At 63.0% G+C, this 55,469-nt stretch carries 54 protein-coding genes (1 of these 54 cut by a window edge); 12 read left to right on the forward strand and 42 right to left on the reverse strand.

Features of this window, described 5'->3' with window-relative positions:
* Positions 1-502, reverse strand: the start of a protein-coding gene (locus FA04_RS25515) for a mandelate racemase/muconate lactonizing enzyme family protein (RefSeq protein ID WP_064817042.1). 641 nt of this gene lie to the left of the window's left edge; only the first 502 of its 1,143 coding nucleotides appear in the window; its start codon is at positions 500-502; its stop codon lies beyond the left edge, outside the window.
* Between the two features lie 20 nt (positions 503-522).
* Positions 523-1,434 carry a 5-dehydro-4-deoxyglucarate dehydratase gene (kdgD, locus tag FA04_RS25520; protein WP_034804438.1) on the reverse strand — a complete coding sequence of 304 codons (912 nt, stop codon included), beginning with the start codon at positions 1,432-1,434 and terminating at the stop codon, positions 523-525.
* A gap of 298 nt (positions 1,435-1,732) precedes the next feature.
* Here kdgD and FA04_RS25525 point away from each other — a divergent pair, with 298 nt between their 5' ends.
* On the forward strand, positions 1,733-2,521 hold the full coding sequence (locus FA04_RS25525; RefSeq protein ID WP_034801792.1) for an NAD-dependent epimerase/dehydratase family protein: 789 nt from the start codon (positions 1,733-1,735) through the stop codon (positions 2,519-2,521).
* 108 nt (positions 2,522-2,629) lie between these two features.
* The gene (locus FA04_RS25530; protein ID WP_034801794.1) at positions 2,630-3,367 is read left to right on the forward strand and encodes a FadR/GntR family transcriptional regulator; all 738 of its coding nucleotides are present in this window, start codon (positions 2,630-2,632) and stop codon (positions 3,365-3,367) included.
* 21 nt (positions 3,368-3,388) lie between these two features.
* On the opposite strand, the gene FA04_RS25535 is transcribed toward FA04_RS25530, so the two are convergent.
* From FA04_RS25535 to pcaD, 5 genes are all read right to left on the reverse strand, one after another.
* A complete protein-coding gene (locus tag FA04_RS25535) occupies positions 3,389-4,444 on the reverse strand; it encodes a 3-carboxy-cis,cis-muconate cycloisomerase (protein ID WP_034801796.1) in 1,056 nt (351 codons plus the stop codon).
* A gap of 105 nt (positions 4,445-4,549) precedes the next feature.
* Positions 4,550-5,164, reverse strand: a complete 615-nt coding sequence (gene pcaG, locus FA04_RS25540; protein WP_034801798.1) for a protocatechuate 3,4-dioxygenase subunit alpha — start codon at positions 5,162-5,164, stop codon at positions 4,550-4,552.
* Positions 5,164-5,913: a protocatechuate 3,4-dioxygenase subunit beta gene (pcaH, locus tag FA04_RS25545; protein ID WP_034801800.1), complete on the reverse strand. Its 750-nt coding sequence runs from the start codon at positions 5,911-5,913 to the stop codon at positions 5,164-5,166. The genes pcaG and pcaH overlap by 1 nt, the downstream gene beginning before the upstream one ends.
* 12 nt (positions 5,914-5,925) lie before the next feature.
* On the reverse strand, positions 5,926-6,330 hold the full coding sequence (pcaC, locus tag FA04_RS25550; protein WP_034801802.1) for a 4-carboxymuconolactone decarboxylase: 405 nt from the start codon (positions 6,328-6,330) through the stop codon (positions 5,926-5,928).
* Complete coding sequence (gene pcaD / locus FA04_RS25555; RefSeq protein ID WP_034801805.1) at positions 6,323-7,135, reverse strand: 3-oxoadipate enol-lactonase; 813 nt, start codon at positions 7,133-7,135, stop codon at positions 6,323-6,325. The genes pcaC and pcaD overlap by 8 nt, the downstream gene beginning before the upstream one ends.
* A gap of 93 nt (positions 7,136-7,228) precedes the next feature.
* On the opposite strand from pcaD, the gene pcaQ reads away from it, so the two are divergent.
* Positions 7,229-8,155: a pca operon transcription factor PcaQ gene (gene pcaQ, locus FA04_RS25560; RefSeq protein WP_034801846.1), complete on the forward strand. Its 927-nt coding sequence runs from the start codon at positions 7,229-7,231 to the stop codon at positions 8,153-8,155.
* 32 nt (positions 8,156-8,187) lie between these two features.
* On the opposite strand, the gene FA04_RS25565 is transcribed toward pcaQ, so the two are convergent.
* The 6 genes from FA04_RS25565 to FA04_RS25590 all read right to left on the reverse strand — a co-directional run bounded on the left by FA04_RS25565 (position 8,188) and on the right by FA04_RS25590 (position 15,490).
* A complete protein-coding gene (locus FA04_RS25565) occupies positions 8,188-9,873 on the reverse strand; it encodes a Na/Pi cotransporter family protein (RefSeq protein ID WP_034801807.1) in 1,686 nt (561 codons plus the stop codon).
* A gap of 22 nt (positions 9,874-9,895) precedes the next feature.
* Complete coding sequence (locus FA04_RS25570) at positions 9,896-10,501, reverse strand: histidine phosphatase family protein (protein WP_034801808.1); 606 nt, start codon at positions 10,499-10,501, stop codon at positions 9,896-9,898.
* On the reverse strand, positions 10,498-11,598 hold the full coding sequence (locus FA04_RS25575; protein WP_034801810.1) for an ABC transporter ATP-binding protein: 1,101 nt from the start codon (positions 11,596-11,598) through the stop codon (positions 10,498-10,500). The genes FA04_RS25570 and FA04_RS25575 overlap by 4 nt, the downstream gene beginning before the upstream one ends.
* Positions 11,595-13,340 (reverse strand): ABC transporter permease, encoded by a 1,746-nt coding sequence (locus FA04_RS25580; protein ID WP_051659593.1) that lies wholly within the window; start codon positions 13,338-13,340, stop codon positions 11,595-11,597. Before FA04_RS25580 ends, FA04_RS25575 begins: the two co-directional genes overlap by 4 nt.
* A gap of 61 nt (positions 13,341-13,401) precedes the next feature.
* Positions 13,402-14,523: an ABC transporter substrate-binding protein gene (locus FA04_RS25585; protein ID WP_034801812.1), complete on the reverse strand. Its 1,122-nt coding sequence runs from the start codon at positions 14,521-14,523 to the stop codon at positions 13,402-13,404.
* Positions 14,524-14,653: 130 nt separating this feature from the next.
* Positions 14,654-15,490: a MurR/RpiR family transcriptional regulator gene (locus FA04_RS25590; protein WP_034801814.1), complete on the reverse strand. Its 837-nt coding sequence runs from the start codon at positions 15,488-15,490 to the stop codon at positions 14,654-14,656.
* A 399-nt stretch (positions 15,491-15,889) separates the two neighbouring features.
* Between FA04_RS25590 and FA04_RS35695 the strand changes: the two genes are divergently transcribed.
* The 3 genes from FA04_RS35695 (at position 15,890) to FA04_RS25605 (ending at position 17,752) form a co-directional block, all read left to right on the forward strand.
* The gene (locus FA04_RS35695) at positions 15,890-16,300 is read left to right on the forward strand and encodes a HAMP domain-containing protein (RefSeq protein ID WP_051659594.1); all 411 of its coding nucleotides are present in this window, start codon (positions 15,890-15,892) and stop codon (positions 16,298-16,300) included.
* Positions 16,297-17,043 (forward strand): ATP-binding protein, encoded by a 747-nt coding sequence (locus FA04_RS35700; RefSeq protein ID WP_051659595.1) that lies wholly within the window; start codon positions 16,297-16,299, stop codon positions 17,041-17,043. The genes FA04_RS35695 and FA04_RS35700 overlap by 4 nt, the downstream gene beginning before the upstream one ends.
* 97 nt (positions 17,044-17,140) lie before the next feature.
* On the forward strand, positions 17,141-17,752 hold the full coding sequence (locus FA04_RS25605) for an outer membrane protein (protein WP_034801816.1): 612 nt from the start codon (positions 17,141-17,143) through the stop codon (positions 17,750-17,752).
* Positions 17,753-18,115: 363 nt separating this feature from the next.
* Here FA04_RS25605 and FA04_RS25610 read toward each other — a convergent pair whose 3' ends face one another.
* From FA04_RS25610 to FA04_RS25650, 9 genes are all read right to left on the reverse strand, one after another.
* Positions 18,116-19,735 carry an ABC transporter substrate-binding protein gene (locus FA04_RS25610; protein WP_082936567.1) on the reverse strand — a complete coding sequence of 540 codons (1,620 nt, stop codon included), beginning with the start codon at positions 19,733-19,735 and terminating at the stop codon, positions 18,116-18,118.
* 57 nt (positions 19,736-19,792) lie between these two features.
* Positions 19,793-20,617: a creatininase family protein gene (locus FA04_RS25615; RefSeq protein WP_034801818.1), complete on the reverse strand. Its 825-nt coding sequence runs from the start codon at positions 20,615-20,617 to the stop codon at positions 19,793-19,795.
* A gap of 389 nt (positions 20,618-21,006) precedes the next feature.
* On the reverse strand, positions 21,007-21,999 hold the full coding sequence (locus tag FA04_RS25620) for an oligopeptide/dipeptide ABC transporter ATP-binding protein (protein ID WP_034801820.1): 993 nt from the start codon (positions 21,997-21,999) through the stop codon (positions 21,007-21,009).
* Positions 21,996-23,021 carry an ABC transporter ATP-binding protein gene (locus FA04_RS25625; RefSeq protein WP_082584699.1) on the reverse strand — a complete coding sequence of 342 codons (1,026 nt, stop codon included), beginning with the start codon at positions 23,019-23,021 and terminating at the stop codon, positions 21,996-21,998. Before FA04_RS25625 ends, FA04_RS25620 begins: the two co-directional genes overlap by 4 nt.
* A complete protein-coding gene (ddpC, locus tag FA04_RS25630; RefSeq protein ID WP_034801822.1) occupies positions 23,018-23,926 on the reverse strand; it encodes a D,D-dipeptide ABC transporter permease in 909 nt (302 codons plus the stop codon). Before ddpC ends, FA04_RS25625 begins: the two co-directional genes overlap by 4 nt.
* A 2-nt stretch (positions 23,927-23,928) precedes the next feature.
* The gene (locus tag FA04_RS25635) at positions 23,929-24,942 is read right to left on the reverse strand and encodes an ABC transporter permease (RefSeq protein ID WP_034801824.1); all 1,014 of its coding nucleotides are present in this window, start codon (positions 24,940-24,942) and stop codon (positions 23,929-23,931) included.
* Between the two features lie 131 nt (positions 24,943-25,073).
* On the reverse strand, positions 25,074-26,615 hold the full coding sequence (locus FA04_RS25640) for an ABC transporter substrate-binding protein (protein ID WP_034801826.1): 1,542 nt from the start codon (positions 26,613-26,615) through the stop codon (positions 25,074-25,076).
* A 123-nt stretch (positions 26,616-26,738) separates the two neighbouring features.
* Entirely contained in the window at positions 26,739-27,371 is a 633-nt protein-coding gene (locus FA04_RS25645; protein WP_034801861.1) for a helix-turn-helix domain-containing protein, read from the reverse strand.
* Positions 27,372-27,547: 176 nt separating this feature from the next.
* Positions 27,548-29,005, reverse strand: coding sequence for a M81 family metallopeptidase (locus FA04_RS25650; RefSeq protein WP_034801828.1), 1,458 nt, complete (start codon positions 29,003-29,005; stop codon positions 27,548-27,550).
* 111 nt (positions 29,006-29,116) lie between these two features.
* On the opposite strand from FA04_RS25650, the gene FA04_RS25655 reads away from it, so the two are divergent.
* Complete coding sequence (locus tag FA04_RS25655; RefSeq protein WP_051659596.1) at positions 29,117-29,941, forward strand: M55 family metallopeptidase; 825 nt, start codon at positions 29,117-29,119, stop codon at positions 29,939-29,941.
* A gap of 24 nt (positions 29,942-29,965) precedes the next feature.
* Positions 29,966-31,204 (forward strand): NAD(P)/FAD-dependent oxidoreductase, encoded by a 1,239-nt coding sequence (locus FA04_RS25660; RefSeq protein ID WP_034801830.1) that lies wholly within the window; start codon positions 29,966-29,968, stop codon positions 31,202-31,204.
* An 18-nt stretch (positions 31,205-31,222) separates the two neighbouring features.
* On the opposite strand, the gene FA04_RS25665 is transcribed toward FA04_RS25660, so the two are convergent.
* The 16 genes from FA04_RS25665 to FA04_RS25740 form a co-directional block, all read right to left on the reverse strand.
* Positions 31,223-32,569 (reverse strand): MATE family efflux transporter, encoded by a 1,347-nt coding sequence (locus FA04_RS25665; protein WP_034801832.1) that lies wholly within the window; start codon positions 32,567-32,569, stop codon positions 31,223-31,225.
* The gene (locus FA04_RS25670) at positions 32,570-33,148 is read right to left on the reverse strand and encodes a peroxidase-related enzyme (RefSeq protein WP_034801834.1); all 579 of its coding nucleotides are present in this window, start codon (positions 33,146-33,148) and stop codon (positions 32,570-32,572) included.
* 1 nt (position 33,149) lies between these two features.
* Positions 33,150-33,656 (reverse strand): CMD domain-containing protein, encoded by a 507-nt coding sequence (locus FA04_RS25675; protein ID WP_034801836.1) that lies wholly within the window; start codon positions 33,654-33,656, stop codon positions 33,150-33,152.
* Positions 33,657-33,687: 31 nt separating this feature from the next.
* Positions 33,688-35,157, reverse strand: a complete 1,470-nt coding sequence (locus FA04_RS25680) for an NAD(P)-binding domain-containing protein (RefSeq protein ID WP_034801838.1) — start codon at positions 35,155-35,157, stop codon at positions 33,688-33,690.
* Between the two features lie 13 nt (positions 35,158-35,170).
* On the reverse strand, positions 35,171-36,241 hold the full coding sequence (locus FA04_RS25685; RefSeq protein WP_034801840.1) for an ABC transporter ATP-binding protein: 1,071 nt from the start codon (positions 36,239-36,241) through the stop codon (positions 35,171-35,173).
* Positions 36,242-36,246: 5 nt separating this feature from the next.
* Positions 36,247-37,038 (reverse strand): ABC transporter permease, encoded by a 792-nt coding sequence (locus FA04_RS25690; RefSeq protein ID WP_034801842.1) that lies wholly within the window; start codon positions 37,036-37,038, stop codon positions 36,247-36,249.
* A 10-nt stretch (positions 37,039-37,048) separates the two neighbouring features.
* Positions 37,049-38,029 carry an ABC transporter permease gene (locus FA04_RS25695; RefSeq protein ID WP_051659597.1) on the reverse strand — a complete coding sequence of 327 codons (981 nt, stop codon included), beginning with the start codon at positions 38,027-38,029 and terminating at the stop codon, positions 37,049-37,051.
* 78 nt (positions 38,030-38,107) lie between these two features.
* On the reverse strand, positions 38,108-39,208 hold the full coding sequence (locus tag FA04_RS25700; RefSeq protein WP_051659598.1) for an extracellular solute-binding protein: 1,101 nt from the start codon (positions 39,206-39,208) through the stop codon (positions 38,108-38,110).
* A 63-nt stretch (positions 39,209-39,271) separates the two neighbouring features.
* Positions 39,272-40,267 (reverse strand): LysR family transcriptional regulator, encoded by a 996-nt coding sequence (locus FA04_RS25705; protein ID WP_034801844.1) that lies wholly within the window; start codon positions 40,265-40,267, stop codon positions 39,272-39,274.
* Between the two features lie 118 nt (positions 40,268-40,385).
* Complete coding sequence (tdh, locus tag FA04_RS25710; protein WP_060611193.1) at positions 40,386-41,420, reverse strand: L-threonine 3-dehydrogenase; 1,035 nt, start codon at positions 41,418-41,420, stop codon at positions 40,386-40,388.
* An 11-nt stretch (positions 41,421-41,431) separates the two neighbouring features.
* On the reverse strand, positions 41,432-42,619 hold the full coding sequence (locus FA04_RS25715; RefSeq protein ID WP_064817043.1) for a glycine C-acetyltransferase: 1,188 nt from the start codon (positions 42,617-42,619) through the stop codon (positions 41,432-41,434).
* Positions 42,616-43,725: an NAD/NADP octopine/nopaline dehydrogenase family protein gene (locus FA04_RS25720; RefSeq protein ID WP_208870275.1), complete on the reverse strand. Its 1,110-nt coding sequence runs from the start codon at positions 43,723-43,725 to the stop codon at positions 42,616-42,618. The genes FA04_RS25715 and FA04_RS25720 overlap by 4 nt, the downstream gene beginning before the upstream one ends.
* Before the next feature lie 69 nt (positions 43,726-43,794).
* Positions 43,795-44,877: an ABC transporter ATP-binding protein gene (locus FA04_RS25725; protein ID WP_034805888.1), complete on the reverse strand. Its 1,083-nt coding sequence runs from the start codon at positions 44,875-44,877 to the stop codon at positions 43,795-43,797.
* Entirely contained in the window at positions 44,877-45,671 is a 795-nt protein-coding gene (locus FA04_RS25730) for an ABC transporter permease (protein WP_034805885.1), read from the reverse strand. The genes FA04_RS25725 and FA04_RS25730 overlap by 1 nt, the downstream gene beginning before the upstream one ends.
* Positions 45,671-46,657: an ABC transporter permease gene (locus FA04_RS25735; RefSeq protein ID WP_051659715.1), complete on the reverse strand. Its 987-nt coding sequence runs from the start codon at positions 46,655-46,657 to the stop codon at positions 45,671-45,673. Before FA04_RS25735 ends, FA04_RS25730 begins: the two co-directional genes overlap by 1 nt.
* A 113-nt stretch (positions 46,658-46,770) precedes the next feature.
* Entirely contained in the window at positions 46,771-47,877 is a 1,107-nt protein-coding gene (locus FA04_RS25740; RefSeq protein ID WP_034805879.1) for an extracellular solute-binding protein, read from the reverse strand.
* A gap of 300 nt (positions 47,878-48,177) precedes the next feature.
* Here FA04_RS25740 and FA04_RS25745 point away from each other — a divergent pair, with 300 nt between their 5' ends.
* Positions 48,178-49,092, forward strand: coding sequence for a LysR substrate-binding domain-containing protein (locus tag FA04_RS25745; RefSeq protein WP_034805874.1), 915 nt, complete (start codon positions 48,178-48,180; stop codon positions 49,090-49,092).
* A gap of 86 nt (positions 49,093-49,178) precedes the next feature.
* Positions 49,179-49,721, forward strand: a complete 543-nt coding sequence (locus FA04_RS25750) for a GNAT family N-acetyltransferase (protein ID WP_034805871.1) — start codon at positions 49,179-49,181, stop codon at positions 49,719-49,721.
* Here FA04_RS25750 and pobA read toward each other — a convergent pair.
* Positions 49,715-50,887: a 4-hydroxybenzoate 3-monooxygenase gene (gene pobA, locus FA04_RS25755; protein WP_034805867.1), complete on the reverse strand. Its 1,173-nt coding sequence runs from the start codon at positions 50,885-50,887 to the stop codon at positions 49,715-49,717. The two genes, FA04_RS25750 and pobA, sit on opposite strands and share 7 nt — an antisense overlap.
* Before the next feature lie 128 nt (positions 50,888-51,015).
* On the opposite strand from pobA, the gene FA04_RS25760 reads away from it, so the two are divergent.
* Complete coding sequence (locus FA04_RS25760) at positions 51,016-51,903, forward strand: helix-turn-helix domain-containing protein (protein WP_034805997.1); 888 nt, start codon at positions 51,016-51,018, stop codon at positions 51,901-51,903.
* A gap of 10 nt (positions 51,904-51,913) precedes the next feature.
* Here FA04_RS25760 and vapC read toward each other — a convergent pair whose 3' ends face one another.
* On the reverse strand, positions 51,914-52,321 hold the full coding sequence (gene vapC, locus FA04_RS25765; protein ID WP_034805864.1) for a type II toxin-antitoxin system tRNA(fMet)-specific endonuclease VapC: 408 nt from the start codon (positions 52,319-52,321) through the stop codon (positions 51,914-51,916).
* The gene (vapB, locus tag FA04_RS25770) at positions 52,321-52,554 is read right to left on the reverse strand and encodes a type II toxin-antitoxin system VapB family antitoxin (protein ID WP_034805861.1); all 234 of its coding nucleotides are present in this window, start codon (positions 52,552-52,554) and stop codon (positions 52,321-52,323) included. The genes vapC and vapB overlap by 1 nt, the downstream gene beginning before the upstream one ends.
* 238 nt (positions 52,555-52,792) lie before the next feature.
* Between vapB and FA04_RS25775 the strand changes: the two genes are divergently transcribed.
* Positions 52,793-54,241 (forward strand): NCS1 family nucleobase:cation symporter-1, encoded by a 1,449-nt coding sequence (locus FA04_RS25775; RefSeq protein ID WP_034805858.1) that lies wholly within the window; start codon positions 52,793-52,795, stop codon positions 54,239-54,241.
* A 47-nt stretch (positions 54,242-54,288) separates the two neighbouring features.
* On the opposite strand, the gene olsE is transcribed toward FA04_RS25775, so the two are convergent.
* Positions 54,289-55,230 carry an ornithine lipid hydroxylase OlsE gene (gene olsE / locus FA04_RS25780; protein WP_051659714.1) on the reverse strand — a complete coding sequence of 314 codons (942 nt, stop codon included), beginning with the start codon at positions 55,228-55,230 and terminating at the stop codon, positions 54,289-54,291.
* Between the last annotated feature and the right edge of the window lie 239 nt (positions 55,231-55,469).

The following is a 55,469-nucleotide window of genomic DNA, read 5'->3' on the forward strand; positions in this document are numbered from 1 at the left end:
CGATCTTGATCTTGCAGGCATGGAAGCCTTGCGCCCGGCGCTCGGCCATCTCCAGCGCATTGTCGGAGACCCGGTCGACGCCATCGCGCTTGAAGCTGCCGGTCGCATAGGCGCGCACGCTCTCGCGCCAGCGCCCGCCAAGCAGCATGGAGACGGAGGCACGATAATGTTTGCCCTTGATATCCCAGAGCGCGATATCGATGCCGGAAAGGGCGGTAATCGCAAGCCCGCGCTGCCCCTGATCGCGCAGCGCGTTGTAGAGGATCGCCCAGAGCTTTTCCGTCTGGCGCGGGTCCTGGCCGATCAGCCAGGGCGTGTACGCCGCAACCACCGCCGCATTCGGCCGCGCCGGGCCGAGGCACTCGCCCCAGCCGATCGTGCCGTCGTCGCACTCGATCTCGACCAGCACATGGGCGCGACGGTCAAAACGCATGGAGGCGCTTTCGAACGGCACGGCCAGCCGATGTTCGAGAAGGTGGGTGCGGACGGCGACGATCTTCATGGGCTATCCTCGCAAAACGCTCATTTCTGACGCTTGTTCGCACCGATGAGCGCGTCGAGCATGGCGACTTCCTCCTCGGTCAAGTCTTTCAGCGGCGCACGCACCGGACCGGCATCAAAACCCTGCAGCCGCACGCCGGCCTTGATCGCCGACACCGCATAGCCCTTGGCGCGGTTGCGGATGGCCATGAACGGATAGAAGAACTCGTTGAGGATGCGCTCGCAGGTGGCGCGCTCGCCGGCGCGAAGGGCGGCATAGAATTCATTGGCAAGGCCCGGCACGAAATTGAAGACGGCCGAGGAATAGGTGGTGAAGCCGGCACCGAGATAGGCCTCGGCAAACAGTTCCGCCGTCGGCATGCCGCCGAGATACATCAGCCGGTCGCCCATCTTGGCGGTGACCTGGCGCACCAGCCCGATGTCGCCGGTGCCATCCTTGAAGCCGATCAGGTTCGGGCATTCGTCGCACAGCCTTGCAAGCGTGTCGGCCTGCAGCACCGCGTTGTCGCGATTATAGACCATGACGCCGATGCCGACCGACTGGCAGATCTTCTTCACATGGGCATAAAGCCCTTCCTGCGGCGCATCGATCAGATAGTGCGGCAGAAGCAGGATGCCGTCGGCACCGACGCGCTCGACCGAACGAGCGATGTCGACCGCCATCTCCGTGCCATAGCCGCAGCCCGATACGATCGCCGTGTCGCCGGAAACGTCCTTGGCCGCCCTGACGATGCCGGGGATCTCGTCCGGCTTCAGCGAAAAGAACTCGCCGGTGCCACCGGCCGCAAACAGAACCGGGGCCTTGTAGCCGGCCAGCCACTCGACATGCGCCCGATAGCTGTCCGGCGCAAACCGACCCTCCGCATCGAAATGCGTCACCGGGAACGAAAGCAGGCCCGATCCAAGCGCGGCCTTGATCTGCTCAGGGTTCATTTCGTGCGGGTCCTCCCTAAAACTCGACGCGCCTACTAAGCAAGTCATCACACACATGTCAATATGTCGTAATACAAGTCATCATATAAGATCTGTGGGTCGCCTTTGTACTTCGAAAGCGACGTGACGCCATAAGGCCGAAATTCGGCACCAAACGCCGCCAAGAGATCGCTCCTTAACAAAATCGCCTCCTCGCGAAAGCATTGCAATAGAGATGTATTATATGTTAGCGGATATCATATGATATGTGGGCGCATCGATCGCGGTGAGCGCCTGCACCGGCTTGGGGGGACAGGCGATGGAACGACTTCTGATCACCGGCGCGGCGGGGCAATTGGGCCGCGTCATGCGCGAAAGGCTGGCGCCATTGGGAAGGACGATCCGTCTAGCAGATCGCGCGCCGCTCGATCCGCCGGGTGAAAACGAGGAATGCGTTCAGTGCGACCTGGCCGACCGGGGCGCCGTCAACGAGCTTGTCGTCGGATGCGATGCGATCGTGCATCTGGGCGGCATTTCGGTCGAACGTCCGTTCTCGGAAATCCTCGACGGCAATATTCTCGGCCTCTACAATCTCTATGAGGCGGCGCGCGCCAACAACAAGCCGCGCATCCTCTTTGCCAGCACCAACCACACGATCGGCTACTATCCGCAAGGCGAACGGCTCGGCCCGAACGCGCCCTACCGGCCCGACGGGCTCTACGGCGTGTCGAAGTGCTTCGGCGAAGCGCTGGCGCGCATGTATTTCGAGAAGTTCGGCCAGGAGACCGCCCTGGTCCGCATCGGCTCCTGCCTGCCCGAGCCCGTCAACTATCGCATGCTCTCCACCTGGTTTTCTCATGACGACTTCGTATCCTTGACGGAGGCCGTCTTCCGTGTGCCGGTTCTCGGTTGCCCGGTCATCTGGGGCGCCTCGGCCAACGACGCCGGCTGGTGGGACAATTCGCATGTTTCCTGGCTCGGCTGGCGCCCGAAGGACAATGCCGAAGTTTTCCGTCAGAAAGTCGCTGAAAACACCCCCACGCCGCAGCCGGGCGACTCTCTCGTGCGCTATCAGGGCGGCGCCTTCGTCGATGATCCGATTTATTGAGACATCACCCTTGGTTCCCGCGCATTGCAGCCAGCCATGGATTGCGCCCTTGATCGGCAATGGCGTATCCAGACACAAAGCACCCAAGTCGCAGAAACGGCCATTCCCATGAGCAACGTCACCGCCTCCGAACCCCCCGCCTCTCAAGGCAAGACGCTGGTGGCCAAGGTAACGGACGCCCTCAGCGGCCAGATCGGCGCCGGGCATTACAAGCCTGGCGACCGCCTGCCTTCGGAAGCGCAGCTGACGCAGGAATTCGGCGTGAGCCGCACGGTCGTGCGCGAAGCGATCGCGGCGCTGCGCTCCGGCGGGCTTGTCGAGGCGCGGCACGGTATCGGTGTCTTCGTGCTGGAGCCTGCGCCTTCGACCCCGCTGCCGTTCCACGGCATCGATCTTGCGCGCGTCTCTTCGCTGATCGAAATGCTGGAACTGAGGACCGCCGTCGAGGGCGATGCCGCAGCGCTTGCCGCCCTTCGCCGTTCGCCGGCCCAGGAAGAAAAGATCGCCGAAGCGTTCGACAGTTTCTGCGAGAGCGCCGCGCAGGGGCGGCCGACGGCGGAGCCCGACTTCAACTTCCATCTGGCGATCGCCCAGGCGACCAACAACCCGCGCTTCAGCGAGTTCCTGCAGATGCTCGGCACGGCGCTCATTCCCCGCCGAGCGGTTTCGGAGAGCGGCGAGGAAACCGTGCTGGCGTCTGCGGAGCTGTCGCGATTGATCGCCGAGCACGAGGCGATCCTCATCGCCATCCAGGATGGAGACGAGGAGCAGGCGCGCAGCGCCATGCGCCAGCACCTCAAGAACAGCCAGGTGCGCTACCGCTCGATGTTGCGCGCGGCCCGCTGAGGGATCGCGTCACCAGCCCGCTCAGGCGCGGCCAAGCCGGCGTATGTTGCCCACGATTTCGCCGGCCAGACGAAGCGCTGCCGCCGTCGCACCAGCCATCTGCGGCATGATCAGCCATTCCAGCGTCCAGGCGGCGCCGGAACGCTCCTGTTCGTGGATCAGCGCATGGTGCATGCCGGAAAGCTGGGTCGCGTTGAACCGCGCGAGCGCCACCAGAACTTCGGCTGCCACCGGGTTCTGCTTGTGCGGCATTGCCGAGGATCCGCCGCCACCCGCAAGCTCGATCTCGTCCCCCTGCTGCGCCATCAAGGCGATGTCCTGGCCGAACTTGCCGAGGCTGCCCGTGACCAGCGACAGGGCATTGGCGAAGTCCGCCACCTCCGAGCGCTGGCTGTGCCATTGCGGAAAGTCGGCGAGATCGAGTTCTTCGGCAAGCGTCGCGCGCACGTCGTCCGCCCGGTCACCGAGCTTCTCCAGCGTCCCGGCGGCGCCGCCGAACTGAACGGCGAAGAGATCGCGATCCATGGCTTCCAGCCGGTCCTTGTGATCGAGCAGCGGCTCGATCCAGCTGCGCAGCCGGTCCGACACGGTGATCGGGATCGCCGCCTGCATACGGGTGCGCCCCATCAGTCCGCGCTCGCCCCATTCGTTGTCGCACTCCTCGAGCACCGTGACGATGTTGCCGAGCCGGACGGCGAAAAGCTCGGCCACCGCCTTCATCCTGAGCATCAGGCTGGTGTCGATGACATCCTGGCTGGTGGCGCCGTAATGCACATAGTCTGCCGCCTCGCCGCCGACGATCAATCGCAACTGTCGCACGAGTTCCGGAACCACCACCCCGTCGGCCGCCACGGACCGCCTCAGCGCGCTGACGTCGGGCGAAAAGGCGCGGCACGCCTCGGTGATCCGATCGGCAGCCTTGGCCGGAATGATGCCGTGCACGGCCTCGGCCCGCGCAAGCGCCGCCTCGAAGGCGAGCATCGCATGGATATCGGCGGAAGCCGAGAACTCGGCGGCAACCGCCTCATCCCCCAGCAACCCGGAAAGATAAGGGTGGTCGAAGGCGGAATAGGTCATGATTTCCCCGTTTCTGGTCGCGGATGCGGCTCGCCGAACGAAATGCCACCTGCTGCCCTGAATGCCGCCCATGCGGCACTCCATATCCAGGCGTGACATTCCTGTTCAGATGTCGAGGAAGACCGTTTCCTTCTCACCCTGCAGGTGAATGTCGAAGACATAATTAGGCGTCGTTCCGGTCGCGACAAGCGTCGCGACGCGATGGCGATGTTCGATGCGCGCAAGCAGCGGATCGGCAGCGTTGGCTGCCGCCTCGTCCGGGAAATACATTCGGGTGTGAAGGCCTATGTTGATGCCCCGCGCGACGATCCAGAAGGTGATGTGCGGCGCCATTTTCCGGTCGTTGCTGTAGGGAACCTGCCCCGGCTTGATGGTCTCGAAGGAAAAGACCCCGTCTTCGGCGCCCGTTGCGCAGCGCCCCCAGCCGGTGAAGTTTGCGTCCGCAGCACCGCGTATCTCGGTCGGCGAATTGTAGAGCCCGGCGGCATCCGCCTGCCAGATCTCGACGAGTGCGTCTTTCAACGGCGCGCCGGCGCCGTCGATCACCCGTCCGGTGATAGTAATGCGCTCGCCACGCGTCTCAGCGTTCACCATCCGCGATCCGAGGTCAGCCTCGTAGACGCCGGTGATGCCGCAGAAGTTCGGGGTGAGGCCGATATGCACGTAGGGCCCGGCCGTTTGCGAGGGCGTCTCCTTGAGGTAGCCGAGTTGCTGAACCATCAGTTGCCCTCCAGCCGGTTCTCGAACAGTGTCGAGCGGCGTCCCCGCAGCACGATATCGAACTTGTAGGCCCGTGCGTCGAAGGGAATGGTGTTTGCCCAGTCGAGCGGGGCGATCAATTGTTCTACCGCCTGGCGGTCCGGGATGGTGTTGACGATCGGACACTTCCAGATCATCGGGTCGCCCTCGAAATACATCTGGGTGATCAGCCGCTGCGCGAAACCATGGCCGAAGACCGAGAAATGGATATGCGCCGGACGCCAGTCGTTGACGCCGTTCGGCCAGGGATAGGGACCGGGCTTGATCGTCCGGAAAGCGTAGCCCCCTTCCGCGTCGGTGATCGTGCGGCCGCAGCCGCCGAAGTTCGGATCGAGCGGCGCGAGATAACTTTCCTTCTTGTGGCGGTAGCGGCCGCCGGCATTGGCCTGCCAGAATTCAAGCAGCGCCCCAGGCACGGCGCGGCCACGCTCGTCGAGCACGCGGCCATGCACGATGATGCGCTCGCCAATGGCGCTCTCACCGGGCTTGGCGAAATTGTGGATGAGGTCGTTGTCGCGTTCGCCGATGACCGAATGCCCGAAGACCGGGCCGGTAATTTCCGAAATCGTGCCGTCGAGTGAAAGCAGCGCCTTTTGAGGCGAGCGCAGCACCGAGGTCTTGTAGCCCGGCGTCAGCGCCGGCGCATGCCATCCACGGTCGCGTGGGAAAAAGGCGCCCGTCTCCGGCTTTCCATTGGTTCTATCGGACATCGCTTCCTCCCGTCAGGCCGCCGTGCCGGCATCGATCTCGGCAAAGACCTGCTTGGCGATCTTGATCGCGTGGTTGGCCGCCGGCACGCCGGCATAGATCGCCACGTGCAGCAGCGCCTCGCAGATATCCTCGCGGGTCGCACCGGTATTGGCGGTCGCCCGCACATGCATGGCAACCTCGTCATCCTGGCCGAGGGCTGCGAGCAACGCGATCGTCACGATCGAGCGCTCACGCTTCGTCCAGGTCGGCCGCGACCAGACATGGCCCCACGCCGCTTCGGTGATCAGCTCCTGGAAGGGGCGGTCGAATTCGGTAGAAACCGACTGCGTCCGATCCACGTGATTGTCGCCGAGCACCGCACGGCGCGTGGCCATGCCCTGGCGATAGCGATCGGAGGGCGCAGAAGCGTCACTCATGGGTCCTGTCTCCATGCATTGCAATTTCGAAGAAGGCGCGCAGCACCGCGGTCAAGGCTTCCGGGTTTTCGACGCAGGGAATGTGACCGGCATCGCGGATGACTTCGTAGCGCGCACCGGGAATGAGGCGGGCGGTGGCAAGCACGACATCCGGCGGCGTCGAGCCGTCCTGATCGCCGACGACGCAAAGCGTCGGCACGGCGATGCGGGCTGCCGCCTCGGTATAGTCGGCGTCGCGGATGGCGGCGCAGGTGGCGACGTATCCGGTTACAGGCTGACGGACGAGCATGTTGCGATAGCCGGCATAGGCGATGTTTTCCGGGCGGCGAAACGCCGGCGTGAACCAGCGCTCGAGCACGCTATCGGCAATCGCCTCGATGCCGTGTTCCTCTACCGCCGCGATGCGTGCGGCCCAGGTCTCGGCCGTGCCGATCTTGTGCGCCGTGTCGCAAAGGACGAGCGCCCGCACCAGAGCGGGCCGTCGCTGGTAGAGCGACTGCGCAATCAGGCCGCCGACCGAGAGGCCGCAGATGATCGCCTGCTTGACCGAGAGCATGTCGAGCAGGCCGGCAAGGTCGTTCGCATGGTCCTCGATCGCATAGGGTGTGGGCCCGATATCCGAGAGGCCATGGCCGCGTTTGTCGTAGAGGACGATGGCAAAATCGCCGGCAAGACGGACGATGACATCGCGCCAGATGCGAAAATCCGTGCCGAGCGAATTGGCGAAAACCAGCACCGGCCGGTCGCCGGTGGCGCCGATCACCTGATAGTGGATCGTAATGTCGTTGATACGGGCAAACTGCACGGGCTCTCTCCTCCGCCACCAAATTGGATATTTAATCTGGTTAGGTAAAATGATATTTCATGGCATTTCATTAACTTGAGGGTTATGAATTCCATGATCGACGCCCGGGTCAAGTTTCGCCATCTACAGACATTTGTCGAGGTCTCCCGGCAGAAGAGCGTGATGAAGGCGGCCGAGCTGCTGCATGTCAGCCAGCCGGCCGTGACCAAGACGATCCGCGAACTCGAAGAGGTGCTTGGCGTCGCGGTCTTCGAGCGCGACGGGCGCGGCATCAAGATAACACGCTATGGCGAGGTGTTCCTGCGCCACGCCGGTGCGGCGCTGACGGCGCTTCGGCAAGGGCTCGATTCGGTCTCGCAGGAACGGTCCGGCGACGGCGTTCCGGTCCGCATCGGAGCGCTGCCGACCGTCTCGACACGCATCATGCCGCACGCCATGACGCTGTTTCTCAAGGAGGAGACCGGCGCCCGCATCAAGATCGTCACCGGCGAGAATGCAGTCCTCCTCGAACAGCTGCGCGTCGGCGATCTCGATCTGGTCGTCGGGCGGCTTGCGGCACCGGAAAAGATGACCGGCTTTTCCTTCGAGCATCTCTACTCGGAACAGGTGGTCTTTGCCGTCAGGGCTGGACATCCGCTGCTTGCCGGCGCCCATTCCACCTTTGCGCGGCTCGCCGACTTCCCGGTCCTGATGCCGACACGCGCCTCGATCATCCGCCCCTTCGTCGAGCGCTTCCTGATCACAAATGGTATTGCCAGTCTGCCGAACCAGATCGAGACAGTGTCCGACGCCTTCGGCCGGGCCTTCGTGCGGGCGAGCGATGCGATCTGGATCATCTCCGCCGGTGTCGTCGCCGCCGATGTCGACGATGGCACGATCGCAATCCTGCCGATCGACACAAGCGAAACGAAAGGTCCTGTTGGCCTGACCATGCGCGCCGACGCGGTGCCGCCGCTCGCCCTTTCTCTGCTGATGCAGACTATCCGAGAGGCGGCGACAGCGGTCTCAGCCAAGCTCTAGCAGCGCCTGGCCGATCGACATCGCCTCTGCGATCATCTCGCTCCGGCAACCGCTCCGACGTTGAGAATTCGGCTGCTGCTCAACAGGCCTGCGGCCTGCACCAGCGGATAACCGGCGGCTGCGATATCGGAATTGATCCGGTGGAGGTCGCGCACGAGGTCGATGAAGAGGGCATTGTCTCTCGCACCGGCCGCCGTCTCCACATGCTCGCCGCCGAGATGCCGGCGCACGATTTCATCTTCGAGTTCACGGAAGCGGTCCTTTTGGGCCGCGAGCCGCGATGCGGCCGCGACGTCGCGGGAGGAGAGGGCCGCAGGCAACAATCGCAACGAGGCCACGATCACCTCCGAGAGCGCCTCGATCGCCGCACGCTGGCTGACGGTGAACTGAATGTTCTGCTTGATTTTCGCCCTGATGCGATCGGCAAGGCTTAGCTTGATGACGTCGCCCGCATGTTCGAGATTGCTCGCAAACAACATGATCTCATGGGCTCTGCTCGTCTCTCCGGCCGGCAACCCGTCCTGTGTCAATTGTCCGAGATAGGCGTGCACCGACGCCATGTAATTGCCGAGCCGTGCATCCACGGGCAGCAGTTCCTTCAGATTTTCGAGCCTGCCGGCCTGTAACGACGTCAGCGCCATCCGGAACATGCGCTCCAGCAATTCGCTCATGCGGATCGTTTCGGTCGTTGCATTGCTGAGCGCGATTGCCGGCGTCTCCAGCGACATGCTGTCGAGATAGCGCGGAGACGTCAAGGGATCGCCAACGACCGGCGCTGGCGGGACAAGCCGTTCCACAAGGTTCACGACGAACGACGACAGCGGCAGGAACACGGCCGCAACGACCAGGTTGAAGGTGACGTGAAGACCGACCGCGACATGCAACGGATCGGTGGGTAGACGGCCGGCAATATCGACGATCTGCCGCGCGAAGGGCAGCAGCGACACGGCCAGAAGCCCGCGGCAGAAGAGATTGGCGACCGGCAGCTTGCGGGCAGATGGCGGCTGGTCGAGCGTGGCGCTGACCGCCGGAAGTCCGCCGCCGAAATTGATTCCGAGGATAAGCGGGACGGCGCCGGCGACTTCGAGGCTGCCGTTCATCAGGAGCGAGGCGACGAGCAGGATGACGGCAAGCGTCGAGTGGAACAGCCATGCAAGCATTGCACCGACGAGGAAGCCAAGCACGGGCTCCGTCGCGACCGCCTGCAGGACATCGTGGAAAAGCGTGGCTTCGCGCAGTGGCGCGGGCGCCGACACGATCACCTTCAAGGCCATCAGCATCAGCCCGAGGCCCATCAGGATGCGGCCGGCGTTACGCGGTCGGAATTCGCCGGATACGCTGAATGCGATGTATCCGGTCAGGAGAAACAGCGGAGCGAGCACGCCGGCAAGCGACGAGCCTGAGGCAAAGAGGCCGGAGACGAGCGCGGAGCCGTTATCCGCCCCGAGCAGGACGGCGAGCCCGGTCTGGGCCGAAATCGCACCGGCGCCTGCAAGCCCGGCAACGATCAGCGCCATGGCCGTGGCGCTGCCGAGCACGGCGGTCGCAAGGACCCCGCCACCGAAGGCGGTAAGCCGGTTCGACAGGCGTTCTTCGACAAAGCGCTGCAGCCGGTCGCCCCAGCCGCGCATGACGCCAGTGCGCACCATGCGAACGCCCCACAGAAGCAGCGCCACGCCACCCAGAAGTTCCAGGATAACGAATGTTCCGGAGTTCATCTCATGCCCCTCGCCGCAAGTATCAGTCGGCGACGAAGTCGTCGGGTGCGACAGATCCGATGTTGTAGCCCTCCAGCTGCGCGGTCATGCTGCCGCGCCGCGGGAAATGCAGGATGGTCGCCGTCCCCGGCGTGACGGGGACGACGCGCGACGGGGGAAGATCGAGGAATTCGTGGCAGGCGGCGCGCACCACGCCGCCATGGGCAACCACGAGCAGGTCCCCTTCGGTGCGCGACATCCAGTCATGCACGCCTTCGGCCACGCGGCCGCGAAAGGCGCCCCAGGTTTCGCCGTTGGCCGGCGTGAACGTACCGGCGCGCCATGCGGCATATTCTTCCGGCCGCTCGGCGATCAGATCCGGCTTGCGCCGTCCCGTCCATTCGCCCATGTCCAATTCGCGGAAGCGCTCGTCGGTCGGCGCGTCCGGGTGACCGATGAGGGCGACCGTCTGCCGGGTGCGGCCGAGATCGGAGGCGATAATGCGAACCGGCTTCAACGCCTTGGCGTAGGGGCGGAACCGCCTCACCTGCGCGACCCCGCGCTCGGACAGGAGCGAGTTGTCCTGTCCCTGGAGGCGTTGTTCGGCGTTCCACTGGGTTTCGCCGTGGCGCATGAGGATGAGCCTCATTGTTGGATCCTTTCTCCGGTGGCGGCGAAAACCGCATCGGGGGTGCGAATGAAGGAAAGGGGGATCGGCTCCCCCGGTGTGGCGGTGAAGTAGCTGTCGGCCATGGCCGTAACGCGCAGGTCGCCGACCATGGCGGTCACCATGGTTCGGCCCGCGATCGGTGCTGCTTCGGCAAAGCGGGCCATAAGCGACGGTGCTCCGGCGACCGCGCCGACGCTGACGTCTTCGGCACGGAAGAGCAGTTGCGCATCGTCGCGGCCGGCCGCCACGGAAGCCGGCGCTAGCACCATATCGCCGAAGACGAGGCCGTCGCCGGCGCGGTGCACCGGTATCAGGTTTGCCGGCGGCGTGCCGAGGAAGGTCGCAACGAAGGTGGTCTGCGGATTGCGCAGGAGATCGATCGGCTTGCCAAACTGTTCGACGCGGCCGTTGTTGAGCACGGCGACATGGGTCGCCATGGTCATCGCCTCGACCTGGTCGTGCGTGACGTAGACCGATGTCGCCCCCGTCGCCCGGTGGATGCGCATCAGCTCGCTGCGCATCTCGATGCGCAGCTTGGCATCGAGGTTCGACAGCGGCTCGTCGAACAAAAGAATGCTCGGCTGTGGCGCGATCGTGCGGGCGATCGCCACGCGCTGCTGCTGGCCGCCGGAGATCTCGGCCGGATACCGTTCGGCAAGCGTGTCGATGCCGAGAAGCGAAAGCACTTCCCGCACACGCTGCTCGCGCTTGTCGCGCGGCCATCTGGCGACCTTCAGCGGCCAGGCGATGTTGCCGGCGACCGTCATGTGCGGCCAGAGCGCATAGCTCTGGAACACGAGCCCGGCGTTGCGCTTGCCGGCGTCGGCAATGACGCCGCCCGCGCCGCTCGAGACGGTCTGCCCGACGAAGGCGATTTCGCCTTCGCTCGGGCTTTCAAGCCCGGCCAGCATGCGCAGAAGGGTCGACTTGCCGCAACCCGAGGGGCCGACGAGCACGAGAAAGGACCCCGCCGGTACCGAGATGTTGACGTCCTTGACGGCGGTAAAGGCGCCAAAGCGTTTGACGAGGCTGCGGATCTTGATGGCGTCCGCAGTGCCGGTTGCTAAAGCATTCATGGTGCTTTCCATTTCTGGACACGGTTCTGCAGGCTGTGGGCCACGAAGGAGGCAGCCAGGCAGACGACGAGGATGACGAGGGTGATGGCATTGGCGAACTGCAGGAAGCCTTCCGCAGCATAGCGATAGGCGACCATGCTCAAGACCGGCGAGGTGGCGGTGAACAGCAGCACGACCAGCGAGAGATCCCGCACCATCTTGACGAAGACGAGGATCGCGCCGGCAAAGAGGCCCCGGATCGCGAGGGGAAAGATGATCGCGAACAGGCGACGGATCAGTCCCGCACCCGTCAGCCGGGCGCTTTCCTCGATGTCGGCGGAGATCTGGCCGAGCACCGACCGCCCCGACTGCACGGCAAAGGGCAGATTGTGCGCCGATGCCGCGATGACCAGCAGGGCGAAGGTGCCGTAGAGCGAAGGCAGCGGCCCGATCGGCGCGCCGAAGAGCGCGATATAGGCCGCGGCAAAGGCGATGCTCGGCACCAGAAGCGGCAGGAAGGCGAGCTGGCTCAGCAGCGTCGCGAGCAGGCTGCCGCGGCGCTGGACGATGGTATAGGCCAGCCCAAGACCGAGCAGCATCGTGGTGAAGGCGACGACCAACCCGAGACGGATCGTGTTCCAGATCGCGTCGATCAGCACCGGATTGCGGAAGATACCCGCCTGCCCCTGCGCCATCTCGCCGCCACCTTCGCCGATCCAGAAGTGCAGCGTCCAGTTGGAAAACAGCGCGCCGCTCTGCGGTGCCAGGCTCGACGCGGCCAGCACGAGGACCGGCAGCACCGTGGTCAGAAACCCGATGATGACGGCGATGGCAAAGAGTGGCCAGCGCCAGGCGCCAAGCGGGAAGCGTTTGGTCCGCCCGCCTTTGCCGGTCACCGTGATGAAGGCCTTGCGACCGGAGACGATACGATCGGAGAGCCACAGGAACAGTGCCGACACTGCAATGAGCAGCAGCGCAAGCACGAAGCCGCGTTCGTTCTGCCCGGTCTCGATCATGCCGAAGAGACGGGTAGAAAGCGTCTGCATCCGCACCGGCAGGCCGAGCAAAGCGGGTGCCGCGAAATTGGCGACGGCACCGGCGAAGGTCAGCGATGCCGCGGCAATCAGCGCCGGCGTGACCACCGGCAGGATGATGCCGAAGAAGATGCGCGGGCGCTTGGCGCCGGCCATCTGGCCTGCCTCGACGAGATCGGCGCCGACCGAACTCAAGGCCGCGGCGATGATCGTATAGGCGAGCGAATAATAGTGCGCGATCAGCACGATCGCCGTCGGGATGAGCCCCCAGGCGAGCCAGTCGGGAATGGCAAGGCCGCTGGTTTCGAAGAAGCCGGCCGAACCGCCGAGACGCGAATTGCGAAACAGCGTGCCCCAGGCAAGGGCTGCGGCAAAGCTCGGGATCATGTAGGGCAGCGACGCCATCAGGCCGAGGAAGCGGCGGCCCGGCACGTCCGTCAGCACCACAAGCCAGGCAAGGAAGCCGCCGATGAGCAGGCAGCCGGCGCCGACGCTGAAACCGAGGATCATGGTATTGAGGAGCGGCCGCCACCAGAGGTTGGCCGAGAGCGGGCTGGCGAGCACGGCCTTCCAGGCCGCCATGCCCTCAGGCGTCAGCGTCGTGAAGAGGATGCGCAAGAGCGGAGCGACGACCAGGATCGCGACGATGGCGACGAGAATTGCCGGCAAGAGGAAGCCCGATCGGAGCAGCCGGCTGCCCGATGGTGCGGATATCGATAGGGATGTCATGTCAGAGCCTCGGCGTCTGTCGGCACGCGTTTTGGAAAAGCGTGCCGACAGACGGTTTCCGTTACTGGAGCGTGATGATCAGGTCGGCAATGCGCCCGCGCGCGGCGGCCGTCTTTGCCGGGTCGATCGTCCAGGCCTTTAAGTCATCGAGCTTCACCGAGTCCGGATGGTGGGCGATGGTCTTGCGGGTCGCGTAGTCGCCGGGGACGTTGAAGGGCTCGAAGCCCGCCCCGCCGGTCGGCGTATCGTCGCCGAACATGAAGTCGATCAGCAACCGAGCGGCCGCCGGATGCGGCGCCTTGTCTGCGACCGTCAGTACCGCCGGAAACAGGATGCCGTTGGCCGGCTCGACATTGTTGGCGATCTGCAGCGCCCAGCCCTCCTTCTCGTTGTCACGACGGTCGGAATAGGTGCCGAAACCGACCGGCGGATTCTTGGCGTTGACGTCTCCCACCGACTTGTTGAGCACGTCGCTGTTGGGAACCAGGATCAGGTCGTTGGCGAAGAGGTCCTTGATGAACTGCTCACCGGCGCCCTGAAGATCACTTTCGACTTCGATATCCTTGCCGAAATGCGCCTTGTAGGCGGCGGCCATTTCGTCTGGATGCAGCGCGATCTCGGTCAGGAGATCGAGCAATTCGCCACGCTGGCTCGGGTCGACCATCAGCACCCTTCCCTGCCATTCCGGTTGGGTGAGCTGCCAGAGATTGCTGACGGGCGAACCATCAGGAAAAGCCTTCTCGTTGTACATCAGCACCTTGGTGGAGAGGCGCTGGGTCAGGAGCGGCGCCTTGTAGCGGTCCTCCAGTTCGTTCGCGACCCGCGGCGGCACGTAGTTCACGATCCGCTTCCCCTCCAGAAGCTTGGTGAACACGACAGGCGTATCGGCGATATAGAGCACGTCGACAGCATGCACACCGGCCTGTTGCTCCGCTTCGACACGCGCGATCTGCTTGGTCGAACTCATGTCGAGACCGATGAGGTCGATGCCCGGATAGGTCTCTTCGAAGGCCTTTTCGATCTTGGCGATGCGGCTCGAAAGCGAGAAGACTGTAACGCTTCCCTCCTTCTGTGCGAGCGGCAGCAGTTGCTGCGGCGTCAGCCCGTCGAGATCGGACGCCATCGTCAAGGATGGCAGTGCAAAGCATGCGGCAAGTGCGGCACTGGTCAGCTTTTTCAGCATTTCGTTCTCCTCCCTTTATAGTTCCCCGCTAGAGCATTCTGCCCTCAAGTGGGATCACTTGCGGGCGGAAAGATGCTCTAGAATCAAAGTATTAGAACGTCCTTTGTGCGTTCTTGTGAACGCAGGCGCTCTAGTCGAAGTCGTTGAACAACTCCGACAGCTTCTCCAGCCTGCCGATCACCTGCCCCTGGTGGCGGCCGGCGATCGTCAGCACGATGGCGTTGACGATCGCAAACGGGATCGTCGGTGTCTGAAATTCGCTGCCCGAGCGTCCCCTCGGCGCTGCAAGCATCAGATCGGCAGCGGGCTCCATCAGCGGCCCGACCAGATCGGAAACGAGGATCGAGGGCGCACCGACCCGTGCCGCATGCCGCATCAGCGGGGCGTAGCTTTGCGGCTGTTTGCGAAAGGCAAGCGCCACGATGAGGTCGCCTGCCTCCATGCTGACCAGGCGCTCGGCGATGTCCCGGCCGCGCCCCGTCAGCTGGATCGTGGTCATGCCGAAGCGATCGAGGCGACGCTGCAGGAAGCCGGCCACGGATTGCGCATGCCCCTGCCCGAAGATGAAGACGCGACGTGCGGAAAAAATCATGTCCGCGGCCCTGTCGATATCCGTCTGCTCGACGGACCGGGCGAGCGTTTCGAGCGCGCTGATCTCGGCCGCAATCAGATCGGTCAGGTAGTCGCCATGCTCGACCTTCGAGACCGAGCGGCGCATGCGGTTGGCCGCGTCCTGATCGTCCAGCACCTCGCGCTGCAGCTGCGCGCGAAGGTCCGGAAAGCCCTTGTAGCCAAGCTTCTGCGCCAGCCGGGTGGCGGTGGCCTCATGAACGGAGGCGCGCTGGGAAAGCTGCGGGCCCGACAGGAACGCGGCCTCCGCCCGGTTTTCCAGCATGGTGGTGATCAGCTTCTGATCCGCATCGGTAAGCCGCCTGGAATGCGTCTTAATGCGATCGAGTATCGTCATGACGTCCCCGCAAGTTCATTTGCAGGATCCATCGTTCCTGCAATTTTCCGTGCCGTCAATAATGGCAATGCAAGAATCTTTGCAAGGGTCTGCAATGGGTGATGCCTTCCTGTCTGCAGATGGGGTCCCGGCCCTGCAGGTTGCCGGCTAGACGCCCCAACAAGCCTACCTGCGCGCGCTCCCGGCAGGACAACCTGCAACCTGTGCGTTTGCCCGACAGATTCTTTGCAAAGCACCGCAAACCGATGCCGCCGGCCGTGATTGCGCCGGACAAGCTAAATCCCTCGAACGATTGTTCCTCCGATTTCGGCGCTCTCTCCACGCAACCCACACACGGCCTCAACGAATCCTGTGCCTGCCGGTTGCGCCGCTACTTGCAGAGAAACTCCGAGAACCACCATGAGCGATCCCCAAACGACAGACCTTACCTTCGGCCCAACCCCGGGCAGCCGTCCCAGGAAACGGGAATGGGCGATCGGAGGCTTCAGCTGGCTTCTGACGAAACACATGTTTCTGGCGGTGACGGCCACCATTGGGGTGCTGACGTCGGGATCGTTCATTTACATGTACGTCCTCTATCTGACGCACCCCGACGCGGTCCTCGAGCCGGTCACCCTGGTCGAGCTCCTGGTTATGGCCGCAGTGCTCACCGTCAGCCTCATCATCGCTGCGATCATCGGCGGTCGCCTCAGCCACCGGATCGTGAACGCACTGGTGCTCATCCGCGATGCCGCAAAGGCGATCGCGATGGGAAATTTCTCCACCGCGTGCCCGTTCGATCAAGACGACTGGGGGAGGTCGACGATGTGATCGACCATTTCAACCGGATGGCTGAACTGCTGGAGAACGCAGAGAAGGAGTTGCAGTACCAGAACAACGCCATTGCCCATGAGCTGCGAACGCCGCTGACGGTGCTGCGCGGCCGCCTGCAGGGAATGCGCGACGGCGTCTTCAAGCCAACCACCGAGCTTTACGATGGTTTGATCGGTCAGATCGATCACCTGACCGGCATCGTCGAGGACCTCCGCATCCTGGCGCTCTCGAATGTAGGGCGGCTGGAGCTCCGGTTGGAGCCAGGCGACATGGGCGAAGAGGTCGAGACCGCCGTAGCCGCGATGCTCGGCGAGTTCGACAAGGCCGGGATGCCGGTATCGCTCAACCTCAGTCGGGCGCCGATGATGCTTGATCGCGGCAAAGTGCGACAGGCCTTGCTTGCGATCATGCACAATGCCACCCGCTATGCGTCCGGAAGCCGGCTCTCCATCGTGGCGAAGATGAGAGGTTCGGAGGCAATCTTCCAATGCCAGGATTCCGGCCCTGGTATGTCCGACGTCGACATCGAGCACGCGTTTGATCGGTTCTGGCGCGCGGATGACTCCCGATCCCGGGCAAGTGGCGGCAGCGGTCTCGGCCTGTCGGTGGTTCGCGCGATCGCCGAGGCCCATGGAGGTTCGACCAGCGCGAAGCGAAACGAGTTCGGCGGCATGACCTTCGAAATCGCCTTGCCGACAGATTGCGGGAGCAGAGGCTCGCAAAGCGTACTCTCTCCATGAAAACCGGATGAACTCTGCGCGGGACCTGCAAGCAGATGAGGCAAACCGATCGCATTGAACGGGCCGGACCGGTCCGCGACAATAAAGGAAACGATCGATGACACTCAACTTCAAGACGGCCGCGCTTGCTCTGACCGTTGCCGCAGCCGCTTCGACCGCACAGGCCGCTGATTTCAACAATTCGGGCGTCGACTTTGCCAATGTGGATCGTTGGACGGGGGCCTATGCGGGCGGCCACATCGGCACCGGCTCCTCGAACCAGAAGGGCAGCAAGAACAAGATCAACGGCGGCGTCCAGGTCGGCTACAATCAACAGTTCGGCGATTTCGTGATCGGTGGTGAGATCGAGGCGGCGCGCGCCGGCGGCTTGCAGTACCAGGTTGGCAAAGGCGGCGCCTTGCAGCAGACCTGGAGCGGTACGGCCAGGGCCAAGGCGGGCTACGCACTCGACAACGTGTTGCTTTACGGCACGGTGGGCGTCACCACCGCCCGCTTCGAGGGCAACGGCACCGTAACCTCACGCGATCGCTGGCACACGGGCTGGACCTATGGTGCGGGCGCAGAGATGGGATTTACCGAAAACATCTCCGGCAAGGTCGAATATACCCAGACCCGCTTCAACGGCGTGGACTCCACGATCGGTGGCGTGAAGGGCTCGAACAATCTGGTCAATCACGCGATCAAGACGGGCCTGAACTTCCGCTTCTGATCTCCACACGACCGATTCTACTGTCCCCCTAGCACCGGTCGGGTGAGCAGCAACACTTGGCCAACCGGCGGCGCCTCGGCAGGCGCAGACTTCCTCGCTTCGGGTATTCCGCGGTTCCGTACAGGGCGCACGGCTCTGTATCCGCTGCGCTCCACACTGGGGAGTTGCAAGATGTAGTCACTGGAACAGGCCGATCAACGCCCTGCCGTTGGCCGCCGCCAGCCGGGCATTGTCGCGGTCGTTCACCCGCCCCCCCGGGGACCACTGGAGAGTGAAATCTCCAGCGCCCCGGGCGGGACGGGACGAACGCCCGCCTAAGTCACGCGAGAAAATCGAGCTCGCGCCCAGCCCGGATCGGGTGAGTTACTCCTCGATGTCGACCTTGTCGAAGCGATGCGAGCCCAGAGGCTCCATCACGTAGTTCTTCACCTTTTTCGACATCGGCAGCACGACGGTGGAATGTGCGATCGGAACCCAGGGCGCCTGATCGCTGATGATCGCCTGGGCCTCTTCGTAGAGCTTCGTCCGCTCGCCCTGGTCCGAGCTGGCGCGGGCCTTCTGGAAGATCTCGTCGAGTGGCTTGTAGCACCAGTTGGCATTGTTGCTGCCACCGACGCCTGAGCAGCTGAAGAAGTAGCTGAGCAGGTTGTCGGGGTCGCCATTGTCGCTCGTGCCGCCGAGGATGATTGCGCCGTCGCGCGCCTTGTCCCGCGACTTCTTGAGGTATTCGCCCCATTCGTAGGAGACGATCTCGACACCGATGCCGACCTTGGCAAGATCCGCCTGCATCAGTTCCGCGGCGCGGCGGGCATTCGGCATATAGGGGCGGCTAACGGGCATTGCCCAGATCTTCATCTTCAGATCCTTGACGCCGGCCTCGTCGAGAAGCTTCTTGGCCGCCTCCGGATCGTAGCCATAGCCCTCAATCCCGCCGTTATAGCCCCACATGGTGGGCGGCAGGACGCTCTTGGCCATCTGGCCCATGCCCTGATAGACGGACTCGACGATCGCTTTCCGGTCGATCGCCATGTTGATGGCGCGGCGCACCTCCAGCTTGTCGAACGGCGCGACCAAGGTGTTCATCGCCAGATAGGAAACGTTGAGGCCCGGTTGCTCCATGACGTTGAGGTCCGGATTTGCCTTTAGCTTGGCGATATCGGCCGGTGCCGGATACGGAGCGATATGGCATTCGCCCGCCTGAAGCTTCTGCATGCGAGTGGTCGGGTCGGTGGTGATCGCGAAGATGAGATTGTCGATCTTCGGCGCGCCATCCCAATAGTCGGCGTTGGCGGCAAAGCGGATCGCCGCGTCCTGCTGGTAGTCGACAAAGCGGAACGGTCCGGTGCCGACCGGCTTGCGGTCGAGGTCCTCGCGCCGCCCGTCTGCCGCCAGCTTGTCGGCATATTCCTTCGACACGATCGAGCCGAAGTTCAGCGCGAGCTTCGACGGCAGCGACGCATCCGGCTGGTTCAGTACGAACTTGACGGTCCTGTCATCGACCTTGACGATCTCCTTGATTGCCGCCGGCATCTCCATCGCGTTGAACATTTCCCAGTTCGCGCCGGCGAAATAGCTATGCCACGGATCGTCCTTGTCCATCTGCCGGTTGAAGGTGAAGAGCACGTCGTCTGCATTGAAATCACGCGTCGGCGTGAAATCGTCCGTCGTCTGGAACTTCACGCCCGCGCGCAGTTTCAACGTGTATTCGAGATTGTCGGCGGAAATGGTCCAGCTTTCGGCAAGGCCCGGGACGACATTGGTGGTGCCGGGCTCGAATTCTGTGAGGCGGTCATAGACCGTCTCGGCCGACGCGTCCCAGGTGCTGTTAGCCGAGTACAGTGCCGCGTCGAAGCCCTCCGGCGCGCCTTCCGAGCAATAGACGAGCGTCTTTGCCATGGCCGGCGTCAGCGCGGCGCCTGAAAGCATGGTGGCAGCGAAGAGCGTTACAAGGGTGTTGCGCGTCCGCGCGAATTTCACGTTCATTGGTCTGTCCTCCCTGAAGGAATGGAATTCGAGTGCCGGCCGATGGCGCCGGAAGGATCATTCGGCCCTGCCGGCCGTGGTGCCGAGCCCGCGGCCGGGGGTCCAGACCGGATCCGGCGTGGTCCAGAGCACGTCGTTGCGGATCAGCTTCACCAGTTCGCTCGCCTGAAGATCGAGGAAACGCTCGCCCTTTGCAGCGGTTGCGCTGCGCGGATCGCCCCAGGTGCCGGTAACCGGCGCGCGCTCGGAGAAGGAATAGAAGCGCGACACGTCCGCCGGCACGTCGACAGGGTGCTGCTGGTTACCGAAAGCCTGACCGAACATCTCGGTCTTTACCGCGTCCGGCACGATCGCCAGCATGACAGAGGCCTCACCTTCGCAGGCATGGTGGGCGCCGGTGTCGACTTCGAAGATCTTTGATGCCTCCTCCGTCGCCAGCATCCACGGCGTCGTCGCGACGATCGGCATGGCGAACTCGACCGCCAGTTCGCGCACGGCGACCGCCAGCGGATCCATGTTGCCCCCGTGACCATTGACAATGAACAGGCGCTGAAAGCCGAGCGTCTTCAGCGAGCGGACGATGCAGCGGAGGACGCGGCTCAGCGTATCGTAATCGAGCGTGATCGTGCCGCCGAAGGGCAGGTGATGTTCGCTCATGCCAGTCCACAAACCCGGAAGAACGGCGACCGGAATGTCATCGGCCACCAGCCGGGCCGCGCGGATCGCGGCTGCCGATGCGCTCGCGGTGTCGGTGATGACGGGCAGGTGCGGGCCGTGCTGCTCCAGCGAGCCGATCGGCAGGATTGCAAGCGCCCCCGGTTTGCCGGCAATTTCGCGCAGGCTCGGCGCGGTCATGCGCGCCCATTCAACTTCCTTGGTCATGTCAGGCCTCTTTCATGTCATCAAAGCAAATTCTGTTCGCCGCCTCGCCGGCGACAGGCGCCGTCTGGCGTCCGCGGGCATCGACCCGCAGGGTCACCGCGCGCCCATCCGATTGCCGCAGGCTGACGAAAGGCGTCGAGCAGCGTTGGGTCAGTCAATCTCATCTCCGGCAAGCGGCGGGATCGCGAAAAGGCGGTCCCGATTGGCAAGCGCCGCCCGATGGCGGCGGCTACAAATTTGCACAGTCGGAAATATCAATCAAATTATTTTTCCTATAAGAAAATTATATTTCTCAAACTATCGAAATTGCGCATCAAATGGCACAGGCCGCACCGCGCCGTTCCGGCGGCTGGGCCGGCGGGCGCGGATCTGGCGCGTCGTCTGCGCTCTCACGTCTGCGCCAGGTGACACCTGACATGGCGGGCGCTCTCGCTCAGGCGCCGCAGCACCTGGCCCGCCTCGCAACCGCCGCCGATCCGGTCGCACCTCTGCTTGTAGAAGCAGCCGTCCGGCAGATGGCGGTTGTTGGGAAGCTCGCCCGCACGCACCTGCGCAATATCCGGCAGCGGGCTTTCGAAGCTCGGCGCCGCCGCCAGAAGCGTCTGCGTGTAGGGATGGCGGGGATTGCGCAACACTTCGTCGGCCGGGCCGGATTCGACGATCTGGCCGAGATACATCACCGCGACGTCGTCGCAGAAATGGCGCACCAGCGCGACGTCGTGCGAAATCAGGAGATAGGTGAGCCCGCGCTCCCGCTGCAGCTTCAAGAGCAGATTGATGATCTGCGCCTGCACCGAGACGTCGAGCGCCGATGTCGGCTCGTCCAGCACCAGCAACTCCGGGTCCGTGCTGATCGCGCGGGCAATGGCGATGCGCTGGCGCTGGCCGCCTGAAAACTCGTGCGGCAGGCGATCGAGGTGTTCCGGACGGAGCCCGACGGCGATGGCCAGTTCCTCGGCCTTCTCATGCAGTTCGGCCCTGCTGTGCCCACCGCGAATGTGCAGCGGCTCGCTGATCAGCCGCCAGACCGGCAGGCGCCGGTCGAGCGAGGATTGCGGATCCTGAAAGACGATCTGCATCTTCTGCCGCAAGGCGCGCTTTTGCTTGCCCTGAGCCTTCTGAAAATCCTCGCCGTCGATCGCCAACCTGCCCTGTTCAAAAGGCGCAAGCCCGATGATCGCCTGGGCGAGCGTGCTCTTGCCGCAGCCTGACTCGCCGACGATGCCGAGGCTCTTGCCGGCGCCGACCTCAAGGGTCACGCCATTGACCGCATGCACATAAGACGTGGGCCGCCCCAACCAGTTGCGGGAGGCCGGGAAGCGGACATGGAGGTCGGAAACCTCGAGCACCGGCCGCGCTATCGTACCAACGCCTTCGGTCATTGCCGGCCTCCCTGCTCTACGAGTTCGGTCGCCGCACCGCGACGCCAGCAGGCGACCTGCTGGCCGCTGGCCCCCACCAGTTGCGGAGACTGGGTTCGACATTGTTCGACTGCTTCCTTGCATCGCGGCTGGAAGTAGCAACCCGCCGGTGGGTGGAGAAGGTTCGGCACAGCACCAGGGATCGCTTCGAGTTCCTGCTTCGGCGCGACCCGCTCCGGCAGGCAGCGCAACAGCGCCTGGGTATAGGGATGCTGCGGCGTTTCAAGGACCGTCCGCGTCGCGCCGTGCTCGACGATCCGCCCGGCATACATCACGTAGAGCCGATCGCAGAGCTGCGAGACGACGGCGACATTGTGCGAGATGAAGATGACTGACGTGCCTGTCCGGCGCGCCCGGTTCTGGATCAACCGCAGGATCACCGCCTGCACGGTAACATCGAGTGCAGTCGTCGGTTCGTCGGCGATGATCAGGCCGGGGTTGCAGGAAAACGCCATGGCGATCAGCACCCGCTGCCGCATGCCGCCGGAGAGTTCGAACGGATAGAGGTTCATGACCCGCTCTGGTTCGCCGATCAGCATGTCGGCAAGAATGTCCCGCGCCACGCGCCTTGCCTCGGCGAGACCTATTTCCTCGTGGCGCATGATGACGTCGGTCAGCTGCTTGCCGATACGGATCGTCGGGTTCAGCGCGTTCATCGGTTCCTGGAAGATGGTCGAGACCACCTTGCCGCGCAGGTCCTGCAACTGATTGTCGTCCATGGAAAGCGTGCTGTGGCCAAAGAGCCTGACGGTGCCACCGGTGATGCGGTAGCGTCCCTTGGGCAGGAGCCCCGTTGCCGCCATCGTCGTCACCGACTTGCCGCAGCCGGATTCGCCGACAATACCGACAATCTCGGCCTTGCCGACGCTGATCGTGACATCGTCGAGCGCTTTGACGGCGCCGCTGAAGGTTGGAAACTCCAGCGAGAGATTGTTGATGGCCAGCGCCTGGCCGCGTGGTTCTGCCGTTCCCATCGTCATCATCTGCCCCTCAAGCGCGGGTCGAGCATATCGCGTATGCCGTCGCCGACGAGATTGCACCCCATGGCCGTGATCAGGATCGCCAGGCCCGGGAAGGTCGCGTACCACCATTGGTCGAGCATGTAGCTGCGGCCGCTGCTGACGAGCGCGCCCCATTCGGCGGTCGGCGGCTGCGCGCCGAGGCCGATGAAGCTGAGGGCGGCTGCAATCAGCACGACGCCGCCGAGATCGAGGGTCGCCTGGACGATGATCGGCGACATGGCGTTTGGCAGGATATGCCAGCGCAGGATGTAGAACGGCGAGGCGCCAAAGGTGCGCGACGCCTTGACGAAGACCTGCTCGCGCAGCGACAGCGTCTGGCCGCGGGCGAGGCGCACATAGGCGGGGATGCGTACGATCGCGACCGCCAGCATCGAATTGAACAGGCTTGGGCCAAGAGCCGCGGCCAGCGCCATGGCGAGCACCAGCGCCGGCAGGGCGAGCACGACATCCATCAGCCGCATGATGGCGGTATCGACCCGACCGCCGACGACGCCCGAGAAGCAGCCGATCAGCACCCCGACCGACATCGAGATCAGGACGATCATGAAGGCGGCGCCGCAGGAAGCCCTTGCCCCAAAGATCACGCGCGAGAACAGGTCGCGGCCGACCTCGTCGGTGCCGAACCAGTGCGCCGCACTCGGTGGCAACAGGCGCGCCGTCAGCGACACCTTGTCCGGATTGTAGGGCGCGATCACGGGTGCGGCGACGATCATCACGAGGACAAGCACGATGATCGCGACGCCGACCAACGTCAGCGGGCTGCGGCGGCTGAGGTACCAGAAATAGCGCAGCCGCTCGGAAAAGGACTTGGTCCTGCGCATTGCTGCATTCGACGCGGCAGGCTCTGTCGGCATGACGGCGGACATGATCAGACCTCCCTGATCTGCGGGTCGGCGAGCATGTAGGCGAGATCGACCAGGAGGTTGATCAGCACGTAGCCGATGGATGCGACGATGGTGAAACCCATGATGGCGGGGAAATCGAGGGTCTGGATCGAGGTCACAACATAGGTGCCCATGCCCGGCCAGGCGAAGATCGTCTCCGTCAGCACCGCGCCATAGAGCAGATCGCCGAGCGCCAGCCCGAGCAGCGTGATCGACGGGATGAGCGCGTTTCTGAGCGCATAGTTGAAGATGATCATGCCCTTGCGCAGGCCACTGGCGCGCGCTGTCCGGATGTAATCTTCCTGCAGCACGTCGAGCATCGAGGCGCGGATCTGGCGCGTGATCACGCCCATATTGGCAAAGGCGAGCACGAAGCCCGGCAGGATGATGTGGTAAAGGGCGCTGCGGAATGCGTCGAAACGGCCCTGCAGCAGCGAGTCGATCAGCAGGAAGCCTGTGATGCGCTCGGGTGTCGCAATACCCATGGCCAGGCGCCCGCTGCCGGGCAGGATCTGGAATTTCGCATAGAAGACGTAGATCAGGATCAGGCCGAACCAGAAGACTGGCATCGAGATGCCGCAGACCGAGACCGTTCGTGCCACCTGATCAATTGGACCGTCCTTGTAGACGGCCGAGAGCACACCGAGCGGCACGCCGAGACAGATCGCGATGAAAAGCGCGACCACGCCGAGCTCCAGCGTCGCCGGCAGGAAGGTGCGGATATCGGCCGCGACGGGGCGATTGGTCCTGAGCGACGTGCCGAGATCGCCCTGAAGCAGATTGCCGATATAGATGGTGAATTGTTCGACGACCGGCCGGTCGAGACCGAGATTGCGCCTGACATTTTCAAGCGTCTCGGCGCTTGCCCTGTCGCCCGCGATCATGCGCGCCGGATCACCGGGAATGAGATGCGAGATCGTGAAGGTGATGACCGCGACCCCCAGCACGACGAAAAGCAAGAGGATCAGACGCGGAAGAATGATGCGGGTGATTGCCATGGACGTCAGCCCTTCCGGCAGGGGAACCCCGGCCTAGCTTGGGAAACGAAGAACCCTGCCGCCACGGCCAGGGGCCGGCGGCAGGCGTTCCGTGGAATGCGGTCGGTCAAGCGAAGCTTGACCGTTCCTCCTCACTCCGTCTTCGACATCGTTCCGAAGTTGTAGACCTGGATCAGCATCGGATTGTAGACATAGCCCTTCACCGCGGCGCGGCGGGCGAAGATGTCGTTCTTCTCCATGATGTAGAGATACGGCGCGTCGTCAGTCGAAAGCTTCTGCGCCTCGATGTAGAGAGCCTTGCGCTTTGCTTCGTCGACGATCGAAGCTGCCTCTTGGACGAGACCCGTCACCTTGCTGTTGTTGTAGAAGGAACGGTTGCCCGGGCCGCCCATCTTACCGGCGTCGAACCAGTAGTTCATGAACATGTAGGGGTCGGCGAAATCAGGCGTCCAGGCGCCGGGCGCCATGTCGAACTTGCCGTTGGCGACCAACTCGCGCTTCGTCGTGTCGGCGACCGCCTGCAGATCGAGCTTGACGCCGATTTCTGCGAGAGAGGCTTGCAGCGCCAGACCGACCGGTTCCCAGGCAGGATCGGCCTGCGAGAAGGTATAGGTCAAATGGATGTCACCCTTGCCGGATTCGGCAAGCAACGCCTTGGCCTTCTCGATGTCGTAGCTGTACTGGAAACCCTGGGGATCATGCCCCCACATGCCGCTGGGCACCGCGCCGCGCATCTGCTTGGCCTGACCGAGCATGATGCCGTCGATGATGCCCTGGTAGTCGACCGCATAGGAGATCGCCTGACGCACCTTGGCGTCGTCGAGCGGCGGCTGGCGATTGTTCATGTAGATGTAGTTCACATACATGCTCGGATTGCTCTCGACGACGACGGAGGCATCCTTCTGCAGCGCTTCGGCCTGATCGAGCGGGATCTGTTCGATGATGTCGGCATCGCCGTTGGTCAGTTGAAGGCGACGCGCCGACACGTCGCCGACAATGCGGAGCACGACTTGTTTCAGCGCCGGCTTGGCGCCTGCATAATGTTCGTTGCTGTCGAGCACGATGCTCTGGTTGCGCTCCCAGGAAGCGATGCGATAGGGACCGCTGCCGGCCGTATGCTCGGCGAGCCAGGCCTTCGCCATGTCGCCGTCCTTCTCATGCTCCATGACCTTGGGATTGATGATCGCAGCGCCGGAGACGGCAAGCGTTGAAATGAACGGCGCAAACGGCGCGGTCAGGTGAAACTTTACGGTCTGCGGGTCGACGACCTCGACCTCTTTCAAGACCGGGAACGCGTCGGACGGGCCGGCCTTCAGCTTCATCAGCCGGTCGAAGCTGAATTTGACGGCGGCGGCATCGACCGGCGAGCCGTCATCGAACTTGTGGCCGGCCGCAATCTTGAAGGTCCAGACGAGGCCGGCATCGTCGGCAGTCCAGCTTTCGGCGAGTTCCGGCCCGACTTCCGTCGAGGCGCCCTTATAGGCGACGAGCCTTTCATAGGCGGCGTAAGTGAGCGTGTAGCCGCTGTTGCTGATCTCAATACCTGGATCGGCTGTCGGCGGATCTTCCGCGCGCGCCAGCACCAGCACGTCCTGCGCAGCAATCGCGCCGGAAAGCGGCGTCGATGCCAGAAGCAATGCAATGCCGATCGATTTCCACTTGGAACCGTTCATCTCGTCGTCCTCCCCAGAACTGCGGCGTGCAATGCCCTCCCGGCACCCACCGCAGTCCTAGACTAGGAAACGATTTTCCTAAGTGCAATATTTTTTCTTATCGTATTTGTTTTTTAGTTTCGATCAGCTTTTGAGCTTGATCGTCTGCGCATTTGCCAGCGTGGAGACCAATTCGGTCTCCGGGGTCGAGCAAACGCATAAGATCTGCGCCGGCTCCTCGCTGACGCTCAGATAGGCGTGTCCCATCATGGCGTCGAAGTAGCAGGAATCACCCTTCTTCAGCCGAAGGGGCGCGTAGATCTCGGTGTGGAGTTCCAATTCGCCGTCGAGGACGTAGAAGAATTCCTCGCCCTTGTGGCGGATCAGCGGTCCGAACTCCTCGAGCGTGCGCGCCCGTGCCATCGCCAGGATCGGGACCATCGACTTCTTGGAAATCTCCGTGCAAACATAGAGATAGTCGTAGTTCTGCGTGACGATCTCCCGACCGTCTCCGGATTTGGTATAGGTGCGCCGCCCCATCATGTTGGGCACGTCTTCCGCGCCCGTCATCGTCCCGAAAAGCTCGACGATGTCGACCTTCAGGCCCTGGGCAAGCTGGATCAAGCGGTCGTAGGTGAGCTGCATCTGGTTGTTCTCGACCTTGGAAAGGGTCGAGACCGCAAGCCCGGTCATGGAGCTGACTTCGGCCAAGGTCCAGCGGTTGCGATTGCGAATATCCTTGAGGATCTCGCCGAGGCTGGATTTCGCGTCGGTCATCGTTGGCGTCTCCATTTGCCTGCCGCCATCGAAGTGCTCGCCGGTTCTCGCCCGCCCGCAACACAGAATCCGATTGGCATGATAGGAAAACCATTTCCTATAATACGTGGCCGAAAGCAACATCGTGTTGACGGCAATCCCTGCCCCACAACCACTTGCAGCGTTTCGAAGCCCGCCTACTCCGCAAACGGGTTGGCGACCCTTGGCCAATAGGGGCGCTTCAGCTTGGTGAAAGCCAGATCCTCGAATGTCGGCTGCAAGGCGCCTGGCGCACTGACGTAATGAATGTCACGCGCGATCGGTTCGAAGCCGGCACGGAAGTGGTTGCTGGATTTCACCACGACGATCTTCTTTTGCGCGGGGTCCAGGCCAAGCGCTGTCATGCATTCCGGATGGAAGGTCTGCGTGCGCACTGTGTTGATCACGATGTCGATGCTGCCGGAAGACACCCACACGGCATCGCCGATGGCAAGCGGCGTCGGCCCGAAGCGCTGGGTGATGCCGGACGCGACGCGCCGGACCGTCACCGTCAGGTCGAGCGGGTCGCCGGATGCAGGCCCGACCTTGCCGCCGATCCTCAGTGCCAAAGTGGCCCCTTCTCCCGCCTCGCGGCACATGCGAACCGCAATCGGATCCCAATAGAGGCAGGAGGCCACGTCTTCGATACCGCGCTCGATGATGCGACGCAGGATGAAGGTCGAGTCTCCAGGCGCGCCTCCGCCGGCATTGTCCGAAACATCGGCAAGCACGATCGGACCGCTTGTCGCGGCAACGGCCCGGTCCAGCGCCGCGTCGATCCCGAGATAGTCTCCCCGCATCTGTTCACGCGCCTCGAATATCTCGCGAGCGAAGGACCGGGCGACACGCGCGGCTTTTTCCGGATCGTTGTCGGTCACAACAAGCATCTTGGCACCTACATCCTCGACATCGCCCCAGGGGAAGCCGTGACCGAAGGAGACCGAGAGCACACCGTCCTGCCCTTCCATCGCCTTCATGCGATCGACGATGCCGCGCAATGGTGCACGATGCGGGTGGAAGGTGTTGATCATGCGGCAGTCATGCATGCCCATGGCCGGCTTCACTTCGCCCGCAAGTGTGCGCTCCATCAGCCGGAACAGTTGCTCCGCAACCTCCTCGATGTCGGTGTGCGGATATTCCTTGTAGGTGGAGATCATGGTCGCATTGGCCAGCATGCGTTCGGTGATATGGCAGTGCAGGTCGAGTTCGGCTGCGACCGGCACATCCGGCCCCACCACCTGCCGGACATGCGCGAGCAGATCGCCTTCGACATCGTCGTAGCCGTCGGCCACACAGGCGCCGTGCAGCGCGAGCATCACGGCGTCAACGGGCATCGCGGCCTTGAGATCGTCGAGAATGGTGGCGCGGAAACTCTCATAGACCGCTCGCGTGGTCCTACCGCCGGGCTCGGCCACGGCGCACAAGCTCTCCACCACATCCCAGCCTTTTTCTTGCGCGGCATTGCGCCAGACGAACATTTGCGAAGAGCAGCAGTTGAGCGGCTTGCCGGTGGCATCGCCATAGGCGATCAGGTTCTCGCGGAAGGCCTCGATGCCGGTCTGCATGGGCGAAAAGGTGTTGGTCTCCGTATCCAGCCCCGCGATGAAAAGTTTCATTTTCGCCTCTCGCCTATCAAGAAAGATATTTTCTAATCATAAAACTATGTTTATCGTCGGAAAGTCAAATGCATTATCCGCGCCCTTGCGCGGCTGACCGGGGAGGCAGGAATGCGCATCTATATTTCCGCTGACATCGAAGGGATCGTCGGGGTCGTGAGCCGCGACCAGCTGATGCCCGAAGGTTTCGAGTACGAGAACGCCCGGCGCTGGATGACGGACACCGTGGTTCACGCCTGCGAGGCTGCGCACGAGGAAGGCGTCGAGGAGGTCATCCTCAGCGATTCCCATGGAAATGGCGAGAGCATCCTGATCGACCGCCTGCCCGACTACGTACAGGTCGTGCGCAGCTGGCCGCGGCCGCTGATGATGATGCAGGGCGTCGAACTCGGTTCCTTCGTCGGCGCGATGCTACTCGGCTACCATGCCGGCGCAAACCATGCGAGCGGCGTGCTATCCCACACGATCGGCGGCACCGCCTTTGCCGAAGTGCGCATCAACGGCACCGTCATGCCGGAGGCCGGGATCAACGCCGCCATTGCCGGACATTTTGGCGTACCGGTGCTGCTTGCTTCCGGCGACAACGTCGCCCTGGAGGAGATCAGGGAGCGTATCGGCGATATCGTGACGGTGCCGGTCAAGCAAGTCTACAGCACGCAATCGGCGATCACATTGACGCCCGCCGTCGCCCATCGCCGCATCCGCGAGGGCGTCAAGAAGGCATTGTCGAGGGCCGGTTCGGCAAAGCCGTTCAAGCTGGAGAACCCCGTCCTTGAGATCGTCTTCCGCAACCGCCTTCCGGCCGAATATCTTTCCTATCTCAAGGGCGTCGAACGCACCGACGGGTACACGATCCGCTACCCGGGCGACGACATGGTCGACGTCTCGCGTTTCATCCAATTCGTGGTCGGCTACAATTCCCGCCTCACCTTCTGACCAGCATTTCCGCGGAACCAATCCATGACCACCTCTATCGTCCTCGGCGCCGGCATGGTCGGCATCTCCACAGCGCTCGCTTTGCAGGAAACCGGGCACCAGGTGGTGCTTATCGACCGCAAGGCACCGGGCCGGGAAACCAGCTACGGCAATGCCGGCATCATCCAGACCGAGGCCGTCGAACCCTATGCTTTTCCTCGCTCGCTTGCCGAGATCGTCAGGGTCGGATTGAAGCGCGGCAACGATACGGACTGGCGGCTCGGCGACATGCCGCGGCTGGCCGGACCGCTCTGGCGCTATTTCACGCAATCGGCGCCGGCGACTTATGCGAGAACCGTCGCGGCCTACTCGAAGCTGGCGCTGCGGGCGAGCGACGATCATGCTCGCTTCATCGAACCCGCCAATGCCGGCGACCTGATCGTTCGCGAGGGCTGGCGCGCAGTCTACCGTTCGCCAGGAAAGCTCGATGCGGCTGTCGCGACCGCCGAGCGTCTGAAACGGGAATACGGCGTGCCGTCGGACGTGCTTACCTCCGACGAGCTTGCGGCAAGCGAGCCTGCGCTCAAAAGCCGGCTGGCGGGCGCAGTCCATTGGACCTCACCCTGGACCTGCCGTGATCCGGGCGACCTGGTCTCGCGCTACGCCGCGCTCTTCGTCGCCCGCGGCGGCAAGGTCGCCCAGGGCGATGCCATGTCCCTGCAGCAGACCGGCGCGGGCTGGCGGGTCCTGTCGGAGGGTGGCAATCTCACGGCTGAAAACGCGGTCGTCGCCCTGGGGCCGTGGTCGCCGATGCTTTTGGCGCGGTTTGGCTATCGTGTCCCCATGGTGTTCAAGCGCGGCTACCACTGGCACTTTGGCGGCAAGGAAGGCCCACGCATTTCGATGCTGGACATCGACAGCTCCGCCCTGATCGCCCCGATGAATGCGGGATGGCGGGTCCTGACCGGCGCACACCTGGCGCCGCTCGGCACCGCCCCGGCATCGCGACAGATACGACACGCCGTCAGCGCTGCGCGCACGCTTTTTGCGCTGCGCGACCCCATCGAAGCAGCGCCATGGTCGGGAACCCGTCCCTGCATGCCCGACATGCTTCCCGTCGTCGGGCCCAGTCGTCACAAGGGCCTGTGGTTCCATTTCGGCCATGGGCACCAGGGCTTCACCCTGGGGCCGACGACAGCACTTCTCCTGGCCGAGCAGGTTGCCGGGAATCGCAACAATCCGCTGGCCCTGCCCCTGTTGCCGTCGACCCGAGACTGGGCATAGCCGAACGTCAGGGCCCGGTCATTGGCGCACGGTCGAAAATGTGCGGTCGGCCAGCCGCGGCAGCATGAGCCGGAAGGCGACGCTGCGGGCGCTTTGGAACAGGATCAGCGCGATCCACAGTCCGTCATTGCCGAAGACCGGCTGCAGGATCGCCCAGGCGGCAAAGTAGATCACCAGCGAGGCGACCATCAGATTTCGCATCTGCCGCGACCAGGTGGCGCCGATATAGACGCCATCCATCTGGAAGGCGACGATACCGAAGATCGGAAGGGCGGCGACATAGGGCAGGTACGCGTGTGCAAGTGCTGACACGCTTTCCGACGGGGCGGTGATGCCGATCACCCAGTCGCCGGCCACAAAGAGACAGAGCGCGACGAGCCCGGCAAAGACGAAGCCCCATACCGTGGTCAAACCAACAGCACGGTCGAACGCCGGCCGGTAGCGCGCGCCGACGGCTCGTCCGGCCAGTTGCTCCGCCGCCGTTGCCACCCCGTCGAGAAAGGCGACGCCGAAGAAATAGAAGCGCAGCAGGATCGTATTGGCCGCAAGGACTTCGATGCCGAGCATGCCGCTTTGGCGGGTGAAGAAGGAAAGCCCGATCAGAAGCGCGAAGGAGCGGATCATCATGTCGCCATTGACCGAAAAGGCGCGGCGGAAGGCCGTCAAATCCGGAAGGTTCCACGCGGTCCGGTCGGTCTTTGCCCAGATGAGGTAGAGCCCCGCCAGTGCCGTGACGGCTTCGGCAACGAGAGAGGCGGCAGCAACGCCCGCCACACCCCAGCCGAGACCGAGGACCCAGTGCACGCTCAAGCCGGCGTTCAGCGCATTGAGCAAGGTTTGCAGGATCATGCCCCAGAGCGCATCGCCACGCCCGATGATCCAGCCGAAAACCACGAAATTGAAGAGGACGAAGGGCGCCGACCAGACCCGCCAGGCGAAATAGGTGGCGGCCGCTTCGGCGACCTTGCCTTCCGCGCCCATGGCGGCAAGGCCAAGCGCGCCGATCGGCTTTTGAAGCAAAAGCAGTGCCAGCCCCGCCACGATCGCGATGATGAGGCCGCTTGCGAGCATGCGCTGCTCTTCACGCCGGTCACCGGCGCCGAGCGCCTGGGCCGTAAAACCCGTGGTCGCCCCGCGCAGGAAGTTGAAGGTGACGAAGATGACGTCGAAGATGACGGTCGAAAGCGCCACGCCGCCGATCAGGCTCTCGTCGCGCAACTGGCCGATGACGCCGGTTGCGACGAGCCCGACAAGCGGGCTCGACAGATAGGCGATCATCATCGGCAACGCGATGCGAAGCACGTCGCGATGCGCGATGTCGAAGGGACGGACCGTGACCGCAGCGTGATCGGAAGCGTGTTTCACTCAATCCAGCCGGTGCGGTTCGCCGAGCGTATGCATCAGCCGATTGGCCCAGCCGAAGATTGCAACCGCGTGGATAAGGTCGAGGGTCTGCAGGTCGTCGAGGCCGATCTCGCGCAGGTGGTAGAACTGGTAGGCGCCGACATTGTCGGGATGCGCCGTCAGGTCGACGCCGAAATTGAACAGCGCCTGCTCGAATTCCGGCAGGTTCGCGTCAAGGCCGCTGCCATAGATCTCGTCGACCACCTCCGGCCGCTTTTCGAGCTGGATGTAGCGCGCCGCATGAACCGAGGCGCAATAGATGCAGCGGTTGACGAAGGATGCGGCAAGCGCGCCGATCTCCCGGCCACCGCGCGACAGCCCGCCCTCGCTATACATGATGTCGTTGAAGAGCGGCGTGCGCTCCTTCAGGGTTTCCGGCTCGTTGGCGAGAACCAGTACATAGTCCGAAATCTTCTTGTTGGACGGCGTGATCTTCAGCGCGTCGAGCTGTTCGGGTGTGGCTGTCTCAACATCGACCGGCTTGACATAGGGCTTCCAGTCGAGCGCTTCGACGGTGAATTCGTGCACAGCTTGCGACATCTCAGTTGTCCCTCAGCATCTTGAGGCCGGCCGTAACCAGCACCTGATAGTTCACGAAGGCGATCAGGCCGGCGAGCGTGACAATGTCCCGGTCGTCGAGACCTGCGGCGGCGAGCTTTTCGATGTTGGTGCGCGTCGCCTCCTTCGGCGAAAGCGTGACGAGATCGACATGGGCGAGGATCGCCTGAAGGCGCGGATCGGCATCTTCGGCACCGTTGCCAGGATCGGCAATCGACGCCAACGCGGAGCCCTCGTCCTCGCGTTCGAGCAGCGCCCGGAAATGCGCGGAGAGCTCCTGCGACTTCCAGAGTGCCGCCATGCGCGCAGCAAGGGCTGCTCGGAGCGCATAGGAGAAGTTGCGCGGATCGGTTGGGCGAAGGGCAGCCTGATAGCTCGTCTGGCTCAACTGCTTCAGCTTCGCCCGCTGTTCGCGCAGCGCCTGCAGGTCGGGAAAGCGATCGAGCCCGAGCACCGTGTCAATTACGTCAGTTGTCGATGGAGAGGTCATTGGTTTTCCTGTCATCTGAAACGCGGGAGGGTCAGGCCGTCTTCTGCGCCGGCGTCGGCGCGTCGGCATCCACCCATTCGGTCCCTTCGAGCTCCGGCTTTTCGTAGGCGATTAGCGCTTCCCAATGGTAGTCGACATCCCGAATGAAGAGCGAAGCCGCGACCCCGCGCGCCAGCCACAGAGCGCCCTCGCTGATGGCGGGGATGTCGCCGCTGACCTTGCCGACGCTGACGGAGGCGCCGTAGTTGAAGCAGTGGATGTCCTTCAGCCAGGGGGCTGTTCCCGGCTCCTTCTCGGTGAAGGAGAAGTCTCCGTTCAGCCAGGGGAAGCGCCCGAGCCCGGGGTTCTCTTCGCCCGGTGGCGGCGCGTAGCGGTCATCCCAGCAGGCGATCTTGTCCTGATAGGGAGCAAGCTCGCTGCGGCTCAGCGGATCGATCGAGAACCCAGTGCCGAGGATGACGAAGTCGGTGCGGAAGATGCGCCCGCCGGTGGTGGTGATAACGACCTCGCCGCCCTCTTCCCTCATCGACCGGATGCCGCAGTCGAAGTGGAAGTGAGCGTTCGGGTGCCGGCTGACGCGCAGCGTCGAATTGTGCGGCGCCGGCGTCTGCTGCTTGGCCGCATAATCCATCAGCCGCCAACGCCATTCCGGCGAGATCTCGGCAAAGCCTGCGGTTACACCATAAGAGCCGATACCCATCAGCTTGTTGACCGTCGGCATTTCCTTGCGGCGGGCGAGAAGCCGCACCTCCCCTGCCCCTTGCTCCAACGCCTCGGCGGCATTGTCGACCGCCGAAGCACCGACACCGATGACGACGACGCGCTTGCCCTTCAGGCGATCGAAGTCGATCTCGTCGGCCGAGTGCGCCCAGGACTTGTGCCGCTCCATGCCCTTGACGAAATCCGGAATGGTCGGCTCGCCGAGCCCATCGCGGCCCGTCGCCATCACCAGCTTGCGGGTGATGATCGACGGTTTTGCACCGCCGGCGATTTCAAGTTCCAGCAGTCCATCGGGGCGCGGCACGACGCGGGTGACATGCGTGTCGTTTTCGACCGGAATGTCCATGACATCGCGATACCAGCGCAGGTAATCCATCCACATAGGCCGCGGGATGCGAAAGAGCTCCTCCCATTCCGCTTCACCATGAAGCGCTGTGAACCAGGCGCGGAAGCTGAGTGACGCAACGCCCAGTGCCGGGCCGAGAAGGATCTTCGGCGAGCGCAGCGTCTCCATGCGTGCATAGGTGACCCAAGGGCCCTCGAAACCCTTCGGAGCGCGGTCGACGATGCGCAGATTGGCAATGCCGGCACGCGTCAAGGCATGCCAGGCAACGAGCCCGCACATGCCGCCGCCGATCACGACCACATCGCTGACGTCATCGCCCGCCGCAGTCGTCACCGGCTTCGACCAGTTGGCCGGCGGATAGTTGAGGTAGCTCAGGTCCTGCCTTACCCGCGCATTGAGCGCGGCAAGCCGTTGCTGCTTTTGACTGTCGGTCATCCCAGATCTCCCTTCACTTCGCCAAAAGGACGGCATCGCGGTCGCGCCACCCCACCCAGACGTCGTCCCCTTCGATGTGCGAAAGCGCCACCGGATCGATCTGCGCCTCGAGCGTGCTGCCGTTGTCGAGCTTGACGGTCAGCGACGTGTGAGCCCCCTTGAAGACGCGCTGATCGATGCGCCCTTTGAGCGACGGCCGGTCTTCCGGCTTGCGCGACAGGCAGAAAACCGCCTCCGGTCGCAGCGCCACGGTGGCATGGTCTCCCGGTATCGGCGAGGTGCCGTTCACATCCGCATGCACGATGTTGCCGCGCCACTCGACGGCAGCGATCTCGCCGGAGACCGAAGCAACCGTGCCTTCGAGGAAATTGCTCTGGCCGATAAAGTTTGCAACGAAGCGGCTGCGTGGCCGGGCGTAGAGCTCGTCCGGTCCTCCCATCTGCTCGATCCTGCCCTTGTTCATCACGACGATGACGTCGGACATGGTGAGCGCTTCCTCCTGGTCGTGGGTGACGAAGATGAAGGTCTTGCCGGTCTTCTTTTGGATCGACTTCAGCTCGATCTGCATCTGCTGGCGCAGCTTCGCGTCGAGCGCCGACAGCGGCTCGTCGAGGAGCAGCACGTTCGGATCCGGAGCCAGCGCCCGCATCAGCGCCACGCGCTGGCGCTGTCCGCCGGAAAGCTGTGCCGGCATGCGTTCGGCGTGATCCTGAAGGGAGACGAGGGCGAGGAGATCGCTGACCCGTCTGTGGATCGCGGCGCTCTCCATGCCCTTCAATTCCAGGCCGAAGGCGATGTTGCGGCCGACCGTCAAATGCGGAAAGAGCGCGTAGTCCTGGAAGACGATGTTGACGTTGCGCTTGTTCGGCGGCAGGTGCGAGATCGGCTTGCCCTCGAGGTAGATTTCCCCCGACGTCGGGCTGTCGAAGCCACCGAGCATGCGCAGCGTCGTCGACTTGCCGCAGCCGGATGGGCCAAGCAGCGTGACGAACTGGCCGGGCGCGATCGCAAGATCGAGATCATCGACGGCGGTCAGCGCCCCATAGGACTTGTTGACGTTCTTGAAATGGACGACAGGCTGCATTTGCGTCAGCTCCTCGATCGGCGGGTGAAATGCTCGGCATAAAGGCCGATGGCGGTGGTGACGACGAGCACGATGGTCGCCATGGCGTTGATTTCCGGCGACATACCACCTTGCACCTTGGCGAAGATCAGCATGGGCAGGGTCGGCTGGTAGCCGCCGAGGAAGAAGGTGCGGACGAAGTCGTCGATGCTGGTCAACACGCAGAAGATCATGCCGCCGAAGAGCGCCGGCATCAGATAGGGGATGGTGACGCGCAGGAAGGCGATGAAGGGATCGGCGCCGAGATCGCGCGCCGCATCCACCAGATTGGCCGGCATCGACCGCAGCCGGGTCAGAACCATGATGACGACGAAGGGCACGGCATGAACCGTATGCGCAAGGATGATCGCGAAGGTTCCGGTCGGAATGTCGACGGCGCGGATGAAGATGCGCATCGAGATCGCGTTGATCAGCCCCGGCACCACGGCCGGAAGACAGGCGAGCGCGAAGATCACTGCCTTGCCCCAGATGTTTTCCGCCGAAACGAGAAGTGCGATCCAGACGCCGATGATCGTCGCCGAAACGGTGGTCGCGAGCGCAATGCCGATCGAATAGAGCGAGGCTTCGAGGAACTGCTTGTCCTGGATCACCTTGCCGTACCAGGACAGCGTCCAGTTGCCGATCGGGAAGGCGATAAAGTTCGCGTCCTTGAAGCTCATCGCCGTCATCAGCGCCAGCGGCAGCACCAGATAGACGGCAAAGATCCAATAGGAAGCGCCAAGCGCGGTTTTCGGGAGGTCGTTGAAATAGTTTCGCATGGGTCCACCCTCACATCAGCCGGACGGAGCGACCGCCGACGACCCGCATGAAGAGCCCGACGGTCGTCAAGGACACGACAAGCATGATCATCGAGAAGGCGGCGCCCTCCGGCCATTTGTCGTTTGAGCCGTGAAACAGCGTCGCGATAACTTCAGGGAAAATCACTGAATTCGGGCCGCCAAGCAGCAGCGGTGCTGCGAAGACACCGACGGCGGTCAGATAGACGAGGCTGCACCCAGAGACGATGCCGTCCTTGGAGAGTGGCAGGATGACCCGGCGGAACCGCTGAAAGGGTCCGGCGCCGAGATCGGCTGCCGCTTGGATCAGCGGCGTCGGGATCTTCTCGATCGCCGAATAGAGCGGCAGGAGCATGTAGAGCGCCAGCAGATAGATGACGCCGAAGCTCAGCGAAAAGAAGGTGTAGAGCATCGGGATCGGCCGGTCGATGAAGCCGAATTCCCGCAAGAGCACGTTCAGCGCCCCGCGGTTGGCGAGCAGCATGATGACCGAGAAGGTGCGGATCAGCTCACCGGCCCAGAAGGGGATGAGCAGCAGCAACAGGGCCCGCATCCGGTTCTTCGGCTGCACAATCTTTGCGACGTAGTAGGCCACGGGATAGACGATCACCAGTGTCGAGATCGTGACCACGGCGGCAAAGATCAGGCTGCGGACAAAGGGCAGGAAATAGAGCCGATCGGAGAAGAACAGCGCGTAGTTGGCCAGCGTGTATTCGCTGCTCTTGTCCGGCTGCGGCGGATAGTTGGCAAGAAGGCTGATATTGGCCATCTGCAGGATCGGCCCGATATGCAACATAGCGATCCAGAAAAGCGGCACGCCTGCCAGCACGGCGAGACGCACGCGCCGGCTTTCGACGAGCAGGCCGATCGTATGGCGATAAAGCCCCGAACGTGCCGCCTTGCCGATCCATCCGGCATAGCGCGGCACCGTCGACAAACCGACGGATGGCGGTTGTGTTGTCGTATCCAGCATTGTCTTCGTTCCCGGCTCTGGAAGAGTCCATTTTATGACGGGCGACCGGCCTCAGCCGATCGCCCGGATTTTGATAGGTCAGGCCGACTTGATCTCGGCCGTTGCCTTGTCGATCATCTCGTTCTTCATGTCGCGGTTGACGGAGCTGAAGAACTGGATGCGTTCGACCTGCTCGGGCGGCAGCGACAGCGCGGCACGCTCCTTCTCGTCCAGCACCTTGTCGACGCCGTCGAAGGCCGACGAGAAGCCGGACTGGCGGGTCATCGCAGCACCAATCTCCGGCGACGACAGGATGGCGTCGAGGAAGGTATAGGCAGCGTCCGCATTCGGCGCGTTGTTGACGATGTTGAACGAATATAGGAAGCCGAAGGTCCCTTCCTTCGGCACCGAGATCTCGATCGGATGGCCGTCCATGATGAGCTTGGCGGCCGGACCGGACCAGGCCTGCGCCAGGTAGATGTCCTCGTTGACCAACATCTGCTGCAGCTCGGAGCCGGCATCGTAGTACTTGCGCACCTTGTCCTTGTGCTGGATGAGGAAATCGCGGGCCTGGTTCGTTGCGGCCTGTGCGACTTCGGGCTTGTCGCCATAGGTGACGTAGTCGCCGTCGTTGCCCTGGTAGCGCATGACGATCGAGAGGAAGTCGCTGACGATATAGGACGTCAGGTTCTTGTTCTCGTCATCGAACATGATCGCCCAGCTGTCGGAAGCCTTGGCGTATTCGGTGTTGCGCACCAGGCCCTCGAAGCCGGCAAGCAGCGGCACGCCGAAGGTCTTGCCGTCGACGGTCAGTTGCGGCGCGCCCTTGTAGGCGGCGGCAAGCTTGCCCCAGTTCTTCAGCCGCGTGGTGTCGAGCGACGAGAGCAGGTTCGATTTCATGAACTGCGACAGGCGATGGCCGGTCACGGTGACAATGTCGGTGGAAGGTGCAGCCCCTTCGGCGGTCAAAAGGTTGTACTGCTTTCCCTGGTCGTCGGTCAGCCGGATGCGCACCTCGATGCCGGTATCCTTCTGGAACTGATCGATGAAGGACTGCGGTACGAACTTGTCATAGGTCGTGATGTTGACGACCTTGCTCTGTGCGAAGGCCGGGCGGATGATCGAAGGCGCTGCGAGCACACCGGCGCCGGCCGCCAACAGCTTCATTGCCGATCGGCGGGTGACATCAAAATTGTTCATCTCGTTCTCCTCATTTTGGCAGGCTCAATTCTCGTGTGGGCGTTCAGAGCTTTTTGCTCCCCTTTATTTCGCCGCCGGGTTGTCCGGCAGCGCACCATTGCCGGCGTTCCTGCCGGCAAAGCTCCTTTCGGCGATACGCGCCATCTGCTTGGGATCATGCACTGTCAGATCCGGCATCCGCTCCGAAGCGATCCGCGCTATCCGTTGAATGAGTTCCCGAACGCCGGCCGAGAGCGGGCGCGAGCCGGCTGACAGGATCGCCCATAGGAAGGGGATCTCGACATCGAGAGGCCGAATGACGATGGGCGCCGATTGCAGACCGTAGGCCGTCGCCGGCTCGATGATCGCCACGCCAAGGCCGAGCGATGCGACCTGCACGGCGTTATTGGCCGCGTTGGTCGCGATAATGCGATTGGGCCGCACGCCGGCCGCATTGAGCACTTCATCAACGCTATGGCGCAGCCGAAACGGATTGGACATGGTGACCAGCGTGCGCCCGGCCAGATCGGCGATCGAGATCACGTCTTTCGCAACCAGCGGATCGTGCGGCGCAACCGCGGCGACGCAGCGCCCTTCGAAAAAACCCTGAACGTCCAGGCCGGGCTGATCGGCCGGCAGCGACGTCACGCAGAAATCCGCCGTCCGCGCAAACACCGACTGCACGGCGGCCTCGGCCGGCATGCTGCGCAGATTGATCGTGTGGGGCAGCAGATGCTCCGGCAGTTCGGCAAGTGCGATCGGGATGATGCCGCTGGCAAAGGCCGGCGTTGCGGCGATCTCGATCGGCTCGGGTTCCTTGCCGGCGATTGCCTTGGCGCGATTGCGCAGGTGCCCGATGCCGCTGACGAAACGCTCGGCATCCTCATGGAAGGCAATGCCCTTGTCGGTCGGCGCGATCCTCGGGCCATTCCGCTCGAACAGCGCAAAGCCGAGCGACGTCTCCAGGTCCTGGATCAGGCGCGTCACCTGCGACTGCGAGCGGTCGAGCAGGCGGGCGGCACCTGTGATGCTGCCCGTCGACATAACGGCGAGAAAGGCCTCGAGATCGCGTACTTCCATCGGCTATCATGCGCTCCCTGCATGGTGGACGATCAATAGTGCATAAAACGCATTCTTAGTTCTAGTGACAAAAGACAATTTTTCTCGGATGGGGTCGACCGGGCCGGCCCTTGCGGCCTTACCAGTCCATGACGACCTTTCCGGAATTGCCGGAGCGCATGGCTTGAAAGCCGTCGCGGAACTCGTCGATCTTGATGCGGTGGGTGATGACGGGGGCAAGGTCGAGCCCGCCCTGCACGAAGGCGATCATCTTGTACCAGGTCTCGAACATCTCGCGGCCATAGATGCCCTTGAGGTTGAGCATCTTGAAGATCACCTTGTTCCAGTCGATCTCGAAGCCGGCCGGTGCAATGCCGAGAATGGCGATCTTGCCGCCATTGTTCATCTTGTCGATCATGTCGCGGAAGGCAGGGGCCGCGCCCGACATTTCCAGCCCGACGTCAAAACCTTCGGTCATGCCGATCGCCTTCATCACGTCGGCAAGGTTTTCCTTCGAGGCATCGACGACATGGTCGATGCCGACGCTCTTGGCGAGTGCCAGCCGCGTCGGGTTGATGTCGGTGATCACCACCTTGCGCGCGCCCGAACGCTTGGCGACCAGCGCCCCCATGATGCCGATCGGCCCGGCGCCGGTGACGAGAACGTCCTCGCCGACGAGATCGAAGGAGAGTGCCGTGTGCACCGCGTTGCCGAACGGATCGAAGATCGCCGCGATCTCGTCGGGCACATCCTCCGGGATCGGCACGACGTTATACTCCGGCAGGCAGACGAACTCGCCGAACGAGCCCGGCCGGTTGACGCCGACGCCGAGCGTGTTGCGGCACAGATGCCCGCGGCCGGCCCGGCAGTTGCGGCACTTGCCGCAGACGATGTGGCCCTCGCCGGAGACGCGCTCGCCGACATGGTACTTGGTGACGGCCGATCCGACCTCGGCGATCTCGCCCATGAACTCGTGACCAACGACCATCGGCACCGGAATGGTTTTTTGCGCCCACTGGTCCCAGTTCCAGATGTGCACGTCGGTGCCGCAGATCGCCGATTTCTTCACCTTGATCAGCACGTCGTTCGGGCCGATCTCCGGCACCGGCACGCGCTCCATCCAGAGGCCCTCTTCCGGCTTCGACTTCACCAGCGCCTTCATCATGTTCGTCATCAGTCTCTCCCTCAGATCACGCCGAGGTCGCGGCCGACCTCTTCGAAGGCGGCGATTGCCCGCCGGACGTCCGCTTCACTATGCGCTGCCGACATCTGCGTGCGGATGCGCGCCTGGCCCTTCGGCACCACCGGGAAGGAGAAGCCGATGACATAGACGCCCTTCTTCAGCATGCGCGCCGCCATCTCCTGGGCGAGTGCGGCATCACCGAGCATCACCGGGATGATCGGGTGGCCCTCACCGGCCAGCGTGAAGCCGAGCTTGGTCATCTCGGTGCGAAACAGGCTCGCATTGGCATAGAGCCGTTCGCGCAAGGCATCGCCGTTGTCGATCAGGTCGAACACCTTCAGCGAGGCGGTGGCAATCACCGGCGCCAGGGTGTTGGAAAACAGATAGGGGCGCGAGCGCTGGCGCAGCCAGTCGACCACTTCGGCCTTGGCCGAGGTGTAGCCGCCCGAAGCGCCGCCGAGCGCCTTGCCGAGCGTGCCGGTGATGATGTCGATCCGGCCCTCGACGCCACAATGTTCGGCGGAGCCGCGGCCATTCTTCCCGACGAAACCGACCGCATGGCTGTCGTCGACCATGACCATGGCGCCATATTTGTCGGCGAGATCGCAGACGCCCTTAAGATTGGCAATGATGCCATCCATCGAGAACACGCCATCGGTGGCGATCAGCTTGAAGCGGCTGCCCTCGGCCTTCTTCAGCTCCTCCTCCAGCGCCGCCATGTCGTTGTTGGCGTAGCGGAAGCGCCTGGCCTTCGACAGCCGCACGCCGTCGATGATCGAGGCGTGGTTGAGCGCGTCGGAGATGATCGCATCCTCTTCGCCGAGCAGCGTTTCGAACAGGCCGCCATTGGCGTCGAAACAGGAGGAATAGAGGATCGTGTCTTCCAGCCCGAGGAAGGACGAAATGCGTGCCTCGAGCTGTTTGTGTTCCTCCTGCGTGCCGCAGATGAAGCGCACCGAGGCCATGCCGTAACCGTAGCGGTCGAGCGCCTGTTTGCCGGCCTCGGCCAGCTCCGCGTTATCGGCAAGGCCGAGATAGTTGTTGGCGCAGAAGTTGAGCACCCGCTCGCCCGAGGCGACCTTGATTTCGCCCGCCTGCTTCGAGGTGATCACACGCTCCGACTTGTACAACCCGGCCGTCTTCAGGCCCTCGAGTTCTGAACGGAGATGGGTGAGGAAGCGGTCGCTCATTCACGTCCCTCGGCTCGATCGACAGCGACGACAGGCGGGAAGCCGGTGCGGCACAGGGCATCGAGACCTTCGAGATCCAGTCGCTCGAGGCCCAGTTCCGGAAGGAGGTCGTTCTCGCCTTCGAAGTCTCGGCCGTACATGGCCGAGAAGATGCGGATACCGGCCTCGTGCAGGTCTGCCGGGCATCCGGCAAGGCGCGCGAGCTGCGCCGTCACGACCAGACCGAAGGGGACATCCTCTGTTACATAGCGGCTGTCCGCCGTCGCAGGACCCGTGCCGTTATGTCCGGCCTCATGCATTTCCTGGTTCATCTGCGAGATCGTGCTGACCGGCACATGGAACGACAGGTGGAAATGCTGAAAAATGTCGCGCACCTTCAGCTGCAGCTTCTCGGCGACAGCCAGGCGTTCGAGGTCGAGTGTCTCCAGGAGACGACCGATATTGGGGGTGACGTTCTGGGCCTGAACCCAGGTCTCGCCGCGCTCCATGCGCGACATGTTGCCTAGCGCGATCCCGAGGTGGTTTTGCGGATTGAGGTTTGAAAGCGCGATCGCCAGAAGGCTGCCGCGATCGACAAAATGTTCGCCGAAGAGTGCCGTGCAGACCGCATGGCCGCGCGCACTTTCCGATGCCGGAACGGTCGCGAGATCGACCTGCTTGCGGATGGTGTTCACCTGCACCAGCGCAGGGCCGAGCTTCCGGCCGCTGACGATCGTCGTGCCCCAGGCAACGATCGGCAAGGTGATCCCGCGTGCTGCCAGAAGCGACGAGAGATAAAGCGCTCCGAACGAGGTGTGCGAGCTGAAGATCACCACTTGTCCAGCGGTCAGATGCGGCGCGATTGCGTCCAGCACGAAGCGGTGACCATAGGCCGGCAGCGCGATGAGGATCACATCGGTATCGTGGACGAGATCTTCCGCACTCTCGGCAACGGCCGGAAGGAAGGTGCCTTCGATGGCACCCTCGGCCGTCAGGCTCTTTCCGTCGGCAAGTGCCACAGTCCCGGTGCCGGACGGCGACCAGAGCGTTGCCTTGTGTCCCAGTTTTTCAAGAAGTGCAGCGGTGCCAAAGGCAATAGAGCCAGCACCTGCGATACCTACACGCATGTCGTTTTCCACTTTCATTGATATCGGGTAACGGGCGCAGCTGGGCGCCCGCCGTCGAGGGTGTTGCGGCTAAGCCGCGTTGCGGGCGGGGATGAGCGTCGTCGCTTCGGACGACCAGCCGACCCAGATGTCGTCGCGGCTCAAGCCTTCCACCTCGCTTGGATGGACGAGTGCGTTGAGCAGATGCCCCTCGCCGATCTCGACCTTGAGCGATGTGTGGTTGCCTTTGAAAACGCGCTGGCGGATGCGCCCCTTTACCCGGTTGGCGACACCCGGTTCCTGCGCCGAACATTGGATCGCTTCCGGCCGCAGGACGACGTAGATCGCGTCGCCGGCCTTGGGCGAGAGCGCGCCGGCGGACGCCTTGATCGTCATGCCGTTCCACCGCACCGCCGCTTCGCCGGCGTCAGTACCGACGACGTCGGAATGCAACAGGTTGGTTTCGCCGAGGAAGGTCGCCACGAAGGCGGAGCCGGGGCGCTTGTAGAGGGTCGCCGGATCGCCCATCTGCTCGATCCGGCCATTGTTCATGACCACGATCGTATCCGACATGGTGAGCGCCTCTTCCTGGTCGTGGGTCACGAACATGAAGGTCTTGCCGGTCTGTTCCTGGATCGCCTTGAGCTCGATCTGCATCGTCTGGCGAAGCTTGGCGTCGAGGGCGGAAAGCGGCTCGTCCAGAAGCAGAACGTCGGGATCGGGCGCCAAGGCGCGCATCAGCGCGACACGCTGACGCTGGCCGCCCGACAGCTCGGACGGAAGGCGGCCGGCAAAATCCTGCAGCTGCACGAGCTCCAGAAGCTCCGATACGCGCCTCTGGATCTGGCGGTTGTCGACGCCCTTCAACTCCAGGCCGAAGGCGATGTTCTTCGCGACCGACATGTGCGGGAACAGCGCGTAATCCTGGAACACGATGTTGACGTTGCGCCGGTTCGGCGGAACCATTGTCACGTCGCGGCCGGAGAGCAGGATGCGGCCCTCCGTCGGCGTTTCGAACCCGCCCAGCATGCGTAGCGTTGTCGACTTGCCGCAGCCGGAGGGGCCGAGCAGGGTGACGAACTTGCCGCGCTCGATGTTGAGATTGAGATTATCGACGGCGACAAAGCTGCCGAAGCTCTTGCGGATATTTTCGAACTGAACAACCGGTTGCATCAGCGGATCCTCGAACGACGTGTGAGATATTCTGCGTAGAGCCCGACCACGGCGGTCACGACCAGGACGAGCGTCGCCATGACGTTGATCTCCGGAGACATGCCGGACTGCACCCGAGCGAAGATCAGCATCGGCAGCGTCGGGCGATAGCCGCCGAGGAAGAAGGTGCGGACGAAGTCGTCGCTCGACAGCAGCAGGCAGAAGATCATGCCGCCGAAGATGGCCGGTCCCAGATAGGGAAGCGTGACGCGGAAGAAGGTGACGATGCTGTCGGCACCGAGATCGCGCGCGGCATCGACCAGATTGCCCGGCATCGAGCGCAGCCGCGTCAGCACCATGACCACCACGAAAGGCACGGCGTGGACGACGTGGCCGAGGATGATGGCGACCGTGCCCGTCGGCAGGTCGATGGTGGTGATGAAGATGCGCAGCGAAATCGCCGAGATCATGCCCGGCACCACGGCCGGCAGGCAGGCCACCGCAAAGGCCACGTATTGAGCGGCCCCGCGCAGCGACCCGATCAGCATCGCGATCCAGACACCGATCACCGTTGCAATGGCCGTCGTCGCCGCGGCGATCATGATTGTGTAGAGGCAGGCGTCCAGGAACTGCTTGTCCTTTATGACCTTGGCGTACCAGTCGATCGTCAGGTTTCCGAGCGGAAACGAAATGAAGCTCGCGTCCTTGAAGCTGACCGCCACCATCAGCGACAACGGCAGAAACAGGTACAGGACAAACAGCCAGTAGAAGGACTTGAGGGCCAGCCCGGGCCAATCGTGAAACAGGGCGCGCATCAGAATGTCCTTTGCTTCGAGCCGCCGACGACCCGCATGAACAGACCGACGGTGACGAGGGATGCGGCAAGCATGATCATCGCGAAGGCGGCACCGGCCGGCCAACGGCTGCTGGCGCCGTGGAAGAAACTGCTGATCGTCTCGGAGAACATGCTGGTGGTCGGCCCGCCGAGCAGAATGGGAGCGGCAAACACGCCCATGCAGGTGAGGAAGACCAGCGAGCATCCCGACACGATGCCGTCGCGCGAAAGCGGCAGGATGATGCGGCGGAAGCGCGTGAACGGCCCTGCCCCGAGATCGGCTGAGGCATCGAGCAGCGACTTCGGGATCTTCTCGATCGCCGAATAGAGCGGCAGCAGCATGTAAAGGCAGACCATGTAGACGAGGCCGAAGCTGATCGAAAACGAGGTGTAGAGCATCTGGATCGGACGCTCGGTCAGCCCGATTTCCCTGAGCAGCACGTTAACGGCACCGCGATTGGCGAGAAGCATGATCACCGAGAAGATACGGATGATTTCACCCGCCCAGAACGGGGCCAAGAGCAGGAGCAGCGCCCGTGACCTGTTGCCGGTCGCAACCACCTTCGCCACGTAATAGGCGACCGGATAGACCACGACCAGGGTGACGGCGGTTGCGATGGAGGCATAGATGAAGCTGCGCAGCAGCGGCATCCAGTAGAGCTTTTCACTGAAGAAGAGCGCGTAGTTGTCGAACGTGAATTCGGCCTCGACGCCCGGCTGCGGCGGATAGCTGGACAGGAGGCTGATGCGCAGCATCTCGTAGATGGGGCCGATATGCATCATCAGCATCCAGACGACCGGCACGCCGGCCAAAAGCAGGATGCGTCCGTATCGCCACTCGGCAACGGCGCCCAAGGTGTAGCGATAGAGCAGTGAGTTGATCACCCTCGCGACACCGGTCGAGTATTTCATGTGCGCAGCACGGACGGGGAGACCGCCACCTGCCGTATGTGTTCCCACGGCCATTGAATTATCCCAAAGCTTGTCCGCGACCCGACGGGCGTTGGCAGAACATGCGTCACCGTTCTGACCCCGCCGCCACGGCGAGGTCAGTCAGTCAGTCATCGCAATGCGATTGCTTAGGCCGCTTTCAGTTCGGCGACGGCGCGATCGATGATCTCGTTCTTCATCGAGCGGTTGAGCGAGCTGAAGAAGGTGACGCGCTCGAGCTCGTCCTGCGGCAGGGTCGATGCCAGCCGCTCCCTCTCGTCGAGCAGCTTGTCGACACCCGATATCGTCGAGCTGAAGCCGGAGGTGCGCGTCATCGCCGCCCCGACCTCGGGGTTCGCCAGGATCGCGTCGAACAGCTTGTAGGCGTTCTCGGCGTTCGGCGCGTTGTTGACGATGTTCAGCGTGTAGCAGAAGCCGTAGGTGCCTTCCTTCGGCACGGAGAGCTTGACCGGCACGCCGTCCATGATCAGCTTGGCAGCCGGGCCCGACCAGGCCTGCGCCAGATGGATGTCCTCGTTGATGAACATCTGCTGCACTTCGCTGGCCGCATCGTAGTATTTGCGAACCATGTGCTTGTGCTTGATCAGGTGGTCGCGCGCTTGGCTGGCGGCCTTCTGGGCCTCCTCGACCTTGTCGGTGTAGGTGACGAAGTCGCCGTCATGGCCCAGATACTTCATGGTGATCGACATGAAGTCGCCCGCCATATAGGCGGTCAGGCCTTCGTACTTCTCGTCGAACATGATGCCCCAGCTGTCGGCCTCCGACACGTAGTCGGTGTTGCGCACGAGGCCTTCGTAGCCGGCAAGGATCGGCAATCCCCAAAGGTTGCCCTCGAAGCGCGCCCAGGCGGCGTCCTGATAGGCGGGGTTGAGGTTCGCCCAATTACGCAGCTTTGCCGTATCCAGCGCCTGCACCAGCTTGGAGCCGATGAACTGGCCGTAGCGGTGGCCGGCGACCGTCACGATGTCCGTGGTCGGGTTTGCGCCTTCCGCCGTCAAGAGATTGTACTGCTTGCCCTGGTCGTCCGTCAGGCGGATGCGAACCTCGATGCCTGTGTCCTTCTGGAACTGCTCGATGAAATCCTGCGGCAGGAACTTGTCATAGGTGGTGATGTTGAGAACCGAGCTCTCAGCACGCGCCGACCGGATGAGGTAAGGCGCGGTGAGCACCGTTGCACCGCCTGCCCCCAACAGCTTGAGCGCGTTCCTGCGATTGATCTTCTGCCCGATAATCATTTGTTTCTCCTCTCGCCTCCCAGCGTGACTTGATGGCGCCAGAGCGCGCATACGCGCTTCTGATCCCGTCGCCGATCGCGCAGCCGGATCGATCCAGTTGCAGCCTGCATAAAGATTGGCGCAGCAAATTTGGTCCGTCTAATTGTTTTTGAGCCTGCATCCATTCCAAAAGGTTATAGCCCAGAATTTAAGCCGGCACGGCAAACGGCGATATTTTGCGGGGGTCTTGGTCGGCCGGATTGTCAACCTCCGCGCGCAAAGCTAGGGTATGGGCAAGTTTGCCCCGAATGAAGTTATGAAATGAAGCGCGCACCGAACCTGCGACAAATCGAGGCTCTTAAAGCCGTGATCGAATGCGGCACGGTCAGCCGTGCCGCGGAAGTGCTGCATATCTCGCAACCTGCCGTGAGCAAGCTCCTGGCGCATCTGGAAGAAGATACGGAGCTTGAACTCTTCGACCGCATCAAGGGGCGGCTCATTCCTTCGGAGCATGGCATGCGGCTCTACAAGGAGATCGATCGTGTCTTCGCCGGCATCAAGCAGATCGAGCGCGCCGTCGACCTGATCCGGCGCGAGGAACTGGGGCAGATCTCGGTCGGTGTGATGCCGGCGCTTTCCGGCCTCTTCATCAGCGACACCAACAAGCGCTTTCTTGCGGGGCACGGCGACGCCTACATCTCGGTGGTGATCCGCAGTTCGCAGTTCATCGTCGAGTGGCTGCTTTCCAAGCAGGTCGATATCGGCCTCATCAACCGCAATACGGACAACCCCTACATCGAGTGCGTTCCCTTGCGCGGCGGAGACCTCGTCTGCATTGCGCCGCGCGACCATCGCTTCGCTGCGAAACAGGAGATCGTGCCCGCCGACATCCACGGCGAGCCCTATATCGGCTTTGCCGCGGACAACCGCATCCGGCAAAAGATCGAAAGCACGCTCGATGTCTATGGCACGCGGTTGAACTACATCATGGATGCGACCCTTGCGCCGGCGGTATGCGAAATGGTCGCCAACGGACTGGGGATCGCCATCGTCGATCCGGTGTTCGCCTTTGGCCAGCGCGACCGGCTGACAATCAAGCCGTTTCTCCCCAGCATTGCGTCGGATCTCAGCCTCTGCTGGCTCCGCGAAACGAGAAACCGCCATCTGGTCGACGCCTATGTCGAGGCGACCCGCGCCACGGTCCAGGATATGCGGCTGGCGATGGAAGCGAACTGAGGCCCTGTCGGCGGCCCGTGGGATTTCGCGGCTTTACAAGCCCCGCCCCACAGCCGAGATTTGCGGCCCCGACAAAATGGTGAACCATGCCGACCGCTCCCCTCCTTGTTGACGCATTTTCCGAAGCGCATATCCCCGAGATGCTCGACTGGTTTTCAAGCCTGGAGGCGCTGGTGCAATGGGGCGGCCCCGGCCTCTCCTTTCCGCTGCAAGCGGCACAGCTCGAAGCGATGCTCGTCGGAACCAAGGGTGCCGAACCTGAGCGCTTGATGTTTGCAGGCGTCGCCGACGGCAAGCTTGCCGGCCATGCGCAGGTAGCGCTCGACTGGGCAAACGGCGTCGGCCGCCTCGCCCGGGTTGCCATCAATCCACGCATGCGCGGCCAGGGCCTCGCCCAGCCTTTCCTCAGCGAAGTCACCCGCCGCTTTTTCGCCGACCCCGCCTTCGAGCGGCTGGAGCTCAACGTCTACACGTTCAACGAGGCGGCGATCCGCACCTACCGAAGCCTCGGCTTTTACGAGGAAGGCGTCAGACGCTCCTCCGCCAAGGTCGGAGATGCCAGGTGGGACACAGCGATCTATGGCATGCTTAGAGGCGAATGGGCCGACCGCACCGCCGCCGCTCAGTAAGGCAAGCCGACATAGTTCTCCGCCAGCGCCGTTTCTGCCGCCACCGAATGGGTGAGGTAGTCGAGTTCGGCTTCCTGGATGCGCTGGTCGAAATCGCCGGTATCCGGAAAACGGTGCAGCATCGTCGTCATCCACCAGGAGAAGCGCACGGCCTTCCAGACACGCGCCAGCGCCCGCGCCGAATAGGCGTCGATGCCGGCATTCGAGCGATCCTGGTAGTGTTCGCGCAGCCCCTCGAAGAGATAATGCACGTCGCTGGCGGCAAGGTTCAGACCCTTCGCGCCGGTTGGCGGCACGATATGGGCGGCATCGCCGACCAGGAACAGCCGGCCGAAACGCATCGGCTCGGCAACGAAAGAGCGCAGCGGCGCGATTGATTTTTCAAAGGACGGTCCCGTTACCATTGCTTCGGCATGATGCGACGGCAGCCGCCGGCGAAGTTCGTCCCAGAAGCGCGTGTCGGACCAATCCTCGATCTTTTCGCTCACCGCGCACTGGATGTAGTAGCGGCTGCGCGTCGTCGAACGCATCGAGCAAAGCGCGAAACCGCGCGGATGGTTGGCATAGATCAGTTCGTGGTCGACCGGCGGCACGTCGGCGAGAATGCCGAGCCAACCGAAGGGATAGACCTTCTCGAAGGTCTTGAGCGCCTTTTCCGGTACCGACTTGCGGCTGATCCCGTGAAAGCCGTCGCAGCCGGCGATGAAGTCGCAGTCGATGCGCTGCGCCGTGCCATCCTTCTCGAAGGTCACATAGGGCAGATGACCGTCGAAATCATGCGGTTGGACATTGGCCGCCTCGTAGATCGTGACAGCCCCTGAGCGCTCGCGATGCTCCATCAGGTCGCGCGTCAGCTCCGTCTGGCCATAAACCATGACGCGCTTGCCCCCGGTCAGTTGCCTGAGATCGATGCGGTGATCGCGGCCATCGAAGGCGAGCGAGAAGCCGTCATGCGGCAGGCCCTCCTGATGCATGCGCGCCCCGGCTTGAGCGCGATCCATCAGGCCGACCGTGCCTTCCTCCAGCACGCCGGCGCGCACGCGCCCGAGGATGTAGTCCTTGCTGACACGGTCGACAATGACATTGTCGATGCCCCCTTCCGTCAGCAACTGCCCGAGCAGAAGACCTGACGGGCCCGACCCGATGATGACCACCTTGGTGCGCATGCTCTCCTCCGGAATTGCTCTTTGTCAGAATTGTCTTTTGGCAAAATCTGCGCCGGGCCGGCTTCGCTCTCAATGGACAAATCCGCCATGAAATTGCACAAATCGAACATGGCTTCAGGATGTGCGGCATGAAGAAGACGGTTCCGACCTACGAACTCTACGGCGAAAAGACCGGAGAACGGCCGGATTTCTGGCTGCATTGCGAGACTATTCCGTCACGAAGCAGCCTCTACCACTGGGAGATCGGGCTGCACCGGCACGAGAGCTTCTTTCAGATCTTGTACATTGCCGGCGGCTCCGGCGATGCGGTCTTTGGCAATGCGGTCAACATGATCGAACCGCCGATGGTCATTACCGTTCCGCCGGCGCTCAGCCACGGCTTCCGCTTCTCGCGCGACATCGACGGCTTCGTCTTCACCATCCTTGCTTCGCACTTGAAGACAACGCCCGGCGAGCGCAGCCGCCTTGGCGCCTGGCTCGCCGTCCCGCACCTGATCCGGCTCGACGGCGGCGAAGATGCTGCCTACATCGCAGCAACCCTCACACGTCTTGCCAGGGAATGGGAAACCAGCCGCGGCAACCGCGCCGATCTTCTGGACGCCTACCTGACCGCCGCGCTGACGCTGACGGCCCGTCTCGACGAGACGAGCGACGACCGGGATGACAGCAGCCAGAGTGAAAACGAGCGGCGGGTCCAGCGCTTCCAGGCGCTTTTGCAGCAGCATCTCCGCTCGCATTGGCCGGCCGCCGCCTATGCCCGCGAACTTGGCCTGTCGCAAACCCATCTCAACCGGATCACGCGCGCCGTCGTTGGCCTCAGCGCCCACGAAATGATCTCGCGAAAGCTCGTCGGTGAAGCAAAGCGCGAACTCGTTTTCACCCGCGCCAGCGTCCAGGAAATCAGCTTCCGCCTCGGCTTCGCCGACCCCGCCTATTTCTCCCGCTTTTTCCTGCGCCAGACGGGCGTGACGCCCCGCGCCTGGCGGCTTGCGGAACGAGACAGGCTCGGTGCGTAGGAAGGCGGGATCAGGGCGCCGCGGTCCAGTCCTCGACTCGCAAGCCGGGCACACGATCGAACTCCCGCCGGTTGTTGGTCACGAGGATCAAGCCTTGAGACCGTGCATGACCCGCGATCAACTGATCGTAAGGCCCTATCGGCGTGCCACTGCGGGCGAGTTCGGCGCGCAACTGTCCGGTATGGCTGGCTGCCGCCTGATCGTAGTTGAGAACCTCAAGACGCGCGGCAAACCCCTCTATGACCGATAGGTTGCGCTCGGGCATTGCGGATCTTTCCGCGCCGCAGATCAACTCCATCAGGCTGACCGAGCTGATGCACAGTTGGCCGTGATGCCTGTTGAACGCCTCACGAACCTGCTGCGGCCGGTTCCTGACCGTGTAGATGCAGATATTGGTGTCGAGCATGTATTTCAACATCAGAGTGGCTCGCGTTCCTGGGCCTCCGGCTGCTCTCTCTGCACCATGAAATCGGCTGTGACGAGCTCGCCGTCGAACCAACTGTCCCAGGCCTCGCCTGCGGGTGTAATGATGCGCGTTCGCCCCACCGCCACGATATCGACGCGTTTGACGTCCTCCGGAAGCGCTACGGCCCTCGGCAGCCGGATCGCCTGACTACGATTGGTGAGAAAAACTGCGCCCTGTTCCGACATTGTCGCCTCCGGGATATACCTTGAATATATCCAAGATGGTTTCAGCCACAGGATATGTCAATGGGATATACGCGACCTTTCGCGGCTGCCGATCGCAGTTCTGCGAGGCCGCTTGGTCACGTTCGGTGCCACTGCATCCCCCACCTCGACGATCCAAAAAGCTTTTTGCAACGACTCAAAACGGGAGCAGAATCAAGATCGGGCCCGAGGGGGATCCGGAGGAAATACGGAGGAAGACATGGCAGTACGCGATCCGTCGCCCTCGTTGTACAACGAGGATCTGGCACCGGCCGAGGAGCGCCGGTGGGGCGCTTTCAGCATCTTCAATGTGTGGACATCCGACGTGCATAGCCTGTGGGGATACTACCTCGCAGCAAGCCTGTTCCTGCTCTGCGGCAGCTTCATAAACTTCGTCATCGCGATCGGCATCGGCTCGCTGGTGATCTTCTTCCTGATGAGCCTTGTCGGCAATGCGGGCGTACGCACCGGCGTGCCCTTCCCCGTTCTCGCCCGCGCCTCTTTCGGTACCTTCGGCGCCAACGTTCCGGCGCTGGTGCGCGCCGTCGTCGCCTGTTTCTGGTACGGCGCCCAGACAGCGGCTGCCTCCGGCGCGATCGTGGCGCTTCTCATTCGCAACGAAAGCATGCTGGCCTTCCATCAAAACAGCCACATGCTCGGCCACTCGACGCTTGAGGTCATCTGCTACGTCGTCGTCTGGTCGCTGCAATTGCTTATCATCCAGCGCGGCATGGAGACCGTTCGCAAATTCCAGGATTGGGCAGGCCCGGCCGTCTGGATCATGATGCTGATCCTTGCCGTCTACCTGATCGTCAAATCAGGGACGTTCTCCTTCGGTTCGGAAATCCCGCGCGACGTGCTCGTCGAAAAGACCAAGGACGCAGGCGTTCCGTGGGAGCCCGGCAGCTTCCCGGCGCTGGCCGCGGTCGCCGCCACCTGGATCACCTACTTCGCAGCGCTCTATCTGAACTTCTGCGACTTCTCGCGCTATGCAACCGACGTGAAGACGCTACGCAAGGGCAATCTCTGGGGCCTGCCGATCAACCTGCTCGCCTTCTGCCTGGTCGCCGGCGTGACGACGACCGCCGCCTTTGCCGTCTATGGCGAAGTGCTGCTGCATCCGGACCAGATTTCGGCGAAATTCGACAGCTGGTTCCTGGCGCTGCTTGCAGCCCTTACCTTCGCCGTCGCGACGCTCGGCATCAACGTGGTGGCGAACTTCGTGTCGCCGGCCTTCGACTTTGCCAACGTCTTTCCGCGGCAGATCAACTTCAAGCGCGGCGGCTACATTGCGGCGCTGATTGCGCTCATCCTCTATCCGTTCGCCCCTTGGGAAACGGGGGCTGCGCATTTCGTCAACTTCATCGGCTCGACGATGGGGCCGATCTTCGGGGTGATGATGGTGGATTATTATTTGATCCGCCGCGGCCAGCTGAATGTCGAAGCACTCTATCACGAGGACGGCGAGTTCCGCTTCCAGGGCGGCTGGCACGGCAGCGCCTTTATCGCCTTTGCCATCGGCGCGCTGTTCTCCTCGATCCTGCCGACCTTCACCAACATCCTGCCCGCCTGGTGGGGAATCTATGGCTGGTTCTTCGGCGTCGCCATCGGCGGGGCGATCTACTACGTCTTAAGGATCGGCGCACGCAAGCCGGCCTTTGCGGCCTAGTTGTTGCGCAGCATGCCCGGTTCAACACCGGGCATGCTGTCGCATTTTCATGAGCTTTTCTTCGGGAGGCCGAGGATTTCGCGAACGCCGTTCTTGGTGAAGGGCTGCGCCAGTTGTGCCAGGAAGCCTCGGGCTATCTGGCCCTTGATGCCGATGTTAGTGGAGGACGGACGGTCAGGGTTGTAGTATGTGCCGAACAAAAGGTCCCAGACCACGACGTTCTCGCCGTAGTTCATGTTGCCCTCGCGAAGATCCTTCGAGTGATGCCAGCGGTGCAGCCGCGGCGTGCTGAAGAGATAGTCGAAGGGGCCGGTGCGCATATCGACGTTGCAATGGGTAAGAATGCCCATGAAGGCCGTGACCGCGCCGAGCCACCAGAAAACGTGCAACGGAGCGCCCAGGCAATAGAGCGGGATCTGGCTCATGGCGATCTTGAACAGCGAATCGGCCACGTGGAAGCGGCCGGTATTGATGACCCAGAGCCGAACGACGCTGTGATGCAGCGCGTGAAACCGCCAGAAGAACAGCTTTTCGTGGGCGATCCGATGCGACCAATAGAGGCCGAATTCGGCAACGACCACGGCGATAGCCACCTGAAACACCATCGGCCAATCCGATGGCCAGAGACCAAACTTGAGCGCTGCGAGCGGCTGCAGGATGTTGGCGGCATACATGGGAAAGACGGCGGCGATCAGGCCAGCCGCCTGCAGCAGGCCCTTCGTCGCCAGCGTGTGGCCGATATCGTTCACCGTTTCGCCATCCGACTGAAGCCAGCCCCGCTCGTAGGGAATGTAGCGTTCTAGAAGAAACAGGATGAAGACGGCAGCCGCATAGACCCCCACTAAACCGACCATCGGCTCTGCGCTCGCGAACGCGTAGTAGGCGCCGAGCAGTCCACCGAAAAACACCAGCGGCCAGGACAGATACCCAAGCACTAATCTGACAACCTGTCCGAGCCTCGACACGGTGGCTCTGCGCTCTGCCTTCATCAACGATGCTCCATCCACTCGAGCAGTTCCCGGCATGTGCGCGGCCGACCGAAGCTGACGCGCCCGTTGCTGCATGCATCCAGGCGATGGTCCTGCTCGGACCAGCCGCCTCGTCCATGCCGGTACATGCGTCTGATCTCGGTGCAGGTCCGCGGCGTTCCATCACTTAGCCGACCATCACGACAGGGATCGTACAAAGGCTGCACGGTCCGATACGGATTGTCCGCAATCCACATTGC

The sequence above is a fragment of the Ensifer adhaerens genome, assembly GCF_000697965.2.
GTDB lineage: Bacteria > Pseudomonadota > Alphaproteobacteria > Rhizobiales > Rhizobiaceae > Ensifer > Ensifer adhaerens.

What these genes read in the sequence shown, in the direction of transcription:
- kdgD (WP_034804438.1), bottom strand. Translation starts at nt 1,434, where the DNA reads ATGAACCCTGAGCAGATCAAGGCCGCGCTTGGATCGGGCCTGCTTTCG.
- FA04_RS25525 (WP_034801792.1), top strand. Translation starts at nt 1,733, where the DNA reads ATGGAACGACTTCTGATCACCGGCGCGGCGGGGCAATTGGGCCGCGTC.
- FA04_RS25530 (WP_034801794.1), top strand. Translation starts at nt 2,630, where the DNA reads ATGAGCAACGTCACCGCCTCCGAACCCCCCGCCTCTCAAGGCAAGACG.
- FA04_RS25535 (WP_034801796.1), bottom strand. Translation starts at nt 4,444, where the DNA reads ATGACCTATTCCGCCTTCGACCACCCTTATCTTTCCGGGTTGCTGGGG.
- pcaG (WP_034801798.1), bottom strand. Translation starts at nt 5,164, where the DNA reads ATGGTTCAGCAACTCGGCTACCTCAAGGAGACGCCCTCGCAAACGGCC.
- pcaH (WP_034801800.1), bottom strand. Translation starts at nt 5,913, where the DNA reads ATGTCCGATAGAACCAATGGAAAGCCGGAGACGGGCGCCTTTTTCCCA.
- pcaC (WP_034801802.1), bottom strand. Translation starts at nt 6,330, where the DNA reads ATGAGTGACGCTTCTGCGCCCTCCGATCGCTATCGCCAGGGCATGGCC.
- pcaQ (WP_034801846.1), top strand. Translation starts at nt 7,229, where the DNA reads ATGATCGACGCCCGGGTCAAGTTTCGCCATCTACAGACATTTGTCGAG.
- FA04_RS25565 (WP_034801807.1), bottom strand. Translation starts at nt 9,873, where the DNA reads ATGAACTCCGGAACATTCGTTATCCTGGAACTTCTGGGTGGCGTGGCG.
- FA04_RS25570 (WP_034801808.1), bottom strand. Translation starts at nt 10,501, where the DNA reads ATGAGGCTCATCCTCATGCGCCACGGCGAAACCCAGTGGAACGCCGAA.
- FA04_RS25575 (WP_034801810.1), bottom strand. Translation starts at nt 11,598, where the DNA reads ATGAATGCTTTAGCAACCGGCACTGCGGACGCCATCAAGATCCGCAGC.
- FA04_RS25580 (WP_051659593.1), bottom strand. Translation starts at nt 13,340, where the DNA reads ATGACATCCCTATCGATATCCGCACCATCGGGCAGCCGGCTGCTCCGA.
- FA04_RS25585 (WP_034801812.1), bottom strand. Translation starts at nt 14,523, where the DNA reads ATGCTGAAAAAGCTGACCAGTGCCGCACTTGCCGCATGCTTTGCACTG.
- FA04_RS25590 (WP_034801814.1), bottom strand. Translation starts at nt 15,490, where the DNA reads ATGACGATACTCGATCGCATTAAGACGCATTCCAGGCGGCTTACCGAT.
- FA04_RS35695 (WP_051659594.1), top strand. Translation starts at nt 15,890, where the DNA reads ATGAGCGATCCCCAAACGACAGACCTTACCTTCGGCCCAACCCCGGGC.
- FA04_RS25605 (WP_034801816.1), top strand. Translation starts at nt 17,141, where the DNA reads ATGACACTCAACTTCAAGACGGCCGCGCTTGCTCTGACCGTTGCCGCA.
- FA04_RS25610 (WP_082936567.1), bottom strand. Translation starts at nt 19,735, where the DNA reads ATGAACGTGAAATTCGCGCGGACGCGCAACACCCTTGTAACGCTCTTC.
- FA04_RS25615 (WP_034801818.1), bottom strand. Translation starts at nt 20,617, where the DNA reads ATGACCAAGGAAGTTGAATGGGCGCGCATGACCGCGCCGAGCCTGCGC.
- FA04_RS25620 (WP_034801820.1), bottom strand. Translation starts at nt 21,999, where the DNA reads ATGACCGAAGGCGTTGGTACGATAGCGCGGCCGGTGCTCGAGGTTTCC.
- FA04_RS25625 (WP_082584699.1), bottom strand. Translation starts at nt 23,021, where the DNA reads ATGATGACGATGGGAACGGCAGAACCACGCGGCCAGGCGCTGGCCATC.
- ddpC (WP_034801822.1), bottom strand. Translation starts at nt 23,926, where the DNA reads ATGTCCGCCGTCATGCCGACAGAGCCTGCCGCGTCGAATGCAGCAATG.
- FA04_RS25635 (WP_034801824.1), bottom strand. Translation starts at nt 24,942, where the DNA reads ATGGCAATCACCCGCATCATTCTTCCGCGTCTGATCCTCTTGCTTTTC.
- FA04_RS25640 (WP_034801826.1), bottom strand. Translation starts at nt 26,615, where the DNA reads ATGAACGGTTCCAAGTGGAAATCGATCGGCATTGCATTGCTTCTGGCA.
- FA04_RS25645 (WP_034801861.1), bottom strand. Translation starts at nt 27,371, where the DNA reads ATGACCGACGCGAAATCCAGCCTCGGCGAGATCCTCAAGGATATTCGC.
- FA04_RS25650 (WP_034801828.1), bottom strand. Translation starts at nt 29,005, where the DNA reads ATGAAACTTTTCATCGCGGGGCTGGATACGGAGACCAACACCTTTTCG.
- FA04_RS25655 (WP_051659596.1), top strand. Translation starts at nt 29,117, where the DNA reads ATGCGCATCTATATTTCCGCTGACATCGAAGGGATCGTCGGGGTCGTG.
- FA04_RS25660 (WP_034801830.1), top strand. Translation starts at nt 29,966, where the DNA reads ATGACCACCTCTATCGTCCTCGGCGCCGGCATGGTCGGCATCTCCACA.
- FA04_RS25670 (WP_034801834.1), bottom strand. Translation starts at nt 33,148, where the DNA reads ATGTCGCAAGCTGTGCACGAATTCACCGTCGAAGCGCTCGACTGGAAG.
- FA04_RS25675 (WP_034801836.1), bottom strand. Translation starts at nt 33,656, where the DNA reads ATGACCTCTCCATCGACAACTGACGTAATTGACACGGTGCTCGGGCTC.
- FA04_RS25680 (WP_034801838.1), bottom strand. Translation starts at nt 35,157, where the DNA reads ATGACCGACAGTCAAAAGCAGCAACGGCTTGCCGCGCTCAATGCGCGG.
- FA04_RS25685 (WP_034801840.1), bottom strand. Translation starts at nt 36,241, where the DNA reads ATGCAGCCTGTCGTCCATTTCAAGAACGTCAACAAGTCCTATGGGGCG.
- FA04_RS25690 (WP_034801842.1), bottom strand. Translation starts at nt 37,038, where the DNA reads ATGCGAAACTATTTCAACGACCTCCCGAAAACCGCGCTTGGCGCTTCC.
- FA04_RS25695 (WP_051659597.1), bottom strand. Translation starts at nt 38,029, where the DNA reads ATGCTGGATACGACAACACAACCGCCATCCGTCGGTTTGTCGACGGTG.
- FA04_RS25700 (WP_051659598.1), bottom strand. Translation starts at nt 39,208, where the DNA reads ATGAACAATTTTGATGTCACCCGCCGATCGGCAATGAAGCTGTTGGCG.
- FA04_RS25705 (WP_034801844.1), bottom strand. Translation starts at nt 40,267, where the DNA reads ATGGAAGTACGCGATCTCGAGGCCTTTCTCGCCGTTATGTCGACGGGC.
- tdh (WP_060611193.1), bottom strand. Translation starts at nt 41,420, where the DNA reads ATGACGAACATGATGAAGGCGCTGGTGAAGTCGAAGCCGGAAGAGGGC.
- FA04_RS25715 (WP_064817043.1), bottom strand. Translation starts at nt 42,619, where the DNA reads ATGAGCGACCGCTTCCTCACCCATCTCCGTTCAGAACTCGAGGGCCTG.
- FA04_RS25720 (WP_208870275.1), bottom strand. Translation starts at nt 43,725, where the DNA reads ATGCGTGTAGGTATCGCAGGTGCTGGCTCTATTGCCTTTGGCACCGCT.
- FA04_RS25725 (WP_034805888.1), bottom strand. Translation starts at nt 44,877, where the DNA reads ATGCAACCGGTTGTTCAGTTCGAAAATATCCGCAAGAGCTTCGGCAGC.
- FA04_RS25730 (WP_034805885.1), bottom strand. Translation starts at nt 45,671, where the DNA reads ATGCGCGCCCTGTTTCACGATTGGCCCGGGCTGGCCCTCAAGTCCTTC.
- FA04_RS25735 (WP_051659715.1), bottom strand. Translation starts at nt 46,657, where the DNA reads ATGGCCGTGGGAACACATACGGCAGGTGGCGGTCTCCCCGTCCGTGCT.
- FA04_RS25740 (WP_034805879.1), bottom strand. Translation starts at nt 47,877, where the DNA reads ATGATTATCGGGCAGAAGATCAATCGCAGGAACGCGCTCAAGCTGTTG.
- FA04_RS25745 (WP_034805874.1), top strand. Translation starts at nt 48,178, where the DNA reads ATGAAGCGCGCACCGAACCTGCGACAAATCGAGGCTCTTAAAGCCGTG.
- FA04_RS25750 (WP_034805871.1), top strand. Translation starts at nt 49,179, where the DNA reads ATGCCGACCGCTCCCCTCCTTGTTGACGCATTTTCCGAAGCGCATATC.
- pobA (WP_034805867.1), bottom strand. Translation starts at nt 50,887, where the DNA reads ATGCGCACCAAGGTGGTCATCATCGGGTCGGGCCCGTCAGGTCTTCTG.
- FA04_RS25760 (WP_034805997.1), top strand. Translation starts at nt 51,016, where the DNA reads ATGAAGAAGACGGTTCCGACCTACGAACTCTACGGCGAAAAGACCGGA.
- vapC (WP_034805864.1), bottom strand. Translation starts at nt 52,321, where the DNA reads ATGTTGAAATACATGCTCGACACCAATATCTGCATCTACACGGTCAGG.
- vapB (WP_034805861.1), bottom strand. Translation starts at nt 52,554, where the DNA reads ATGTCGGAACAGGGCGCAGTTTTTCTCACCAATCGTAGTCAGGCGATC.
- FA04_RS25775 (WP_034805858.1), top strand. Translation starts at nt 52,793, where the DNA reads ATGGCAGTACGCGATCCGTCGCCCTCGTTGTACAACGAGGATCTGGCA.
- olsE (WP_051659714.1), bottom strand. Translation starts at nt 55,230, where the DNA reads ATGAAGGCAGAGCGCAGAGCCACCGTGTCGAGGCTCGGACAGGTTGTC.